Origin of the sequence: Anabaena cylindrica UHCC 0172, assembly GCF_034931625.1 — a bacterium.
GTDB classification, from domain to species: domain Bacteria; phylum Cyanobacteriota; class Cyanobacteriia; order Cyanobacteriales; family Nostocaceae; genus Anabaena; species Anabaena cylindrica_A.
The window spans coordinates 1-57,671 of sequence record NZ_JAYGGY010000099.1; the positions used below are offsets into that span (position 1 = coordinate 1).

Below are 57,671 nucleotides of genomic sequence, written 5' to 3' on the forward strand. Positions count from 1 at the left end.
GCACCATTTATATCACCTTGGGTGGCTTTTAATCTTGCCATTTCGTGGAGTGTGGTAGCCTTACTCCGCACATCGTTGATGCTTTCGTTAATTTCCAAAGATTGTTGATAAAAAGCGATCGCACCATTTATATCACCTTGGGTGGCTTTTAATCCTGCCATGTTGTGGAGTGTGGAGGCTTTTTCTTTTAAATCATCCTCTGGGCAAAGATTTAAAGCTTGTTGAAAATGGGTTAGTGCTTCTTTCACCAAACCCAAAGTTACTTCTGCACTAGCGATAGTTCCTAAAATCCGGTAATCTGCCCCTAACTGGAGAATATCTCGGCATAGTTCCTCAGCTTCCAGATAGCGGCTACTATTCACCCAACGGTTGGCAATGTCATCACCCACAATAACGGCGATTTCTTGTTCTTGCGCCAACACCGCTAATCTGATAATTTCTCTAGCTTGTTCTTCATTGCGGTTATCTGTTTCTTCCCACCAAGTTTTATAAATCTTGTGGGTGGCTGTTTGGTAAGTTGTTTGCCATTCTGCTTCAGTTAATAAGGGTTGCAGCAACTGTTCTAAAATTGTCGTCACTCGATACTCTATACTTTTTCCGGCATACACCGTTGCTGATTCCACCAAACTCAAACTCATCAGTTTCGGCAAGAAACCTAACCTTCCATTTGAATGTAGGTTTTCAATAATTTCCCCCCGCACCGGCAACCGAAACACACTCAACCTAGCCAGAAACTTTTTTTCTTCTGCTTCCAACCCACTCAACAAAGTTTCAGCCAAAATATTTTCCCGAAATTTTAGCTGCACATTTTCCAACTTAGTCAACAACTCATCCGCAACTAAACCCGGTTGTTGCAAAACTTCCACCAACCACTTTAATAAACGGGGGTTGCCATCAGCAATTTTGAGAATACGCTGTTTTCTAACTGCTTGCTGAACGTCTTCTTTCCAACTGCGATATATTTTATTAATATCACCATCACCCATGCCCGCTAAACTTTCTAAATGCAAACGATGGGGTGGCAAAGTATCTGCTTTTAAATAACGACAAGTGACAATTAACCGACTTTCCGCTTGATTTTCTGCCAAAGCTGCACACACAGCCGCTAAAACTTGGTAAGCATCTGTAGTCATCCGCAGACTACCATCTTCAATATTAGCTGTGGGGATATTTTGTTCAAAATCATCCAACACCAACAGCAAAGGTTTGTCTAATTCATCTTCAATCTTCTCGAAAAAGTTTTGTAACCGCCCTTGCAAAGAAATTCCTGGTTCGTTTAACAAAGCAGGTACACCAGCAAACCGTTGATATTTATTCGCCAGTTTACCAATTAAGCCGATTTCATCCACGGGGCCAATTAACACTACCCGTTGAAAATTATCACGCTGCAACTGAACTCTAGTACACAATCGCGCCGCGAGGGAACTTTTACCCAAACCTCCCATCCCAGCAATAAATACACCAATTTGATCACTTGTTTGCCGTAAAGCCTTTAAACCCCGTTGCAAAGCCCTTCTACGTCCAACAAATTCTCCTTGACTGGCAACTTTAACGATGTTGTTTTCATCCAAAAATTCGTTTTCTGGGTGGCTAAATTTCAGCTTTTCTCGTTTCCTGGTGTTTAGTGGTGTCACCAGTTCGGCAATTGGGCGAGTATCTCGATAAATCCGCAATAAATGCCAGTCTGAGCATTTTTGGCTAATCATCTCCTGCTGTGCGATTTTTACCGCATCTTCTACCGTTGCCCCTGTCGCTAAAGCTTGATAAAGTGCCTGGGCTGCAATAATACCTGTGCGATCAAATACCGGACGCGCCCAACCTAAAACCACTGCTGCACCTGCTTTGACTAAGGCTTGTGCCATTGAGGGAACTGTGCCTTGGTTAGCAATTTGCCCAGTGTGACAACCAGACAGAAAAACTACTGGTGGAAACCCTTTTTTAAAAGCTTTCGCCAAATCTTCAACGGTAGTAAATTCTACATCTCCTAATTCATCTTCGGTAATAAAACAGGGTGTGTAATCTTTGATTTTCTTCCCTGCTGGCAATAAACTACTAAAATCTGCTTCTGTATAAATTACGGCGTGTCCCGTTAAATGAAATACATCAAAATAACCTTCGTCGTAGGAACTGACTAAGTTACCCAACTCTGCTACAGAACCGCTTTCTTCGACTACCAAAGCCAAAGGCTGTTCTTTTGTGGCTTGGAGAATATTTGTTTCTTCTTGTTCAAATTGTAGTGTTGCCACCCCAGGATGTTCTGGTGAAGTAGCCATAAACACTAACCGCAATGGGCGATTCTGCACACCTAAAGCGTTACGGTTTTCTTGTTTAACTTTTCTAACAGGTAAAATATTCAGTAATAGTTCGCGGTCGTCTTGTAATAATTCCCACGGTAAATGAGCTAAACCCAAGGCAATTTTTTGGGTATCTGAGTTTAAGCTTTGGGCTTCGCTAGTTTTAATTAAATCTAAATATATTCTTCTGTCAGTATTTTCAACTAATGCCCGCCTTAACCATCCTTCTTTACCATCTAACCAAGAGTACAGTTTGCGTCCAATTTCCTGTAATTGGTTGATATCATCCTTTTTTTGGCTATAGTAATCTTTTTCACACTGTTGAATCAAATTACCTAATTCATGGGTATCTAAACGCCGTGTGCCATAATCACAACGCAGTTCAAAGGTTTGGTTTTGGCTGGGGGCAAAGGTGAAGTTAAAAGGCATGGAGAGGCCGCACGAATGCTTAAGTGGTGATTATAGTTGCCTTCACCATGATACATTGGGTTTTCGGATTTTTGTCTCGCGTAGAGGCGCGGAGAGAGGAGGTTTTTTGATACTCTGTTTCTATTGGAAGAATATGGATTAAATGAACCGCGAAGACGCAAAGGACGCGAAGGAAGAAGGAAGAAGGAAGGTAATACCAATTTTATGTGAGGCTGCACATAATCCTGAAATCCATTGATTTATCTGTCTTTATCCGCGTTTATCTGCGTGCATCCGCGTTCAATTAAGCTGTTGTGCGGACTCGTGTTGATTTAGTATAATCTTATACTGTAAAGGAGTAGGTTATAAAACCTGATTGTTAAATTAAATCAGCACGGGGTTTAAAGGTTTCTACTTCCCGCAATTTTTCGTAAAGCTGTCTTTCTTCATCTGTAATATTTTTGGGTGTAACTATCTGAATTTCTACTAATTGATCGCCGCGTTTACCGTTGTCACCAGGATAGCCTTTGTTCGCTAAACGAAATCTTTGACCTGATCTGACTGCGGGGGGAATGGTCATTTTTACTGGACCGTCTAGGGTTGGTGCTTCTACTTGTCCTCCTAGGACTGCTTCACTGGGAGTTACGGGAACATTACAGAAGATATTTGCACCTTCTAGTTTAAATAATGGATGGGGGTCAACGGTAATTTTTAAGTATAAATCGCCGCCACCAATGCCTTGAGTTCGCAGACGGATGGTTTGACCTGTTACCATACCTGGTGGCATAGTTACTTCAAGCGATCGCCCATCTTCTAACCGAATGCGTTCGTTACCACCTTGATAAGCTTTTTCTAAAGGTAAGGTTAATCGGGCTTCTATGTCCCTGCGGGTGGTGCGGGGTGGGGTGTTAACTGTATAGGAAACTTTGCTTCTGGGAGTCTTAAACGGGTCGCTAGGAGTGGTAGTATCTGAGGTTTTTTTATTATCTTGGCGACTGCTGACACCAATTACTGTATTAATAAAACTTTCAAAATCAGGAAACTCGCTGGGGTCTACTTCCTGATTACTGCGACTGTTGGCACGATTATCTCCCCAAGCTTTGGGTTTTTGTGTTTGTTTGGCACCAGCAAAACCTTTTTGTTTCCAGTAGCGGCTAAACTGGTCATATTGCGATCGCCTACTGGGGTCGGAAAGGATTTCATAAGCCTCACCAATAGTCTTAAATTTTTCTTCTGCTTCTTTGTTACCTGGATTAAGATCAGGGTGATATTGCCTTGCTAACCTGCGATAAACCTTTTTTATTTCTTCGCTAGAGGCTTCTTTCGTTACTCCCAAAATCTCGTAATAATCCCGAAAATTCTGCAAATTTTGCATAGTTCAGTTATTTAAATTTAGATGTCACTAGTACCGCAGGGCGGAAGTCAAAAGTCAAAAGTTAAAAGTCAAAAGGAAGACAGCATAGGATTGTCGGAGATTTAGAATGGTTTATTTACGCCGTGCTGTACTAGTTTAGTTGTGCTTCTACTTATCACTGACGGGAGCAAATATTTGAATTTAGATTTTAGACTTAATACAGTTAATCCCCAATCTAAAATCCAAAATCTAAAACTACCTTAGAGCCAATCATCGTCATCATCCCAATTATCCTGGTAGCTGGGACGGCTTCTGCGTGGGGGAGGACTATCATAGGAGGAAGAACGATTTTCTCGACCATAGTCTTTGCCATAGTCTTTGGTACTATCTCTGCCATAATCCCGGCTGTAAGAATCTCGTTCCCGATAGGTATCTCTGGAAAAATCCCGTTCTCGATAGGTATCTCTGGGATAATCCCGTTCTCGTTCTTTTTCTTTATCGCCAGTAAAGATGTCACGGATAGCGCCAAATAGGTCTTCGTCTTCATCATCAGCATAATACTCTCGCACTTCCCTATTTAGCTCATACAGAGCATCTTGCAGGTCAGCGTAGGCTTGGTCAATACCGCGATCGTCATTATCTTTTAAACTTTCACGCAATTCTCGGCAAATATTGTCAATTTTTTGGCGACGGTTACGGGCAAATTGCATCCCCATTTCTAAGGCTACTTCCCTCAATTGCCGTTCTGCTTGCAAAATCAAGGCCTCGGAACGAGTGCGTTTTTCTACCCTTTCTTTCCGTTCTCTGTCGATGTCGGCATATTTTTCGGCATCTTGAATCATCCGATTCACTTCTGACTCGCTTAAAGTAGAAGCGCCTTGAATTGTGATACTTTGCTCTCTGCCAGTAGTCCGATCTAAAGCTGTTACCTGTAAAATACCGTTGGCATCAATATCAAATGATACTTGAACTTGGGGTATACCTCTGGGGGCTGGTGGGATGCCATACAGCTTAAACCGTCCCAAAGACTTATTATCTGTTGCCATTTCTCTTTCACCTTGGACAGCGTGGATTTCTACACTGTTTTGGTTATTTTCAGAGGTGGAAAAAATGTCAGAACGTCTTACTGGTATAGTTGTGTTGCGGGGAATCAGTTTTTTCATCACGCCGCCAATGGTTTCTAATCCCAAAGACAGGGGTGTGACATCTAACAGCAACACATCTTTGAGTTCACCTGCGAGAATACCTGCTTGAATAGCAGCACCAACGGCCACAACTTCATCAGGGTTGACGTTTTCGTTGGGTTCGATGCCAATTAAGTCTCGAACTAGTTGTTTTACCATCGGTATCCTTGTGGAACCGCCCACTAGTACAACTTCTTCAATATCTCTAGATGAAAGTCCGGCATCTTTTAGCGCCCGTTTAACAGGGGTTCGCACTCTGCTGATTAAGTCGGTACACAGTCCTTCAAATTGCGATCGCGTCAGGCGAGTTTCTAAATGCTTGGGACCATCCTCTGTGGCAGTGATGAAGGGTAAGTTAATATCCGTGACACTAACGGCAGAAAGTTCTATTTTTGCTTTTTCTGCTGCTTCCATTAATCTTTGCAAAGCTTGGCGATCGCGTCTTAAGTCTACACCTTCTACTTCTAAAAATTGCTCTGCCAACCAATCAACTATTTTTCTATCAAAATCATTACCACCTAACTGGGTATCTCCACTAGTGGCTTTAACTTCAAATATGCCATCACCTACTTCCAAAATCGACACATCAAAGGTACCACCACCCAAATCAAAAACTAAGATGGTTTCAATTTCTCCCCGATCTAATCCGTAAGCCAAAGATGCCGCAGTTGGTTCATTGAGAATTCGTAGCACATCTAACCCAGCTATTCTGCCCGCGTCACGAGTAGCTTGGCGTTGGGAATCATTAAAATAAGCAGGAACAGTAATTACAGCCCCAGTCACAACTTCTCCCAAATAGCGACTAGCATCATCTGCCAATTTCTTCAGCACCATAGCAGAAATTTCTTCTGGGGCAAATTCCTTATTTAATCGTGGACAAGCAACTTTAATATTGCCCATTTCATCTTTGCGGATAGTATATGGCACACGCTTGGAATCTGGGTTAAGTTCACCATATTTCCGCCCAATAAAGCGTTTAACCGCAAAAAAGGTATTTTGGGGATTCAGAACAGTTTGCCGTCTTGCCATCTGTCCAACTACCCTTTCCCCTTCTTTGCTAAAGCCAACGACTGAGGGGGTTGTTCGCATTCCTTCCGCATTGGCAATCACCACCGGCTTGCCACCCTCCATCACGGCGACTACTGAGTTGGTTGTACCCAAGTCGATGCCGACTACCTTGCCCATGCGTTACTCTTCTCCTAAGCGTTTCTTATACATTTATTATGATTAGGCGAGACTTCCTCTTGCTTGGCGCTCAATGATGAAAACCGCCCAATGCTATAATTATCACCATTAAATCAAGAATTGGAAAAATTTTAGCTGGAGGCGCTACTTGCTTGCACTAGGATAGCATTTGCAGTGAGGCAACAGGGAATCAGAAATAAGGAACAGAAAATAGGTCAGAATTTTACTAACCACCAATCATCAATCTTTAACTTGACATTAAAACAGCGATTAGAAAATCATTTACAAGAGATAGCACGAGAACGTGATCCCTATATGGCAACTGCGGGACATTTTTTTGTTCAAGAATACATTCGCCAACAATTTGCCCAATGGGGAAGTGTGGAAATCCACACCTTTCAAGTAGGGACTAAAAGCTGCAAAAACTTGATTTTAAATTTACCCGCTTCAGCAAAAAAGCAAAAGTTAGATTTACCACCTATTTTAATCGGCGCTCATTATGATGGCGTACCTGGTACAGTAGCTGCTGATGATAACGCTACAGGTGTGGCTGTTTTATTAGAATTTGCTAGAAATTTTGCCGCTGAACCAATTAAATATCCGTTGCGGCTGGTGGCTTTTGATATGGAAGAATATGGATTACTGGGAAGTGCTGATTATGCAGCTTTGTTGCGCGAACAAGGGCAAAGTCTACGCTTGATGATGTCTTTGGAAATGTTAGGGTATCGAGATTCTACCCCTGGTTCCCAAAGCTACCCTTCTCCTTTAGGACTGATTTACCCAAATCGTGGTGATTTCATCGGGTTAATTGGTAATTGGCGGACTTTGGGCGATTTAATGAGTTTAAGTCGCAGTATTCGCCAAGTTGGTGTACCTAGTCAATGGCTACCAGCACCGAATCGCGGTTTAATGGTTCCTCAAACTCGACTTAGTGATCATGCTCCTTTTTGGGATCAAGGTTATCCAGCAATGATGGTGACAGATACTGCATTTATGCGAAATCCAAATTATCACAAACCAAGTGATATTATTGCTAGTCTGGATTTAGATTTTCTCACTGGTGTATGTGAGGGTTTAGAAATGGGTATTAGGCGGTTGTAAATTTTTTTAATATTAAATAACAATATTCGACTCTTGTAAACAGTCGGGAATCTCAATCATATAAATTGGATTAATACTCCCTTTTCAGGATAAGATTACCCATCTAAACCCTGTCTACGTTGAAACCTATAGTTTTTTCTGTGGCGAAAACTCAAGTTTTCAAGATACATGGGGTATATTTCTTCTTTATTCCTTTTTATATGCACTTAATAACCACTTTTATATTCATTATCATTTACCTTACCATAGTTAATTTAAATAACATAAATCTCATGTTCTCTGATAAATTCAAATCTATTTTACAACTCATTGCTACAAAATTCATTGATTTAAGTTGTATTATTTTCAACTTACCTACTATTAGGCAATTACAAGCACAACTTCAAGAACAGAAGTTAGAAATACAAAAAAAAGAAGAAAAAGAGAAAGCACTATATAGAGTCATCAGTAAAATTCGTGCATCTTTAGATATAGAATCAATTTTTAGAACCACTACCAAAGAAACCTGTAAATTGCTTGGAGTAGAAAGGATTGCAGTTTATCGCTTTCATGAAGACTGGGGTGGAGAATTTGTGAATGATTTTGAGTTTGTTGAACCAGGGATTGATACTATTCAAATGATAGGAGAAAATACTGTTTGGAACGATTCCTATCTTCAAGAACATCAAGGTGGCAGATATCGTAATAATGAAACTCTTTATGTCGCAGATATATACGAAGCGAATTTATCCCAATGTCATATAGAAGTTTTAGAGCAGTTTCAGATTCGAGCCTATGCTACTGCACCAATTTTTGTGCGTCAAGAATTGTGGGGAGTACTATCAGCATATCAGCATTCTCAACCCTATAATTGGCAAAAATCAGATATTCAGTTTTTAACTCAAGTTGCCTCACAATTAGGTTTTGCTGTTCAACAAGCAGAAATGTTGACAGAAATGGAACAAAAAATTATCCAATTAAACCAAGCTAATCAAAGACAACAAATTTTATTTGATTTAGTTGTCAAAATACGTGAATCGCTAGATATGGAAGTTTTATTCAAAACAACAGTGCGTGAAGTTCGTAAAGTCCTACAAGTAGATCGTGTTGGTATTTTTAAATTTCATCTAGAATCTAACTACTATTCTGGGGAATTTATGGCTGAAAATGTTTTGCCCATGTATGATTCTGCAATTGCTGTAAAAATCGAAGATCATTGTTTTAGTAATAACTATGCCTTACTTTATCAACAAGGGCGTTCTAAAGTTGTCCCAAATATCTATGAAACTGAATTACATGAATGTCATTTGCAAATACTAGAACAATTTCAAATCAAAGCTCAAATTATATTCCCTCTGACTAAAGGAGATGAACTCTGGGGACTTTTATGTGTTCATCAATGTAGTGCAGCACGCTCTTGGACAGATGTAGAAGTTCAGTTTATCAAACAGTTAGCGACTCAGTTTAGTGTAGCTTTACAACACTCAGAACTATTAGAAAGTACTAAAATTCAAGCTCAAAAATTGGCTGATATCAATCAGTCCTTAGAAAAAGCTAATTCTAGTTTAGAACAATTGAGTAATATAGATTCTTTAACCAAAATTGCTAATCGTCGTCGCTTTGATGAATATCTGGCTATAGAGTGGCAACGACACCTGCGAGAACAACAATTTATGACTTTGATTCTTATTGATATTGACTATTTTAAACGCTATAACGACTACTATGGACATCAAGGGGGAGATGAATGTTTGATCCAAGTGGCACAAGCTATTGCTCTAATTCCACAACGTTCTATAGACTTAGTTGCGCGTTATGGTGGTGAAGAGTTTGCCGCAATTCTACCCAATACTAACATAGAAGGGGGATTGATCATTGCAGAGGTGATCAAAAATGCGATCGCTTCCCTGGCTATCACTCATCCTAAGTCAGAAGTGAGTAATTATGTTACTTTAAGTTTAGGTGTAGCTAGTATGATTCCTAATTTAGAAACTACTCCAGAGAGTTTAATTGCTTATGCAGATGAGGCACTTTATACAGCAAAGAGAGAGGGGAGAAACCGAGCGATCGCTCACACTTTAGTAGACTGAATTGGAGATAATTTCAAATATAAAATCATTTAATAATGTCTAAATTTATTATGCCTGTATTTTCTTCTTTAAGTACCAGAACTGCTCTTTATGAAAAATTCAAATCAAAGATTATTCATAATCCTTTTCTAGACAGAAATTTGGTTAGTTATCAAGGTAATAAACAAACTCCATTCTCTTCTTGGTTCAAATATAGAGAAGGATTCTCGGAACGGTTAGTTACCTATATTCTACAAACATTACAGCCAAAACCAGGAATACTACTAGATCCATTTTCAGGCAGTGGAACATCACTATTTACTGCAAGTCAATTAGGATGGGAAAGCACAGGAATTGAATTGTTACCAGTCGGTATTTTTGCTACTGAAGCTAGAATAATATCTCAGAGAATAAATACAAAAGAATTAAAAACTGTAATTTCTAAATTTCCAAAAATAGACTTCAGATGCTACTACAAGGATGTTTTTGCGTTTCATCATTTAGGTATTACTCGTGGTGCATTTTCTGAAATAAATGAAAAAAAATTAGTTGGTTATCTATCTTATTGTCATGATTTGATTACAGATGAGAGTATACAAAAATTACTTATATATACTGCTTTTTGTATTCTTGAAGATATTAGTTACACTAGAAAAGATGGGCAATATTTGCGCTGGGATTTTCGTTCAGGCCGTTCAAAAAGTAAACGTGAATTTAACAAGGGAGAAATTCTATCTTTTGAAGAAGCAATTCAACGAAAGCTCAAGCAAATTGTATCAGACTTAGAGTTAAGTTCCATACAATTAGATTTATTTTGTGATAATCAATTATCACAATTGGCAGATAGCAAATTTGGCAATTTAGAGAATTTATCACCTAAAATTTATGAAGGTTCATGTTTAAAACTTCTTCCTAATTTTCAAGATAACAGTATTGATTTTGTTATTACATCACCACCATATTTGAACCGATATGATTATACTCGTACCTATGCTCTAGAACTTGCTTTTTTGGGATGTGGTGAAGATAAGGTTAAAAATCTGCGTCAACAAATGCTGTCATGCACAGTTGAAAATCGTGATAAACGTACATATCTAGAAGAATACTATACAAGTAAAGAACGTTATAATGATTTCCTAAAAATAGATGCTATTTTTAAACAACAGGCTGCATTACAAGAAGTATTAATGATTTTAGAAAAAAACAAAAATGAAGGTAATCTAAATAATAAAAATATTGCCAGAATGGTACATAATTATTTTTATGAAATGTGTTTTGTAATCCATGAACTAAGTCGTATTCTTAAATCAGGTGGCATAATTGCAATAGTTAATGATAATGTCAAATATGCGGGGGAGGAAATTCCAGTAGACCTAATTTTATCAGATATTGCCGAATCTTTTGGACTGAGAACTAGATATATTTGGACACTAGGAAGAGGTAAAGGAAATAGCAGCCAACAAATGGGAAATTATGGACGAACAGAACTCCGTAAATGTGTTTATATTTGGGAAAAATAAATATCATGACAGATGAGGCAAGTCGTATCAACTATCGTTTACGTTCAACATTTTTTTATCGCAAACTCAAAGAATACAAAACACTATTTTTTCATGCGAAAATTTCTGCACTATTACCATTCAAGGATTTATATAGTTGGGAAGATTGGAAAAATTGGGGTATTGGAGAAGATGCATTTGCTTATATCAGTAACCATCCTGAATTGCAATTAATTCAAGTATTTTGCCATCCCAGGTTAATTCGAGAACACTCTTCATTATTAGCCTACTATCGCAATATAGCGGCAATTCCTCAAAAAGCAGTTCAGTATTTAGCTAAAGTAAATTTAAAGAAAATTGAAGCTGATGAAGAAAATAAATATATTTTAACAGAGGATAAAGCTTTAGTCCTTTCCCTACTATTTAATGAACATATATCGCTCATTATTGACAGTTCTATACAGAGTCTGACACAAGAAGAATTGTATGGCATATTACTAGCCTCGACGGGAGCGCAAATTGACGGTTCTTGGCGTAATGCTATTGGGGAAGAAGCTGAAAAAGTTGTACAGCGACTTCTCATCAAAGAGGCAAAGGAGCGTAATTTGCTTGCTGCTTTTATTCTACGTAATAAGGGTGTGGAAGCATACAATCCTGATCAACTTGACGAACAATTAGGAAATATAGAGGCTTATCGGGGTGTAATGTTGGCTAACCATACTTCTATACTTTTCTCCAGTGAGCCAGATATTTCACTTCTGAATAATCAAGGAACAACTGTTGGTGTTATTGAGGTTAAAGGAGGAACAGATCCTGCTGGCGCACTAGAACGATATGGTGCAGCTAAAAAATCGTTTGAAGAAGCATTGCGTATAAATCCAGAAGTCAAAACTATTCTTATTGCCAGTTGTATTACACCTGAAGTAAATAATCGTATTCAGAATGATCCCATAATTTCTGTTTATTTCAACTTGACAGAAATATTGAGTGAAAAATTACAAATATATGATCAATTTTTTCAAGAAGTATTTTCATCTCTACAGAAATGACTGGTGTCAACATAATATTTCAATTATATATCTTTTCTGTATGAATACACGCTAGGAGTCAAACTAATTAAATCATCAATGTTACGTTTCATCGTAGTACAAATATTATCTAAAGGTAAATCATTGGCATCATAACCGAAGGGATTTTCTATTTCTAAACCAATCGCTTCAATACCCAGTAATGTAAAGCTAACTAAAGCAGAAATAACCCCTGTCCACCAACCAAGATTTTCTACTATTTGAAATGGTAATAACAGGCAATATAATAATAATAATTGTTTAAGATGAATGGCATAGGCTAGGGGAATAGGTGTTTTTAAGATGCGTTCACAGGAGCCTAAATTATTAACCAAGATATTTAACAATTGTTGCAAAGATTCTAACTGGTAGCTATTTAAGCAATTGCGGTTGTATTGTTGTTGTAAGTAATCACTAATCCAGAAAGCTATTTCTAGAGGAGGATTATTCATTAGTTTGAGTTTGATATACCGAGAATTTGGCATTAATTCTTCTAATTCACTATTGATAGATTCGCTTCGTAAATGCAATTTTGTCGCTACTGCAAAAGCTACTAATAAATTTAAAGTATCAATTTTATGGTCTTGATCTTCTGCCGAAATTTCATCAACAGATACCCAAATTTGCCGTGCTAAATTTCGGACTGTATTGACTATAGAACCCCAGATTTTTCTGCCTTCCCAAAACCTTTCATAAGCTGTATTTGTACGAAAAACTAATAATAAACCCAAAACAATGCTAGGAATTACACTCCCTAAAATAGGTTGAGAAACTGGTATTTTAAAATAGTAAAGTACTGAAACTAAAAAGCCAAACATTCCACACCCAATAACTCGTAGATAAATGGCTGTAATTACGGAACCTTTAATCTGTAAAGCAATTTTAAACCATTGCAACCTTTCATTTGCCATGTAATTTTTCTCAATAAACTTAGATGTTTGGTGAATCTACAATTAAAAATAAATCCGTATAAATAATAATTTTATTCAGTTTTTATATTTAAGCAACGCTAACATACATCATCTGTACCCTGCCTAGACAGGGGCATGATGCTGCAAGTATAAGCGATATAGATAACTTAACTATTAAAAGAATATAATTTTAGGCATACGTACTTAGTCCAAATCAAGTAATTATGAGTTTAAGTAATTGTTAACATAATCAGGAACATATATTCTTAATGTCTAAAAAGCAAGCTTTCATAAGCTTGACTGTTTACGTGAATTTGCTTGAAAATCAATTTTCAGAATACCTGATTACCATATTATTTGCAAATAATTCTTTGATTAGCATTGCATAAGTTAACCATGCGTCTATATTATCAGATAAAATGAACTATTTGTCCGTTGGCACACTTGGCTGTTATATATGTCCAAAACTTACACCGTAGAAATTAACCACCAAGGCAAAATTCATGCTTTGCAAGTTCCTGAAAATGAAACTATCCTCTCAGTTGCTCAAAATTCTGGTTTAGATTTGCCAACTTCTTGTGGTGCTGGTGTTTGCACGACTTGCGCGGGTCAAATTACTGAGGGTAAGGTAGACCAAGCTGATGGTATGGGGGTGAGTCTAGAATTGCAAAAACAAGGCTATGTGTTGCTTTGTGTGGCTAAACCTCTTTCTGATTTAAAAATTGACACGGAAAAAGAAGACATAGTTTATCAAAAGCAATTTGGTAAAGACTAATAAACTGGGTAATGGGTAATATAATTTTACAAATTACCCATTACTCATTACAAATTACCAAAAAATAGCTGTATTCTAGAAATTACCAATACATCGGTTTGACTGTCATGACTACTCATTTTATTAGTGCTGAAATTGACCTCCAAGAAACTCCTACAGAATTGCAAAAAGCTATTGAAGCTGAATTAAAAAAACAAGGTGAACCCTTACGTTGGGCTATTACTTCTGTAGACGAGGAAGAGCAAAAGGCTACTGTGGAAGCTGTTGTAACTACGGCTAGTAATAAGTAATAAATAAAATTAGATGATTGTGGCGATTTATAATCGCCTGATCTAATAATTATGCAACGTCCATATACAGCGATTCTAATTATTCCAACTGGCATTGGGGCAGCTATTGGCGGTTATGCTGGTGATGCATTGCCTGTAGCTAAAGTTATATCACAGGTGTGCGATCGCTTGATAACCCATCCCAATGTCATGAATGGCGCAAGTTTATACTGGAATATTCCCAATGCTTTCTATGTTGAAGGTTATGGATTAGATAAATTTGCGGCTGGGGAATGGGGTTTGCGTCCTGTTCACCGTAACCGAGTAGGTTTACTTTTAGACCAAGGCATTGAACCTGAATTAATGCTGAGACACCTGCAAGCAGCAGATGCAGCTAGAGCTACCCTGGGGTTAACTATTACGAATCATGTAATTACAGATGCTCCATTGAACGTAGAATTACGTACTTCCACTTCCGGTGCAAGCTGGGGAACAATTGGCAACCCAGACAGCTTACTGCGAGCGGCGGAGATATTGATAAAAAAAGAACGAGTAGATGCGATCGCAGTTGTTGCTCGTTTTCCCGATAATATAGATGAAGAAGCAGCCCAAAACTACAGGCATGGTCATGGTGTAGACCCTCTAGCAGGAGCAGAAGCAGTAATTAGCCATTTATTAGTCCGCACCTTTCAAATTCCTTGCGCCCATGCTCCCGCCCTTGCACCAGCCTCTCCAGACCCCAATTTATCCCCCCGTTCCGCTGCTGAAGAATTAGGTTATACCTTTCTACCTTGCGTCCTTGTCGGCTTAAGTAGCGCTCCCCAATTTATCGTCAAAAGAGAAATTATTAATTCTTTACCAGCAGATATTTGGTCAGATCAAGTTGATGCTGTTATAGTACCTGCGAATGCTTGTGGTGGCAGCGCTCTACTGAGTTTAAGTCAGACACAATGCCAAATAATTACCATTGCAGAAAATAAAACCTTGATCCAAGTTCCTAACTCAGTCTTGGGAATCAAATCTATCAAGGTAAACTCATATTTAGAGGCAGTAGGTGTATTAGTCGCTCACAAAGCTGGTATCAATCCATCTGCTATTAGTCATTAGAAACTCATTACCAATTACCCATTACCAAAATACCTGTGGTTGAACAAAAAAACCAAGAGCCAGAAATTCCCTACCTCACACGCACCCAAGTACTTGTGGCTATGGGCGCGACTGCCATTATTTTGTGGATAGTCGCCAAGCTGTGGTTGCGCTTTGGTAACATTCCCCTATTTAAGTTGTATTGGCATCCAAGAGATTTATTTTTAGGCGTGGGGTTGAGTGTAATTATAACTGTTTTAAGTAGTTTAGCTTATCGCTTTTCTCTTCCCTATCGTAAAAGTGCAGATTACTATCTGAAACTCGTACTCAAGCCTTTAGCTTTACCAGATTTGATCTGGCTAGGGTTATTACCAGGTTTAAGTGAAGAATTATTATTTCGCGGTGTCATGCTACCAGCTTTAGGTGCTAATCATGTAGCCGTCATCGTCTCCAGTCTTTGTTTTGGAGTTTTACATCTGAGTGGTTCTGAACAATGGCCTTATGTGATTTGGGCAACTATCATCGGCATAATTTTGGGATATAGCGCCCTGTTGAGCGGTAATTTGTTAGTACCAATTGTGGCGCATATACTGACAAATTTGCTATCTAGCTATATGTGGAAAATGCGTAATTTATAGGTGATGCTCAGTAAGGTCTACTGAGAAACCCAAAAACCTATATATATCAATAGTTTGAAGGTTGAAAATGTAAATAAGGTGTAAGGAATAAGCGCTGACACCATCAAAAACCCATCACTTGACCAGATTCAAGACTATTCTTACCTCCTCTAATTCTTCCTCCTTCCTCCTTCCTCTAATTCTTCCTTCTTCCTTCTTCCTTCTTCCTTCTTCCTTCTTTCTCCTGACTCCTGACTCCTGACTCCTGAACTCCTGAACTCCTGACTCCTGACTCCTGAACTCCTGAACTCCTGAACTCCTGAACTCCTGAACTCCTGAACTCCTTCTTTCTCCTGACTCCTGACTCCTAACTCCTAGCCCTAAGTACTAACACAAAAGTTAAACCCAGAACCTGAAAACAAGTTCTGGATTTAACTAATAAACTGCTCACACTTCCCGATCTAGCTTGTAAAACGCTTATAAACTTGGGTTTTCCTTAGAAATCATCAAGATACTGGCTCAAGCGACTAATCACAGGGTCAATCTCTTGGGGAGTGGTATCGGGGGTAGAAGCAGAATTGTTAACTACTTCTACCGTCGGTACTGATGAAGTTAGAGGTTGAGTAGATGCTCCTTGACTAAGCATAATAGCCAGTTGTGCAACTTGTTGAGTAAGTTGTAATATCTGGCTTTCCATCGCCTCTAAACGATTGGACTCCTTAGCAAAAAAACGTTCCTCAAGGCCAGCTAATTGACGTTGCAACTCACCGATTTGTTGTTCCATCGGCAATGCTGCTGTATTCGGAGCAGGTCGTACAGATTCCGGTACACATAAAGCTTGCCATAGAGCTTCCTTACAGAGGTCGCTGAAAGTCTTTTCGGGCTGTGCCTCCAAGTAACTTTCCACCTGTGCTAACAAGCTCTCATCAGCAATTTCTGGATTGAATGTTACGGATTTAACTACCTTTTTGGACCATTGGAACATCAGTTTTATTACCTAGCAGCGCGAACAGCAGATAACTGCGCTTCCCCATAAATAAACTGCCCTAAAGCATTAGCTTGGCGGGAGGGTGCAGCTAAATGAGCGCTAATTTTGGCTTCTTTGAGTAGACGTTGTACATCTTCCCAGAAGAACTCACCACCACCACCTGTGATAATTACATCAGTTACACGCTCTGGTAACCAGGCTAACACGCGAGAGCAAATTTCCCGTGAAAACTGCTCTGTGAGGTTAGGGAGAAAATCGTCTAAATTGGTGGGTTTGCTGGCACCTTTGGGACGGTAAAAGCGATCGCCCTTCGGTTTGTTAACAGCAGAAATTAGCGCTAGAGATTGACTATCAGCCCCGTCTATTTCCTTAGCCACCATTTCATAAAACTTGCTCATTCCGAAGTCTTCACTCTTAGAAGCACCTCTAGCAAAGCGGAAGTTATCCACCATCAGCAAGTCAATAGTTTGATGTCCAATATCAACTATTCCCACCGATACCTTTGTCAAATCAGGAATCGCAGCTCCTTTATTTGGTTGGCCTTCAGACCACAGCAGGCTACCATAACCTTCTGGCATCACCCAAACTTTAGTCACGTTTAACTGTACTGTTTCCCCACGGAAATTCATTACATGAGGGCCACTAATCAAACTCGTTAATTGGGCTTTTTCCTTTTCAAATTGCTCTAAGGAAAGGAAAGGTAAACCAACAATCACAGAAATATCGTCTTTTAGCTTAAAGTAACCGGCAGCTGCCAGAACCTTAGCCATTGCATCCTCTACCTTGGATTGTCCAACTCCTAAATTGGCTCCAAAGTCTGCTGCTATCTGACCAACAGCATATCCATTACCTTGATATTCCAGCCATAAATCCATCAAAGGATCTGTTGCTTTAGACTCAAATACCCCACCTCGTATTTGTTCTATTGACATCTGCTTGACATTGGCAGGGATAAAGGCCACATTTTCTGGTTCGCGGCTCACACAAGTTTTGGTAGAGGTTCTACCTAAATCAACACTGAGAATGTTTTTCCCCGAAATACTGATTGGCTTATTAGTATTATTTATAGGGGTTGCCGCTACTCTATTCATTGGTATAGCAGCGGCATTCATCGGGTTAGCTACTGGAGGTTGGTCTGTCATGAAAGCTCCTATGTGGTGACTTAACTGTAAAAAGTTATCATGCCCATCTTACAAAAAGGCGAAGTCGGAAAAAATTCCTACTTGGGTCAAGTGTAGCTAGAAATACGTCACAATCATTGTACGTGATACCTGTTGTGGGCTTTACTAGGTCACGCTACGCGAACGTCAATGCGAATTTAGCATTATTTTGGCATTATAGTGTAAGAGAAATTTGCACATTTTTAACTTCTACTTTCACCCCAATACTTACACAGGTTTATCTTCTAGTACTTTTGCTCTTGCTCTTGCGCTTGAATATCCAAAGGAAGAATACCAGCACCAGACCGCCTAAAACAATTTTAGATACAGGCGAGAGGTACTTGTCCACAAGTTCATATTGACCACCTAACAAGTATCCTGAATATGTGAGCAAGCCTACCCAGGCAGCACTACCCAGAGATGTGTAAAATAAAAAGAAAGGCAAGGGCATATTGCTCATGCCTGCGGGAACGGAAATTAAGGTACGGATTCCCGGCACAAGACGACCAATTAATACTGCTTTATTACCTTGTTTATTGAACCAGCTTTTAGCCTTATCAATATCTTCACTAGATATAGCCAGCCATTTACCGTACTTGTTAGCTAAAGTTTTTAAGCGTCGTTCTCCCAAAAACTTACCTGGATAGTACCAGATCAGTGCGCCAAGTACAGAACCCAAAAGCCCTGATAAAAATACGCCTAATATATTTAGTTTTGCCCCTCCTGGTTGATAGGGACTAGCGGTAAATCCTGCCAATGGCATAATCAATTCAGAAGGTATGGGGGGAAAAAGGTTCTCTAGGAACATCAGGAAAGCAATTCCCAAATATCCCAGGGAGTTGATCGTGTTAGTGATCCATTCGAGCATAGAGAATGGGTAATCAGTAATAGTTAATAGTTAATAGGTGATAGGTAATGGGGCAGTTATTCCCTTGCTTCCTATCACCTGCTCTTCTATTTTCTAAGCAGTTGGGGTTAATGATTGTACTCTTGATTCAGATTGCCAGTCCAATGGGTTCCAAACCCTTTCTTCTAAAGCCATCTGCTCAATTAAACTGGCTAATCTTAAAGCTTTGAGAGCTTGTTCACCACCAACTGAAGGCTGATTACCGCCATGCACACAGTTAACAAAATGTTCTAACTCTGCGCTTAGAGGTTGCACGTTACTGGTATAGACTTTTTCTATTAAACCATCTTGCTTGTAAAGTACTTGCCGATGGTCGGTTAGAGGATTGATATTAGTTTGGCGATGAATCAAAATTTCATTCTTGAGGAAATCAGCTTCGGTGAATGAGTTTTTGCAATGGGCGACAATACGACGAATTTTGCGGTGAGTCACTTTACTAGCTGTCAGAGTAGCAACAACACCATTGGCAAAACCTAAGGTGGCAGTCACATAATCTAAATAACCAGAATCTAAAGAGCGAGTACCATTAGCTGTCAATTTCACCACGGGAGAACCAGCTAATTCTAAAAGCAGGTCAATGTCATGAATCATTAAATCCAGTACTACTGACACATCACTTGCTCTAGCTGAATAAGGACTCATCCGGTGAGCTTCTAATGCTAGTACTTCCTCAGTTTTCAAAACTTGACTGAGTTCTCTAAATGCTGGATTGAAACGCTCAATGTGACCTACTTGCAAAATACATTGAGACTCAGCAGCAGCGTTGACGAGAGATTCTGCTTCAGAAATACTTGCAGCGATTGGTTTCTCAATCAAAACATGAATTCCAGCTAACAGACAGTTGATGCCAACAGCATAATGTAAGCGAGTGGGTACAGCAATACAAACTGCATCTATATGAGGTAGTAAATCGCAGTAATCTTCAAAAAAACGGACTTTGTATTTGCTGGCTGTTTCTAAGCCTCGCTCAACATTGATATCGGAAACGCCTATCAGTTCAACATCTTTCATTGAACTCAGTACGCGGGTGTGATGTTGTCCCATGTTACCCACTCCAATCACGCCTATGCGGATTGCTCGTGGCTGGTTGCGCTGTGAATATAGATTTGGTTCTGCCACTGACATGCTATTTTGCACTATTATTTTCTCCTCAACCACCAAATTTAAAGACGCTACGGTCGTTGGCCTTTATACTTAAGCGCCAGGTGCGATCCGTCTAAAACCATCCAGATGGTAACATAGTGGTTCTATTTATGAAGAATTTCAAAGTTTATGATCAGTTCCCACTATTTGGCTACCTTTTGGATAGATAGTTATTAATTGCGCCATTCTTTTAAGATAGACACAAAAAACTATGTGTTATTTTGTTGACTTTACAAGCTCCGTCGGACTTACGTAAAAATTCACAGGTGACGGTTAGGCAATCAATTACTGGAATAAGTACTTATTTTTCCGTAGAAAATTAATCACGCGTATTGCTAGTAAAATTACAACCAATTAAATAACTAACGCTGCAAGTATAATCTTCAGCAAGGTTGTTGCGTCAGAATAAGGGAAATTAATTTTTTTTCATATTTATTTTTTTAGGTTTGTTGCATTTTGTTGATTGTCTCACCTTTTGGAAGAAATTGGTGTTAGTGATTTTCTGAGTTCGTTGATTGGTGTCCTCTGGTTAGGATGTAATTTAGCAGACAATGGGTAAACTTAAATTGTGAACTGAGATGAAAGCTGTAATTTTGTTGTCTGGGGGATTAGATTCTTCTACAGTTCTCTACAAAGCAAGGGCTGATGGTTGTGAATGTTATGCTATTTCCTTTGATTACCAGCAAAGACACCAACGAGAGCTAGAGTCAGCCTTACTGATCGCTGAAGCGGTTGGGGTTGTAAAACATCAGGTGGTGAATTTTGATTTAAGGCAATGGGGTGGTTCAGCTTTAACGGATAATACGATCGCTCTCCCTGAGGAACGTTCCTTAGATGAAATGTCTCAAAATATTCCTGTAACCTATGTTCCTGCCCGTAATACCATCTTTTTAAGCTTTGCTTTGGCCTATGCTGAAGCGATCGCCGCGCAACGAGTATATATTGGCGTGAATGCTTTAGATTACTCTGGATATCCTGATTGCCGTCCTGATTATATTCAAGCTATGCAAGAAGTCTTCCGCTTGGGAACCAAACAAGGACTCGAAGGACAACAAATTAATATTGTTGCACCATTAATTAATTTGAAAAAAACCGAAATTATCCAACTAGGCAACCAGTTAGGAGTCCCTTGGGAGCTAACTTGGTCTTGCTATGCTGGTGGTGAAGTTGCTTGTGGTGTTTGTGACTCCTGCCGTTTGCGTTTAGCAGCCTTCGCGGAATTGGGATTAAAAGATTTAGTTCCTTATGCTAAGTACTGAGTATTGAGTAAGAATTTTCTCTCCCTGCTCCCTGCTCCTTGCTCCCTGCTCCCTGCTCCCTGCTCCCTGCCCCCTGCCCCCTGCTCCCTATCCTTCTAAAAGTCGGATTTGAATTTGGTTGAGGCGTGGCCCCATAACTGACATGACGGTGAATTCAAGATTTTCATACAAAAAAGTTTCGCCTTTCTCTGGGATTTTTTGCAATTGATAGAGCAGAAAGCCGCCCAAGGTCTGATATTCTCGCGTTAAGGGTAAATTGAGATGTAAGACTTCGTTCAGTTCTTCTAGGTTGATCTGGGCTTGGACTAAAAATGTCTGCGGGTCTAACATTTGAACTAACAGGTAATCGTTACTTTCCGGTTCACCTGCATTCCCAATAATTTCCGCAATGACATCTTGAATTGTCACCAGTCCTACCGTACCGCCAAATTCATTGACAACAATTACCATCGCTGGTTTTTCTTGCTGCATCATGGGCAGTAGTTCGCTCAACAGTGTTTGTTCTGGGACAAAGCGGGGCGATCGCATCCAAGGTAGAATTTGTGTATCTAAAGCCAGCTTTCCAGTAGCTAATGGCTCTGCTAAATCTTGAAAATAAACAATACCGCGAATGTCATCTAGAGATTCGCCAATAATAGGAAAGCGGCAATGACCACTAGATGTCATTTCCTGAAGTAGCGTGTGAAAAGTTGCGTCTTCTGGTAAGGCTATAACGTTGGTACGAGGAATCATCACATCTTCAGCAGTGATTTCCCCAAACTCAAAAACGTTATTTAGCAGTTCTCGCTCTGAAAGCTCCAAACCAGTAGACTCACGTTCTGTTGATATAATTAATTGCAATTCTTCAGGTGTAACTGGTGGTCTCCAGCTTTGTCCTGTATATTGAATCCCAAATAATCGCAACAGGTAGCGGGTTGATTGGTTCAGAATCCAAATCACAGGGCTGAAAAAACGTACTATCGCTTTGACTGAAGGCCCCAAAAATCTAGCCAGCTGTTCTGAATACAGCATAGCCACGGATTTTGGAAATAATTCCCCGAAAACAATTTGCAAATAGGCAATTAAAAAGAAGGTAATGGGAACTGAGAAAGAATGAGCGAGAAAGTTACTCACACTGATGGGTAAAGGCCAGGATTTTAACCATACCTCTATCAGTACAACAATCGTGCTTTCTCCAATCCAACCTAGCGCCAAACTAGAGAGGGTAATACCTAACTGAGCCGTAGATAAAAGCCTGTCAATACTACGTTGTAGCATTTCGACAGCGATCGCTGGAATATCCCCAGCCTGAACTAATTGGTGAATACGTGTTCGCCGTACAGTCACCATCGAAAACTCCGCCATGACAAAAAAGGCATTAATTGCTATCAGCAATAGCACTGACAACAACCTCAACCCTACATCTGTCCAAATTAACTGAGGAAAACCACTCACCGTTAAAGCTCGTGTAAAACTTACGCCGATACCAAAACGCTAACAATAGCATTTCTATTTTTCCACAGGAATATCTGAAACTTGTAATTTTAGTTTTTGAGCAGGATAATCTGTCAGTGCCAGTGAAATTTTGTTCACATCATCCAGTAAAGCTGTGGGAATGCTAATTGTACCTGTAAATGTTGGACCCTTAGTAGGCAACTCTGCGGGAAGCCCTTCTGTAATAGCGCTTAGTGTTCTGCCTTTATCATCAGTCACATCTAAAAAACTATACAGAAACCTGACAGAATCAGCACCCTGGTTCTGCATTTTTACTTTTAGTAATAAATCACCCCCAGAATAGCGAGCCGATTGTACAGACAGCGTGACACCTTCACTTTCAGCAACAACTGGAAATCCTGGTTGCAGTTTGTCTTCGGTTACTTCTTGGGGCGTTTCCTGAACTTCAGGCTTCTTGATTTTTGTCTCATCTTCATCTTCATCTAGCTTTTTTGCTTTGCTCGCACTCGTATTCCCTTGAATCCGCGATTGAACACCTTTGAGAATCTCATCCTCTTTTAAGAGGCTTATTCCCACCTGTTGACCATTATTATTATTATTGGTCTTACTGCTGGCAAATTTAGTTGCAGGACGACCATCTGGTGTCGTCACACCCTTAAGAGCAGAACTTCCCATAGTAAACCCCAAAAATGCACTCACAGAACCTGCGCCCAACATTAGGGTTAACAAAATTAACGTCAAAACTACAGTGGAATTTATTTTCATCGCTGACAAGCTATTTCAGAAGAAGTATAATTTATTTGCAAGTGTTAAAGCGTAGAAGCTCAATCTTTGAAAGTAACTTCATCATTATTCTCGTAAAAAGTTTAAAATCGCCATTTTTTATAACTTTGTGATTAGGGTAATTTTTTATGTTCATACCCTAGAACCTGAGAAAAGTTTAAAAATTTTGCAAAGTTTGTAAAATCATGCTATACTTATAGGCGTGCATTTGTCTAAAAGTCAAATATAATTTGCTCAAGCTCAAATAATAACAAAGAGTTAGCATTAAAGCTGTAAGTAGACAAAACTGAAATCTAACACAACGAGCGCCCTTGGCCGATTGGGGAGGCAACGAACTCATAATTCGTCCTCAGGCTGGTTCGATTCCAGCAGGGCGCATTAAAAACTCAGAAATTATCATAAATTCATTATCAGGGGTTTAGCATTGCTAAAACCTCTGTTTGAATATTTATTTGCAATATCCAAAATTGGCGATTTATTTAGGACTTGTTGAAAAAGTCTTTTCGTTAAGGCTAGGAGTCAGAAGGAAGAATTAACTGCATAATCTCACTGATAACCGCTAAAAAAATATTAAATGGACTAAAATACAGTCATGAAACCAACATCCACAACAGGTGCAACATTCATCACCACCGGAAGTTTAACTGGTGCGTGTCTATCATCTACCGTTGGCGGAATTGGGATAGCAGGTAGCTTTGGTGCTGTCGGAATAGGTGCAACTTCTGTTACCGCTGCGGGTGCAGTTGCAGGTGCTGCTGTATATGGAGCATTTAAAGGCATCACAGAGGGAGATACAGTAGTTTTTGGCGCAATGGGAATAGGTGCTGTTGGTGGTGTTGGTTTTTCTAGCGTCGTTGGTGGGATAGGATTCGTTGCACCAAAAATTGGTTTAGCTTTCGGTATTGGTAGTATGCCAATGGCAGGAATAGGCGCTGTAGTTGGACTAGCTGCTTATGGTGTCGCAAAATTGTTAGATGATTCTGAATTTAAAGAAACTCCCATGCAAGTTTTTGAACGCATGGAAGAAAAAGTTTTACAAATGGATTATTACACCGCTGCATTAATAGAGTTATCTGGTGATGATATTAGTCAGAAATTTGCAGCTTTAGAAATTGAAGATGATTTAAACAAACTCAAGTATACACTAAATAATAATTCTCCCCAAGTAGAAACAAATACAGTATCTCTTACCAACAAATTACCTTTAACTTGGCAATGTGTAAAAACCCTGACGGGACATTCTGGGGCTATAAATGCAGTAGCTATTCATCCCGATGGTAAAACTTTGATTAGTGGTAGCGATGACAGACAAGTTAATCTGTGGAATTTGAAAACTGGAAAATTTTTATATACATTTTCTGGACAAGCTGAAGCAGTTTTATCTGTGGCTATCAGTCCAGATGGCAAGCAGATAATTAGCGGTAGTGTAGATCGAAAAATTAGCAGTTGGCAATTGGAAACAAAAAAATATAACCGTACTCTCTCTTATTTAAACTCTCCCTATAGTCACAACAGTTTTGTTAATGCAGTGGTTTACAGTCCAGATGACAGAATGATTATTAGTGGCAGTACAGATAAAACTATTAGAATTTGGGGACGCTCCACAGGAAACATAAAGCGCACTTTAAATGGACACACAGATGCAGTTTTAGCAATTGCTATTAGTTCCGATAGTACAACCTTAGTTAGTGGTGGTGCAGATAAAACTATCAGAATCTGGGATTTACAAACTGGTCAACAACGTTTTATTCTTACTCAACATTTAGCCGCAGTAAATACACTGGCTATCACTCCAAATAATCAAATTTTTGTTAGCGGAAGTACAGACACTACTATTAAACTTTGGAATTTACAAACAGGTGAATTAATCCGCACCTTAACTGGACACATAAAGGACGTTCTATCAATTGTTATCCATCCAAATGGTAATACTCTCGCTAGTAGCAGCAAAGATGGAATTATCCAACTTTGGAATCTACACACAGGTGAACTATTAGAAACTTTTTCTGGTTTTAGTCCTTTAGCTTTTAGTTCAGATGGTGACATTCTGATTAGTGGTGGTAAAAGCGGGACAATCAAAATCTGGGAACAAGTCCAAAGCACCGAAAATTTATCTATAATTGGAGAATGGTGGGAAATATTAGGTGTAAATAGAAATACCCATCCTCACGATGTCAAACTTGCCTACCGTCAATTAGCAAGATTGTATCATCCTGATATTAATAATTCAGAAAGTGCTAAAGCAGCAATGCAAGCTGTAAATCTGGCTTATCATAATTTTCAGACACTTATGAATCTTGTAAAATAAACCTAATTTTAATACATACATTTGTGTAATTAGTTACAGAATTTTTTCTAAAATAGACGTTTTATAAAACATCCTTCAAGGGTGTTGATGTAGCGAGAATTAGTGAGATTACAAAAATTAGTTTATTTTGGCTTTTATAGCCTTTAGTTAAGCTGTTAGAGCGCTAAAAAAAAATTTAAGCATCCATATTGCATATTGAGAAAAAACGTTATAAATTGTTAACTTATAGGGGAATAATTTAATTTGCAGGTTTAAACAGTCAATCCTAGTCAAGTAAATATACTGCAAGGGGTTTAAACTTCACATAAACCTTAAACAGCAATAGGGATATGTTTTTTTTAGTAAAGCGAAGTCCTGAAACTTAAAATGGGACAAGGCAAGTCTAAAAACCTATCTTCCTGTAATTGTTTGAAGGTCAATTTTTATGGATTGGTATGAATAAACCGATTAGTAAAATTCAATGCAAGATTTTTAATAAAAAGCAAATTAACAACGATTGATTTGCTAATATTCAGCAGTTGTAAATATTCTCATTGGAGTATTAATTTCTAGAATTTATATTTGCTCTTCAAAAAATCAGTCGTGTAATGATGAAAATAGCAAATATAAATAATAAATAAAGGTGCATCTACTACAAAATTACTATCTAAATGGAGTTATTCTGGCGATGCAAGTAAATGAATTAAACACAACTGACAATATAGAAAATGAGGCATGGCAAGCCCTAGAGAATTCAATTCTATATTATCAAGGTCGTCCGATTGGGACTTTAGCTGCCTATGATCCGTCTGTTGAAGCGTTAAATTATGACCAGTGCTTTGTCAGAGATTTTGTGTCTTCTGCCTTAATTTTTTTGATTAAAGGTAGAACAAACATTGTAAAGAATTTCCTAGAAGAAACATTAAAGTTACAGCCTAAAGAAAGAGCATTAGACGCATATAAACCTGGACGAGGTTTGATACCAGCGAGCTTCAAAGTTATTTCTATCAATGGAGAAGAACATCTAGAAGCTGATTTTGGAGAACACGCGATCGCTAGAGTCACACCTGTAGATTCTTGCTTGTGGTGGCTAATTTTACTCCGTGCTTACGTAGTCGCTACAAATGACTATGCTCTGGCTTATCAACCTGAATTCCAAACAGGTATCAAGTTAATCATGGAAATCTGTTTGGCTAATCGTTTTGATATGTATCCAACGCTGTTAGTTCCAGATGGAGCTTGCATGATTGACCGGCGCATGGGTATCTATGGTCATCCGCTAGAAATTCAAGTGCTATTTTTTGCGGCATTGCGTGTAGCTCGTGAGCTACTAATTTGCAAAGGTAATCAAGATGTCGTCGCTGCAATTGATAACCGCTTACCTTTGCTATGTGGTCATATTCGTCAGCATTATTGGATAGATATTAATCGTCTCAATGCAATTTATCGCTTCAAAAGTGAAGAATATGGCAAAGCAGCAGTGAATCTATTTAACATCTATGTAGATTCGCTACCTTATTACGAACTAGATAAATGGCTACCTAAAAAAGGTGGTTATTTTTCCGGTAATGTTGGCCCATCCCAGTTAGATACTCGCTTCTTTACACTGGGAAATTTGATGGCGATTATTTGTGATCTTTCAACTGAAGAACAATCTCAATCAATTATGGCTCTGATTGAAAAAAGATGGGATGATTTAGTGGGAGATATGCCCATGAAAATCTGTTTCCCGGCTTTAGAACATGAAGAGTATAGAGTTGTGACAGGATGTGATCCTAAAAATATACCTTGGTCTTATCATAATGCCGGAAGTTGGCCTGTTTTAATGTGGATGTTAGCCGCAGCATCAATGAAAACCAATAAAACTGGTTTAGCAAGAAAAGCAATGGAAATTGCCAAAGCGCGTTTGAGTGAAGATGAATGGCCAGAATATTACGATGGTAAGAAAGGGCGATTAATTGGTAAACAAGCCCGCAAATATCAAACCTGGACAATTGCTGGATATTTATTGGCTAAAGAACTAATGGATAATCCTCAGTTTTTACCATTAGTTAGTTTTGATAAACTACCTCCAGAATCAATTTCTAGAGCCTGTGAATTTGAAGTTGGCAATATCGAACCTATGTAATGAGATAACTGTCCAAGATGAACAACATTTTTTCAGCCCCTGTGTAATTATATGGGGGTTTTTTATCTTTTATAAATTGCTTTCAGCTAATAGTTAAAGAAGGTATCATATAAGAAAATAAGAGAAATAAAAAACTCAAATTCTCTTGTGATGATGGAATATTGCCATGTATCCGTGTATGTCCAAGATTAAGTGGCTATATATCCATTATTAAACCCAAAAAGAATTGCAACACAAGCGATACATTTACTAGTTTCCAGACCAGAGTATTAATTACTGCACAATTCCCATCATAATGGAGTATTTACGGCAATGACAAAAGAGGAAATGTCAAAGGTTAATGATGTAGAAAAACAGGCATGGGAATTACTAGAAAATTCTATTATTTACTATCAAGGTCGTCCCATAGGAACTGTAGCTGTTTGTGATAAGTCACAAGCAGCATTTAATTTTGAACATTGCTATGTTAGGGATTTTGTATCTTCAGCTTTAGTTTTTCTGATTAAAGGTAAGTATGATATTGTGCGTAATTTTTTAGAAGTAACTTTAAATTTACAACCTCAAAAAAATGACCTTAATGCTTATACACCTAGTCAGGGTTTTATTCCAGCTAGTTTTAAAGTTGTATCAATAAATGGAGAAGAATCTTTAGAAGCAGATTTTGGGGAAAAATCTATAGCTAGAGTTACACCTGTTGATTCTTGTCTATGGTGGATTATTATCCTACACGCTTATGTCAAAGCTACAAAAGATATAAATTTTGCTTTGCAACCGCAATGTCAACAAGGCATAATGTTGATTATGGAACTTTGTTTAGCGACTCGGTTCGATATGAACCCAACGCTATTAGTTCCTGATGGATCTTGTATGATTTATCGCCGTTTAGGTATTTTCGGCTATCCTTTAGAAATTCAATCTCTCTTTTATGCCGCTTTACTTGCAGCGCGTAAACTGTTAATTTGTGCTGGTGATGAAGAGATTGTTACAGGTATTGATAACCGTTTACCTTTATTAAGAGATCATATTCGTCATCATTATTGGATAGACATGAAACGCCTGAATGTTATCTATCGTTTTAAAGGTGAAGAGTATGGGCAAACAGCAGTCAATCAATTCAATATTTATGCGGATTCAATTCCCTATGCTGATTTATGTGTATGGTTGCCAAATCATGGTGGTTATTTAGCAGGGAATATTGGACCTTCTCAGTTAGATACTCGATTTTTTGCTTTGGGAAATATGATGGCTATCATTTGTTCTTTAACTACTGAACGTCAATCTCAAGCCATTATGAATTTGATTGAAGAACGGTGGGATGATTTAGTGGGAGAAATGCCCATGAAAATCTGTTTTCCGGCTTTAGAAAATGAGGAATATAAAATTTTTACAGGCTGCGATCCTAAAAATATGCCTTGGTCATATCATAATGGTGGTAGTTGGCCAGTTTTGTTATGGTGTTTAATTGCAGCTGCTCAAAAAACAGGTAGAACTGATATTAGTAACCGTGTTTTAGAAATAGCTGCATCACGTTTAAGTGACGATGAATGGCCTGAATATTATGATGGTACAAGTGGTTTATTAATTGGTAAAGAAGCACGGAGATATCAAACTTGGACAATTAGTGGCTTTTTATTAGCAAATGAATTAATGCGAAATCCTGTATATTTAGAGTTACTTAGTTTTGAGGAGTTTGATACTGGAACTACTTCTCAGGTTTGTGATTTATAGTGAAGGTTTTTTGATTTGGGGATTTTGCTGAATCAGGCGTTATGCAACTTTCCTATTAGTAAGGTGCGTCAGATGTCTAGAATCTGTTGATAATAAATAATTTACAGCAGGAGTTAGGAGTCAGGAGGAAGAAGAAGGAGTCAGGAGTTAGGAGTAAAACTGGCTTGGTGTCTAGGGTTCAATTTTGATTCTGTACCTCATTAATTTGTCTTTAGAGAAACTTTCGACAAAACTACCTGTCACCTTTTTCCCGCTTTGTTTTTCTGCGGCTTTCTTCAAACCGCCAGTATTCGCATAATATTCTTGAGTATTCAGTTAAACCATATTCTACCAAATCTATTTCTTGAATAATGCGATCGCTCGTTTTTAATATAGAGAAGCGGCATTTTCTGAACCACCTGCATTCCAGTAACCCTCGAAAACCAAGTATCAAAAGGGTTTTATTCCTGAACCGATAGGTCTGCGTAGCGTCTCCTGACTTCTGACTCCTGCTGTATGTGATATCATAAATCTGTGTTTTTTGACTACAAAAAATCCCAAACAAGTAGCTTTTCTTAATTAAATCTTTTGACAGTAAGTTGAGGATACATCCATGAAATTTGGCATTGATATGGGGCATAATTGCCCTCCAGACACTGGAGCTAGAGGCATTAAAGTTGAAGATAATTTAACTATCGAAGTTGGTACTAAAGTTATAGCTAAGTTAAAAAGTCTAGGTCATGAAGCAATATCCTGTAAGCCAGATAGTGCTAGTACAGTAAGTCAATCTCTTGGCAGACGTTGTGATACAGCTAATAGGAACAAAGTCGATATTTTTGTTTCTATTCATTTTAATGCCTTTAATGGACAAGCTAATGGCACAGAAATATTTGCCATGAGTGATGCTGGCAGAAAAATTGCCAAACCAGTATTAGATGAAATCATCAAATTAGGATTTTTTAATCGCGGTGTCAAGAATGGTTCTCATTTGTATGTGATTAGAAATACAAATATGCCGGGAATCCTAGTTGAATGTTGCTTTATTGATTCAGCAAAAGATATGCAACTATATGATGGCGAAGCAATGGCTAGTGCGATCGTCAAAGGCTTAACTGGTAAAGTTACATCTGCTCCTGTGAATGCTATCCCAGATGCGTCAGAGAACAAAGATACTAGTATTCTAAGGTTACAAAAAACCTTAAATCAACTCAAAATCACCGATAAAAATGGTAAAACTTTAGATGAAGACGGCATCACCGGACCAGCAACAACCTCTGCTGTTGAAAAGTTTCAGAAACTTGTAGGAATTCTCCCAACAGGAATGGCCGCAAGTAACACCACTTGGACTGCATTGAACGAGATATTAGCCAAGCGAGTTGTCCAAGGAACCCATGCTAGTGGTGTGGTAATCAGATACTTACAATTTCGTGTAGGTGCTACCCCTGATGGGATCTACGGCCCACAAACAGAAGGGGCAATTAAAAAATTTCAACAGCAGAATGGTTTAACCGCTGATGGAATTGTCGGGGCAATGACTTGGCAAAAATTGATTGGTTAGTATCAACTTTTCCCCTAAGAATAGGGTGCATTAGGCTTCTTTAACACACCAATAATTAAGTGCCAAAAATTGGTGTGTTTAAACCCCTAACTTCTTAAATAAATCAGGGATTTCAATGTTTACAGATTTTCACTTAATATCGCTCTTGATGAAGATTATGCAATGCCTGTTTCCGGTGTAGCCATCGCATAGCTTATTATAATTGTGACTATTTATTTCTCCACAATAGCTAATTTTGAAGGATACAAAGGCTCAGATCCATTTAACTGCCAAATTCTAAACACCAATACAGCAGCTACAGTTAGCCATACACAAGAAAAAGATAAAATCATTCCCGCTACAGGCTTAGTTTGCCAATAAATTGCCGTCACCACGACAGCAGACAACCAAGGTCCTAAAATAACGACAGGAACAGCTGCACCTAGTCTCCGTTCTACAGTAAAAATTGTATTCCAAGTATCCCCTAAAGCCAGATGTACCACAAACAGAATTAAAGGCAACACTAAAAATTGGTGATTCATCTGTTGCCAAACTAAAACAGAAGAAATTACCCGCAAAACGGCAATTATCATCCAAACTATAGGAAATACTAAAGGTGCAGGAGACCATCTTGGCCTGATTACCTGGTCATAAGTCTGGCGAGAACGGGTATTATCTAAAAGAGAAAAAATTCGGGAACGGATACTTAATAGAGCAAAAAATAATCCTGTCAATAAAGTGCTAAACCAACTAGGAAAAGAAGAATTATTATCAATCAAAATTACTAATTTTTCCATTCCCAGCAACACGAGAATCATGACTCCTATTTGTAGGATAGTTCCTAATTTATAAACTAAAACTGCTCTGATATCTATTTCTGGTTTAGTAGCTATTGATGTCTGGATAGACTGTTCTTGATTAAGAGTTTTTACACCCATCACTATGTTGACAAACTGTTCAAGTATTCCACTACTATTGGATTGATTCATAATTACGAAATTGCTGGTAATTTGTAAGTAGTAATAATAATTTATTATATGATAGTGTTATGGTAAAAAGAATAATTCTGCACATCGTGAATAAAAATAATTTTTTTGAAGAAAGTAAGTATTATTTTTAATAATAGATGAATATCAAAATCGGTTTTTAGGTATAATTTACAGACAAAATTTGCCAAAAAGATTATTTGTAATCTCGTTAATCTTTTTGTTGTTTTAACCAAACTTCTAAATCTGCTAAAGTTGAATAATCAAATATAGCGGTTCTCGGCTGAGTGAGATACAAGAACCTCTTCCCCGCAAGCGATGAAGGAGGTTATGATGTATTTCATAACACCGGGAAGTGCTGTAAGAATCATTGAGGAGTTAGAGGATGTTTGAAAAGTCATGCTGTAGCTTGCTTCCCGCAGGGTACGTAGCGCAGCGTAGTGAAGCATCTCCGAGTAATCGCTCAAACCCTAGATTCTAGAGCCTACGGCACGCTACGCGAACGTTCCACTTTGTTCCACTCAGAATGACAAATTATACCTTTTCCAACTGTTCAAACATCTTCTTATAGTTGAAAGATAAACTTTCCATCAAAGGATTCAGCGAATTTCTTTGTCAACTCGCTAACTATACTAAAAACTGGTTAAAAGTGTCATTCTGTAGCTTGCTTCCCTTATAGGAATCTTCCTTACTTTCCTACCTGAGCAGTTACAATGAATTTTTATAATAAAATGATTGAACGCTATAATAATCAACAACATACCATCTTTCATGGCAATTCTATCAGCATTTTATCAAATCATTCTTATTCAGAATTGGTATATTTAATTTTTATTTGAATTTGTTATGAATACAGGCTTTACAGAGTTTATTTCTCTACCCCCAGCGGCAGTCAATTTGTTGGGTTTGCCTTTTGTATATTATATGTACAAAAATTAACAGCTAATGGTAGTGTACTTTTACCAGTACATCAAGCTTCCATTATTTGGAATGGTGAAAAAAGATAAATTGATATACTGGCAAAAGGGAAGCTGCCATTATTGGCAACGGTATTACTTGATAGCAAAGAAGCATCTGTTGAACTTAAAGAAGTGGATTGATAGTCATTGAAGAGATATAATTGAATATCAACTTCTCCAAAAGAAATGATACCTAGAACCCGTGCAAACTGAACTAAATAATAGTAACCTGGCAGAAAACCACTATTAAGTATTAGCTAGGTAATCACCTAATTTCTCTAAAATTTCCACCAAATCTTCTAATGTGAGAATTTCTTCAGGTTCTTGACTGGAATAATTAGCATCAACGAGAACTCGCATTGATTCTTGGGTAAAGTTGGGATGAAGGAGTTGCATTTCTTTGTTGTTCGTTGGTTGATATACTTACAGTAAATCTAGATTGTGGAAAACTTGTGGAGATGTTGAAATTTGTGGATCTTCAGTATATTGGCCTGTCTTCATTATGCAAAAAACCTTATTTCATCTCGCTTTCCCTGTCACTGATATTAACCAAACTAAAGCCTATTATGTTGACGCATTGGGCTGTATAAGCGGAAGAGAAAACCCCCACGCCCTTATTCTCAATCTCTACGGTCATCAGCTTGTAGCCCATATCACCAAAGAATCTTTAACACCCCAAAGGGGTATTTATCCCCGACATTTTGGGTTAATTTTCACTGATAAACAAGATTGGCAACAATTACTAGATAGGGCGCAAATCAAACAACTCACTTTTAAAGAAGAAGCCAAAAACCGCTTTTTTGGTACTCCCCTAGAGCATAATACTTTCTTTCTAGAAGATCCTTTTTATAACTTAATGGAATTTAAGTATTATCGCTATCCAGAGGCGATTTTTGGGAGTTCTGAGCATATGCTGATTGGTGAAACTTAAACTAAATTAATTAGCTACCCTAATATACAATTAATTGGTTCTACTAAGGTTTCTGCTACTATTGCTAGAGTTCGATGATCTGTTAACATCCAAGGGTGGAATGCAACTGGTAAGATAACTTCTTTCCCTAATGAAATTTGTGAACTTTTAGCAGGTACAATCATCAAATCATAAGGTGTCCATATAGATGTAAAATTTAACTTTTTTAACATCTCGATATCAGAGTTCAAATTCTGAAGAAAAGAACTTTTAGGACGCATTTGTACACAACCATGAAGCCAAGAGCCGTAAGCCATCATAGTTCCTTGATGGGGAGATGATATGGTGATAAAACGCTGTATTCTATCTATTCCTCCCAAGCGTTGGATGTAATAGCGACTGACAATTCCACCCATGCTAAAGCCTAGTAAATCTAATGGTTGTTCTGGTGCAAAAGTAGCGGCTACATAATTAGCTACCTGCTGTGCTAACTTATCCAGAACCTCAGATCCATTATTAGGCAACAAATCTAGGGTGTAAACCGACCAACCTCGTTGTCTGAGGTAAAACGCCATTTTCTTAAAAACTGCGCCTGTGTCATTAATACCATGTACTAATAAAACAGGATTGCGCTGTTGCTGTTCAGTGTTCATTGGATTTTCTGGCATCAAGTCTGTAGAAAATATAACTGAGTAGCATATCCACTTGCAAACGAGCTATGACAGTTTTTGTAGGTAATTAGTGATTGTAAATTTTTATTAAGTAAAGTCTCAGAATCTTGCTCCTCGTTACATTAAAATTTAATAATTAGTTCGCAGTATTTACAGGTTGCTAGTAGTTGTAATGAAGTGATAACAGTTGTCCTATAGTGTGACTACAATTTGATAAGTAGAAATGTCTAGGGATTATTACTAGAAGTAATTAGGGCAACAAAATGTAACATTCTACTGCAATAGTTAATAATTACGTTGATATTGCAAGATATTTAAACACAGGAGAAATTGTCATGTTTGGATTTATCAAAAATTTAATTGCGGGAATTGTGGGTTTTATCACTGGACTGTTTGCGAAGAAAGACAATGGTTACTACTTACAACTAAAGGAAGAAGCAACTGAAGCCAAACCAGTAGCAACTAAAGCTAAAGCAGAACCCGCTAAAGCAGCAGCCAAAGCTAAACCAGTAGCAACTAAAGTTAAAGCAGAACCTGCTAAAGCAGCAGTCAAAGCAGAACCTGCTAAAGCACCAGTACCAACTGAGACTACCTTTGCACCCAAGTATTTGGTTCCTTCCTCTTCTAATGGTCGTCGCCGTCCTGGAGCAAATATGAATACCTATCTAGATATGGCGCGTCAGGTGAAAACTCCTGGATAAATTTGGCGATAGGGCATTAATAATTCAATTTGGGATTTTGGATTGACGATCTTAGATTTATGACCTGCTTGAAAATAGCTTGCTCAAATCCTTTATAGATTAGGTATTTTGAGTGATTTAATCCAAAATCTAAAATCTAAAGTTTTGTTTTGATGTCCATGCCCTGTGAATTTGTTGATGCCTTTTTAAGAAATACAATTCCACTGTATAAGTGAAATGCTGAATCCCAATTGCTTTTTTCTCGTCGAAATAAATGAATGTGAGAGGGAATTTGATTCAGCATTTCTGATTGATCTAATACTGTTTCTCCAAAAGATTTGAACTCTGACCAAACTTTGACTTGTGGTAGTTGATGTTCAACCCAGTTGATCAAACTATTCCAGTTGATTCTAATTGTGTTTTGATTGGCTTGGGGCGTAATTTCTAAACCTTTCTGAAATTCATAACCTTTGTCATAAATTCGCAAAATGCTATTTCTGTTAGGTAAATGTAAGTCACAGAATTGGGCATAGTCTTGAGTTTGGGTTTTGCGTTCTAGTTGGCGACGGGCGTTAACATCTACAACTTGTTCAAAAATTGGTAACAGCCCGACAATTCTATCTGTGATTTCTGACCAGTCAAAACTGAAAGAACCAAGTTGATTTTCTGCATTGCGACAAATAACTGTGGGTTTTGGTTGCAGTTCTGAAAAATATTGAACTTGAAATACTTGAATTTGCTGAATTTGTGGAATTGTTAACCAGAAGCAGGGAATTCCTGCCTGTTGTATCTGTGTGCCATAAAATTGAATTTCACCTATTTTTCCGTTGCGGTATATTCTCCAACTGCGACTTGGTAGTATTAACCTAGCTGTGTAGGCATCTATCTGCATAATCTGAGCTAGTTTTGGTGCAGCTATGGTTTTGAGTTCGTTACTAATGGGTTCTAATATTAATATTCCTTGTTCGGTGTTAGTTGGTTCTGCTGTGGCTTGGGAAATAGCTCTTTGTTTTTCTTCTTGCTTGATTTCTTCGAGGCGCTGCAAACCTTGACGTGCTTGTGCCAATATTTTGTTATGGCTTGTCAGGCGCAGTAGTTGGCGATAAGTTTTTTCTGCTTGCTGACGCTTTCCGGAAACTTCATGCAAGCGACCTAGATAAAGTTGTACCCAAGGATTTTCGGGTGATTCTTTGAGTAGGGGTTTGAGTAATGTGGCTGCGGTTTGATAGTCTTTGCGTTCAAAGGCAGCGGTGACTTCTTCCAGCATGACTTTTAATGAATCTGAATGGATGTCTCACGCTAAGACGCAAAGAAAAGTATTACGGTTTTGCGTTAGATATATCCTTTATACTTCACAAGCTGCCGCAATTAATGATACAGCAACAATTGGTGCAGTTACTGCTCGCAAGATGCGACGACCAAGGGAAATAGGCTGGAATTTGGCTTCTTGTGCGATCGCAATTTCTTGATCTGTCCAACCTCCTTCTGGGCCTGTAGCGATCGCAATTTCCCCAGATAAATTATTGATCACTTTTGCTAAATATGGATAATTACCACGTGCTTCACAAATAAAACGCTGATGAGTATTGCATTCATTGATAGCCGTGCTAAAAGCTATAGGTTCTAAAATGGTTGGGACAAAAGAACGCTCTGATTGTTCAGCGGCTTCAGCGGCAATGCGTCCCCAGCGTTCAAGTTTTTGAGGACTAGGATTGAGTAAAGTGCGATCGCTCAAAATCGGTACAATACAAGCTACACCCAACTCTGTACAACACCGGACAATATCATCAAAGCCATTTCCCTTTGGTAACGCCACCATCAAAGTTATAGATATAGGTAACTCTGTTTCTACTTGTAATGCTTCTAAAACCTGCCCTTGTTCCCCTGCTACCTGCGCTAACCACCATTTACCCATGCCATCCATTGCAATAAATTTATCCCCCTCCCGCAACCGCAAAACCCTCAATAAATAATGTTGTTGTTGGGGTGTAAATGAAATTTGCCCTTGTTGAAGTTGGGAAGACTGAATAGTAATGCGTTGTAATTGAGACATACAGTTTTATAATTTTATCAGAATCAGAATTTACAAAATTTAATGATATACAGGATGATGATTTTTGTTTTAAGGACAGAATAGCGATCACCATTCCAAAACAGAAATTTTATACGCTTGTGATCATAATATGGCATTATTTATAAGATATAAACTTGAGAAAATACATATTAGTCCCAGGAAGTTAAGTATGAAAACAAATAATCTTTTGTGTAGAAACTTTCTGATAATTGCCTCATTATTTATGGTGTTAATTGCTATATTTTCTCCACAAGCCTTAGCTGAGAAAATAATGCCACACTGGAGTTATAGTGGCATAGATAATCCAACCACATGGGGTAAACTTAGTTCTGATTTTGAACTTTGTGAACTAGGAAAATATCAATCTCCCATCAATATCAATAATGGCGTAGAAGTGACTCCTGTAAATATGGAATTCAATTATAAATCTACACCTTTATCAGTCATTAATAACGGTCACACTGTCCAAGTAAATTACAATCCAGGTAGTACTATTAAAATCAACGGTAAAGAATATGAACTCCTCCAGTTTCATTTTCACACCCCAAGTGAACATACTATTGATGATCAAGCATCAGCTATGGAAATGCACTTAGTACACCGTAATATAAAGGGACAATTAGCAGTTGTGGGAGTGATGATCAAAAAAGGAGCAGTTAATCCCTTAATTGATCTAATTTGGATGAATATTCCTGCTGTGGGACAAAAAAATATTGTCAAAACTTCCCCTATCAATGTGGGTAATTTATTACCTAATAGTAAGGAGTATTTCAGCTATACTGGCTCACTAACTACCCCACCATGCAGTGAAAATGTTAATTGGAATGTGCTGATAAAACCAATTCAAGTCTCAGAAAAACAGATTGAGAAATTCCAAAGTTTATATCAAGCAAATGCTCGTCCAGTGAACCCTATTAATGGACGAATGATTGAATTTCACGGACAATAGGTAGATTTTTTGTAAGAATTCAGGAGGCAGGAGGAAGAAGGAAGAATATTTGTAACTTCTATTCCCTGTTTCCCTTGCTGGAGTGTAAGCCATAAATCCGTATCTCTGTTAAGCTTTTGTTTGAGAGAACTCCACAAAAAAGATGTACTGCTTGCAGCAGCGCCTCGCTATCCCAGTTCACCAAATCAAAGCGATTTTTCTGCCCCCTGCCCCCTGCCCCCTGCCGTCACAGCGACGGGATATTTTTTTAGTTGGAAGTCTCTGAGGGTTTTTACGGATGCTTAGGGATGAGCTAAAAATTAGACTCCAAGCTGGTAACACACTACACCCCCAAAGGGTTGGCTGTTTCCGCTATGGTGAGATCCCTTCATCACAAAACATCTAAAATATAAAAAACATATTTGAGCAAAGTGAATCGAAGCCGTGAGTCAAAACGGGACAAATTTACAAAGCGGCAAAACTACATATTACTCCCTCCTAGGGCTGCATCCTTCCGCGTCGGTGATTAATATCCGTCGCGCCTATAGGGAATTGAGTAAACAGTATCATCCAGATACCACAGAATTGCCTGCTACAGTTGCTACTGCCAAATTTCAACAAATTAACGAGGCTTACGCCACCCTTAGTCATCCAGAACGGCGTTTAAGTTATGATTTGCAGATTGGCTATTCTCGATTTGGGGTAATTCAAGCACCAACGGATTTAAACCATTCTGTACATAAACCTTATGATTTCTCAAAATCAATGTATCTGGATGCAAGCGATCGCCCCTTATCTTCTGGAGAAATATTTGTATTATTTGTTTTAGGATTAACTATTGTGGGTTGTTTATTACTAGCGATCGCTATTGGTGTCATTCGTGGTGAAGCCAGTTTACTTTCCCCAACTCTCAACCCCAATACACAACAGCAAATCACCTACATCTATCCACTAAATACCCCTGCATCTTCATCCAAAATCTAAAATTGTTATGCCCATTCCCCCCTCTAACACACCTCTATATAGCCATCCTTTACCACAAATTGAACAATGGCTAAAAGACCAAGGTTGTCAACAAGATGAAAATGAACTACACTGCTGGCGATTACAAAGACCTAATTGGGAAGCAGAACTCTGGCTAGATATTGAACAAATTACAGTGCGATACATCCAAGCCGGAGAAAACAACAAAGATATCCAGCGTTCCTTTAAATATTCTCTGAGTCGGGAAGATATCGAACAAGCCGTTTTTTACGGCCCCTAAATTTCGTCGTCAGGATTCAGGATTCAGGAGTCAGGATTCAGGATTAGAAGAAGAGAAGAATAGAAGAATAGTCTTGAATTTGGTCAAGTGATAGGTTTTTAGTAGTTTCAACGCTTATTCCTGGTACCTGATTCACCTTTTTAACCTGCAAACTCTTGATATATCTAAGTTTTATATGTATATGCCTAACAGCACACTCCGCGAACAGTAAGCCCTATTTATATATTTTCTGGATTGTTTCATCCTGTTAATCCTGGAGATCCTGATTCTGATATTTTCATCTAAATTTTCCCAAACCGTCGTTCTCTTTGCTGATAGACAGATAAAGCCCGGTGAAACTCCTTTCTGTCAAAATCTGGCCAGAGAGTATCAGTGATATAAATTTCTCCATAGGCCATTTGCCAAAGGAGAAAATTAGAAAGTCGCATTTCTCCACTGGTGCGAATTAATAAATCTGGATCTGCTATTCCTGCCGTGTAGAGATGAGCTTCAAATACTTGTTCCGAAATTTCTTCAGGCTTGAGTAAACCTTCTTTAACCTTTTGCGCGATCGCACGACAAGCCTGTAAAATCTCCTGTCTACCCCCATAATTTGTGGCTACCGTAAACCGGATACTACGATTATCCTTAGTTTCTGCCATTGAGCGAGAAATTTCTTCTTGGAGTGCTGTTGGTAAAGCTTGCAAATTGCCCACAAACTGAATCTGCACATTCTCTTCTAGCATTTCCCGCAGTTCTTGCCGCAAAACACGCTGAAACAGAGTCATCAAAAATGCCACCTCTTCCTGTGGTCTTTTCCAATTCTCCGTCGAAAAAGCGTAAGCCGTCAGCGCCTTAATTCCCCAATCCTTACAACAGCGTAGCAAATCCTTGATAGCATCAACACCAGCTTTATGCCCCATAATTCGGGGTAGACCTTGACGTTTGGCCCATCGACCATTGCCATCCATAATCACCGCAACGTGCTGGGGAAGTAGTTCTTTTTTTAAATCTAAGGGTAAATATTGCAGTTCAGTATGTTGTGTTGTCATTTTTCGGTCTTATTTTTTTGGCGAGAAGCAGTCGTGTCCTTGGGGGGAAGCAAGCTACGCGTAGCGCGTCCTTGGTATAGCCTTTCGTAGAGAAGAAATGGTAATCCGACTAAACGAGAAGCCAGCGCTAATATCTGACCACCAATTTGACTAACTAAACTTAAAAGACCAGGTGCTACAGCTTCCCGATCCACAATTGGCGAAAATCGAGCCTCTAGAGACTCTTTGAGCTTTTTAATCGTCAGTGGTCTATATAGGGTTCCCCGTTCCGCTAAGGAAATAGAACCCGTTTCTTCTGATACAACGACACAAATGCAATTTTCGACCCGCTCAGTAATTCCCATTGCTGCCCGATGGCGTGTACCCAGCTGACGAGAGGCTGTGCGTCCCGAAAGTGGTAGAATTATACCCGATGACACAATCCGTGAGCCACGGATCAAAGTTGCTCCATCATGTAACAAAGTTTTTGGCTGAAAAATTGTTTGTATCAGTTCCTTAGAAACCTCTGCATTTAACTTTACTCCAGGTACAGAAAAATCTCGTTCATCAATTGGCCCTGAAGTTTCCAAAATCAACAAAGCACCAATCCGATTTTTTGACAGTTCTTTGACAGCATCGACAATTTCATCAATTACGCTATCAGATTTAGGGACTGCCAAGCGGTTGGGTTGAAATAGCTGGCGGAACTCACCCCGTCCCAATTGTTCTAAAAACCGACGAAACTCTGACTGGAGTGCTACTGCCATTGCTACAGCACAACCAATTACTAGCTTTTCTAGAACAAAATTGAGTAGAGGTAGTCCCAAAGTGCCGCTGAATGCTGAGGCGAGCATCAAAACAATAAATCCGCGCACCATCCACAGCGTCCGGCGTTCACTAATAATCACCAGGATCATGTATGTTAGCGCCAGCACCAACACAATATCCAGAGTCCCAAATAGCAAGGACTGTGACCATCCCAGGTTTATCAGCCATTGCTTCCACCAATCTCTCATGACATCTGGATTCTAATAGTCATTAGTCACTAGTCATTAGCCATTAGTCATTGGTTTTTAGCTAATGACCAATGACCAAGGATTAATGACTATTTCAGTCTTTCTGGTAGGCAATCTTGTCGAATTATGTCTTGATAAGTTTCGCGCTGCAAAATTAAATTTGCTTCGCCATTCGCTACTAAAACAGCTGCCGGTCGGGGCAGACGGTTGTAGTTAGATGCCATACTGTAATTGTATGCACCAGTTCCCATAACTACGAGAATATCGCCTGGTTCAGTTTTTGGCAGTTGAGCATTTTTAATCAGAATATCTCCTGATTCGCAATGTTTACCAGCCACTGTAACTGTTTCTGTGGAAGCAGCAGACATTTTATTGGCAACTACTGCTCGATAAACTGATTGATATGTGATAGGGCGGGGATTGTCAGACATTCCGCCATCAATCGTTACATAAGTACGAATATCGGGAATGACTTTAGCTGAACCAATAGTGTAGGCGGTAACGCAAGCTGTCGCAATCAGCGATCGCCCTGGTTCACATAATAATTTAGGTAAGGGCAGATTTTCCGCCGCACAAGCTTGTTGCACTACTTCACAAATTGCCTTTGACCATTCTTCAATGCTGGGGGGATCATCTGACTCTGTGTACCTAATCCCTAAACCACCACCAACATTTAACTCTGTTAATTCCAAATCATACTTGGCCGCATCCCGCAACCACTGTACCATCACCACACCCAAATCTCGATGGGGCTGACGTTCAAAAATTTGAGAACCAATATGAGCGTGTAATCCTACACAGTTTAAACTTGGTTGTTTGCTAACAAAGGCAAATACCTGATCTAAATCATTGGGATCAAAACCAAATTTACTATCTAAATGTCCAGTGCGAATATATTCGTGGGTATGGCATTCGATCCCCGGTGTCAACCGTAACATGATTCGAGTACTGAGTGTAGAGTTAGAAGTTATGAGTCTTTCTTCTGCTATCTTCACTAAAGTATGTAATTCGTGCCAGTTATCGGCAACAATGGTGCAACCAGACTCAATGGCTAAAACTAGCTCATCACGAGATTTATTATTGCCGTGCAGGTAGATTTTATCTGGACTAACACCTGCTTTTAAGGCAGTGTAAAGTTCACCACCGGAAACGACATCTATTCCTAAACCTTCTGAAGCTGCGATCGCACAAACTGCTAGACAATTCCAGGCTTTAGAAGCGTATAATACTTGAGATTCACCTTTGTAGTACTGTTTAAAAGTATCCCGGTATTGTTGGCAAGCTGTCCGCAGAGTTGTTTCATCTAAAACATATAAAGGTGAACCAAACTGCTCAACCAGCGTTGTGACATCACACCCACCGATTTCCAGGGAGTCATGATCATTAACTCTGGCACTCAGGGGTAAAAGTTCTTGGTTAGGTGAAGGCGTTGTGTGGCTAAGATTTTGAGGTAAATATTGATTGCCAGTAGGTTGAACCACGACGGGTTGAGTCGATACCATAAATAATAAAAGTTGTCCTTGTGAAAATTACAGGCGTAAGTTAGTCTCTTGATTTCCAGTTTACAGCTTTGCTGGTAATGGGTAATGGGTAATTGGTCATTGGTCATTGGTCATTGGTCATTGGTCATTGGTCATTGGTCATTAAGAAAACTCTTCCCCTGCCCTGCCCCCTCCTCCTGCTTTCCCTAATTCCCTATCTCCAGTTCCTTTAAACGTGATTTTATTAGATTTAAAAATTCAATCCTTGACTTCTGAGCATTTAAGTGTATTGCTCGAACTGGATCATGCTTGTTTTGATGGTTTGTGGACTTTAGAAGGCTACCGGAGAGAGTTGGAAAGTCCTAATAGTCATTTTTTGGGTTTATTTTCCCCATTTTCTCATTCTGAACTGTTGGGAATGGGTTGTTTTTGGTCAATTTTAGAGGAAGCACATATTACCATTTTGGCGGTTCATCCTCAATATCACCGCCAAGGATTGGGACAGGCTTTATTGTATTCTTTACTCAAAACAGCAAGCGATCGCGGTTTGGAACGAGCTACCCTCGAAGTTAGAGCTTCCAATGAGGGTGCGATCGCTTTATATCAAAAATTTGGCTTCAAAACTGCTGGCAGAAGACCGCGCTATTACAAAGATAATGATGAAGATGCGCTGATTCTTTGGCTTTCTGACCTACAACAGCCAAAATTTCTCAAAACCTTAGACGATTGGCATATCATAGTTAGCGATCGCCTCAGTCAATCCGATTGATGATGCATCACCAATCACTTGACCAGATTCAAGACTATTATTACCTCCTTATAATTCTGACTCCTGAATCCTGATCTTTTTAGCACCTAATCCTCCTAATGATAGAAAATGCAATTTTTATGCAGCTACATTCAATCAGAATTTTAAACAAAATTTAGTCTTTTGATAATCTTTTCTTATTTATAAGCTAATTTATTGACAAAATAATTGTATATATGATACTAATATTTGTTTGGGATTAGAACAATAAAATTCCCAGATCAGCCGTTTATTGTTTGGTATTAGTGCCAAAAACGCTGGAAAATTCAAGCTCCTCAGTACACGCGCTACACAAAAAGTAATAAAAAGTTAAAAATTAACTCATCACCATGTCTGATGACGATTGGATGTCTAAAATTTGTATACAAACATCCAAACTTTTAGCCTGTGCTAAAATCAGCATACCGGCACGACCGCAGGTGATGGGAAAAATGCCATGTTTGAACGCTTCACAGAAAAAGCCATTAAGGTAATCATGCTGGCCCAAGAAGAGGCCCGCCGTTTAGGTCACAACTTTGTGGGAACCGAACAAATCCTCCTGGGTTTGATTGGGGAAGGCACAGGAGTGGCCGCCAAGGTGCTGAAATCGATGGGAGTTAATCTCAAAGATGCCCGAATTGAAGTTGAAAAAATTATAGGTCGGGGATCTGGTTTTGTGGCCGTGGAAATTCCGTTTACGCCACGAGCAAAACGAGTTCTAGAACTATCCTTGGAAGAAGCACGCCAACTGGGGCATAACTACATAGGCACCGAGCATCTGCTGTTGGGCCTCATCCGCGAAGGGGAAGGTGTAGCAGCCAGGGTGCTAGAAAACCTCGGTGTGGATTTATCTAAGGTGAGAACGCAGGTAATCCGAATGCTGGGAGAAACTGCCGAAGTTTCACCAGGAGGGGGTCCATCTGGTCGCACAAAAACCCCGACTTTGGATGAATTTGGCTCCAACCTGACCCAAATGGCCACGGACAATAAACTTGATCCTGTGGTAGGGCGTGCAAAAGAAATTGAGCGCGTGATTCAAATTTTGGGTCGCCGAACTAAAAATAATCCAGTGCTAATTGGTGAACCAGGGGTTGGTAAGACAGCGATCGCAGAAGGTTTAGCCAGCCGCATTGCTAACAAAGATGTCCCCGACATTCTGGAAGATAAGCGTGTTGTCACTCTCGATATAGGTTTACTCGTAGCAGGAACCAAGTACCGGGGTGAATTTGAAGAACGCCTAAAAAAAATCATGGATGAAATCCGCTCGGCGGGTAATGTCATCCTGGTAATTGACGAGGTTCACACCTTAATTGGTGCGGGTGCAGCTGAAGGGGCGATTGATGCGGCGAATATCCTCAAACCAGCTTTGGCTAGAGGTGAATTGCAGTGTATCGGCGCAACAACTTTAGATGAATACCGCAAGCACATTGAACGGGATGCGGCGTTGGAAAGACGCTTCCAGCCTGTGATGGTCGGTGAGCCGTCAGTTGCTGAAACCATTGAAATCTTATTTGGACTGCGGGAACGCTACGAGCAACACCACAAGCTGAAGATATCCGATGAGGCATTGGAAGCAGCAGCGAAGTTATCTGATCGTTATATCAGCGATCGCTTTCTGCCAGATAAAGCCATTGACTTGGTTGATGAAGCTGGTTCTCGTGTGCGTTTAATTAACTCCCAACTGCCACCAGCAGCGAAGGAGTTAGATAAGGAACTGCGGCAAATCTTAAAAGAAAAAGATGATGCAGTGCGTTCTCAGGACTTTGACAGAGCCGGAGAATTGCGCGATCGCGAAATGGAGATTAAAGCCGAAATCCGTGCGATCGCTCAAAGCAAAACCAACGCTACCGGTGGAGATGGTCTAGAACCTGTTGTCACCGAAGAAGACATCGCCCACATCGTCGCTTCCTGGACAGGAGTACCGGTGAACAAACTCACCGAGTCTGAGTCCGAGAAGTTGCTGCACATGGAAGACACCTTACACCAGCGCCTCATCGGTCAAGATGACGCTGTGAAGGCTGTTTCCCGCGCTATTCGTCGCGCTCGTGTCGGATTGAAAAATCCAAATCGACCGATCGCTAGTTTTGTCTTCTCCGGGCCAACTGGGGTGGGTAAAACTGAATTAGCGAAATCCTTGGCTTCCTACTTCTTCGGTTCAGAAGAAGCAATGATTCGCTTGGATATGTCCGAATACATGGAGCGTCATACCGTCAGCAAACTGATTGGTTCACCTCCTGGTTATGTCGGCTACAACGAAGGTGGTCAGCTAACAGAAGCTGTACGCCGTCGTCCTTACACCGTGGTGCTGTTTGACGAAATCGAAAAAGCACACCCCGATGTGTTCAATATGTTATTGCAAATTTTGGAAGATGGTCGTTTAACCGACGCAAAAGGTCGCACGGTGGACTTCAAGAACACCTTGCTGATTTTGACTTCCAACATTGGTTCTAAGGTAATTGAAAAAGGTGGTAGCGGTATCGGCTTTGAGTTCTCTCAAGATGCGACTGAGACACAATACAACAGAATTCGCTCTTTGGTGAATGAAGAACTGAAACAATACTTCCGTCCTGAGTTCCTGAACCGGTTAGATGAAATTATCGTCTTCCGTCAGTTGAACAAGGCAGAAGTTACCCAAATCGCCGAAATCATGCTCAAAGAAGTATTTGGTCGGTTGACAGAAAAAGGCATTGTCTTAGAAGTCACAGACCGCTTCAAGGATCGCTTGATAACTGAAGGTTACAGTCCTAGCTACGGTGCAAGGCCATTACGTCGGGCAATTATGCGCTTATTGGAAGATAGTTTGGCAGAAGAAATTCTGTCTGGACGCATCAAAGATGGTGATACTGCTCTTGTTGACGTTGATGAAAATGGCGTTGTTCAAGTTAGTTCTCAAAAAACACGGGAGTTATTACCCCAAGGTGTTGAGTTGTAATTAGGATGATTTAATTGTTAATTAAGCGGTGGAGAATTTCGGTTCTCTGCCGTTTTTTTGGCTTTAGAAAATATAAAAGAGAACTAAATTTAGTAAAAAATAGAATACAAGATTGGTTATCAATACTTGTCGGTTAAGCTCAAAAAATGAAATTACGTAGGTTGGGTTGAGGAACGAAACCCAACATTTACAGGCATTTGTTGGGTTTCACTATTGTTCAACCCAACCTACAAAAATTCTTAACCGAGCAGTATTGGATTGGTTATTATACTGTCATGACGAACGTTTAGTTAGTTCTCTCATTTTCAGGTCAAGTGCTATAATATATATGTACTATACTGCTTCTCTAGGATAATTATGTCTATCCAATTTCGGTTTCATCCAGAAAAAGCTGTAGAAGCAGCAGCTATACTTATAAAACTGCATGGTAAACCTATCAAATATTTAGGTTTGCTGAAAATGCTCTACATAGCTGATCGTATTGCATTAGAAAGAATAGAACAACCCATAACAGGTGATCATTATGTATCAATGAAATATGGTCCTGTCCTTAGTGGTGTTTATGATTTAATTAAACGTAAACCTGTTGATGATGCTCTACCTCTGTGGTCTGAGTACGTTTCTCCTGGTGATAAGAACTTTGTTTACTTAGTCAAAGATCCAGGAAATGATGAACTATGCGAAGAAGAAGAGGAGATTCTTCAAGAGGTATATCAAAGCTTTGGACATCTTGATCCATTTCATGTTGCTGAATGGACTCATGATTTACCAGAGTGGAAAGATCCTCATGGTTCTGCTATTCCCATTTTAGTAGAAGATATTCTGAAAAATGTTGGTAAAAGTGAGGAAGAAATTGAAGAAATTAGACAAATAGCACTAAGGGAAGCATATTTAGATGAGGTGCTAAGTGTCTAGTATTTCTATAAACATAGGAGATGTATTTTTAATTGATACACCTCCTAATGGCCAACATTTTTAGTAACCGTTCAGGAGGGGGTGTAAAGAAGAAGAAAAATTACCCCCAAAATCAAGCAATAAAATTAAGCAGCTTTTAAAAAATTAGAATCATCAGCATCAGCAGTAACTTGTGGAAGCAAAGAAGGTGCAGTTTTCCTATCACGAGCAGCAACAACAGCCTGAGTCATAAACTCCAAAACATTGCGCTTTTGGGACTTGAGAGTTGTCACCACAGTCAGCATACGAGCCACAAAAATACTACCAGCCTGAGTTTGAGAACCAAAGCTAGTCCTTCTCCAAATAACAGCAGGCCGAATAGCCCTTTCCGCAGCATTATTAGTCGGCTCAACCCCGGTGGTGGAGACGAACAACCACATCGCCGACTCAACTTTGAGTAATTGACGACAAGTACGGACAGTTTTTGCTAAAGGTGTTTTTTCCCGACTGGTAATTTCATAACCGTCAGCTTCTTGTAAAGTTGCTCTGATAGATGAGCGAATCTCCTCAACCAACTCCACAAAATCTGCACGAGATAAAGTCCCATCTCGGACTCGATGCCAAAGTTCAAACAACTTCTCTTGTTGTTTCACCAGTGCAGTTCCCAATTCTGCGGAAACTCCAGTCCGTATTGAGATTCCAAATACTTCTTGCATGGCACTTTGTACCATTCTTTGACTGTGGCGATATACTCCACTTAGCAATGCCACTAGTGCTACTACTCTTACTCCGTAGCCGCTTGGGTTCACATCTTCTGGTAATACTGCACGAGTTTTAGTACCACATCCATTACAGGTCAACTGATGTAGACGATGTTCTATGACTATGGGATTGATGGGTGGAATTTCTACTCTCTGGTGACGATAGGGGTTTGTATCAACTCCAGTCAGGGCTGCTCCACAATTGGTACATTCTTCTGGATGATGTTCTTTTACTTCCTTGCATTCTTCTATGGGGTATAAGTCCCGACTATTTCCTTTATGACCTGGTTGACCCCCTCGTTTTTTACCACTTTTTGTCTTTTGTGGCTTTTTTCCAAATCCCAGTGGGTCACTTGAGGGTGGTGATGATGAGTTAACGGAAGTCCGATTAACTTTTTCTAATAATTGTTCTTGTACACTCAGGACTTCTGCTAGTTTCTTTTCCTGTTGTTCTATTTGCTGCGCCATTTCCTCCACCAGTTTTTTGACGCTGGTTGGAGTCTTTCCCCAATCTTCCTGGGATATCTGCTCTAAGTGATTGACGCGCTTTTGTTCCATGTTATTTAATTTATCAGATTTTGGGCAGAATTTTTTCCTATCTCTTTTCTACCCCCTGAACGGTTACTTCTCCTCAGCAGCGAAGAAGTCGCAAAACGTGCCAAAGAATTATCTGACAATAGCATTCATCAACAAGTAGATACCGAAGAAAATATTGGTAAAATGATAATTATTGATATAGAAACAGGGGAATATGCTATTGATAAAACAGGCATAAAATCAGCGCATTATTTACGGAATAAAAACAGATTTGCTCGACTCTTTGGTATTCGTATTGGTTATAAAGTTGCTGCCTCCTTTAATGGAGAAATGGAGCGTGATTATCGGTGATAACTGGTATTGTCAAAAACGGGCGTGCAACTGTCAATGTCATATTTCATTTGCCAAACAAGCCAGATTTTAGTATTGAATTTGTAATTGATATAGGGTTTACTGGCGATCTTAAGTTTACCATCAGCAGCAGTCTCTTTAATAAAGAGACCTTTTTTATATGAACTACCAGCAAATCTAGCTGATAATAGTTGGGTAGATATCCCAATACATGAAGCTGTGATTATCTGGAATGGAGAAGAAAGATTAGTGGCTCTTTTAGGAAGATGAAATATTACACTTGTTCTAAAAGCTTCTAACCTAATCTATATCTACTTTTCTTGTTTCTAACCTAAAAAATACAATTAAGCAATGCCTACGATGACCGAAGGTATCGCATAAAAATAAAACAAAAAATCTCTTTTCATGATGTAACACAATCCTACAAAAAGATATGATCTTGATATTGAAATCTGAGTGAACCCCTTTTCGGAATTCGTAAGGATACAGAATATTTGATATGGCAGGGAACAGCAGAGAAAAATATTCTTCCTCCTGACTCCTGACCTCGCATAAACTCTAGGCGTTATGCCAAAATTAAAACTGTCTTCTCAAAAGAACCGTACCCTAATCAAAAAGCATATCTATGACAAAAACAGCCCTAATTACAGGCATTACAGGTCAAGACGGTTATTATCTCAGTCATTTGCTACTCAACCAAAATTACCGAGTTGTAGGTTTGGTATCTCCGTACCGACAAGCTAACTTGTCAAAACTGGGAGACTTGGCAGAAAAGGTAGAAATTTACACCGTTGATTCCAAAGATAGTGCGGCATTATTAACCGCTGTCGAACAATTACAGCCTCACGAAATTTATAATTTAGCTGCACCTAGCTTTGTTCCTGATTCTTGGCATGATCCTCTAGGAACTCTGGATCTAATTACAGGTACGGCTACTAGATTATTAGATGCGGTTAGACAAGTTGGTCTATCTACACGTTTTTATCAAGCCAGTAGTTCAGAAATGTTTGGGGATGTTGATGTGACTCCTCAAGATGAAGAAACTACTTTTCGTCCTAAAAATCCCTATGCAGCAGCCAAATTACACGCTCACTGGACGATGGTACATCACCGACAGCGTTATGGCCTATTTGCTTGTAGTGGTATTTTGTATAACCATGAATCTCCTTTGCGTCCTCCTCAGTTTGTGACACGCAAGGTTTCTTTAGCGGTAGCATCAATTAAATTGGGTTTAGCCAAAACTTTAGAAATGGGTAACTTGGATGCCAAACGTGATTGGGGTTTTGCTGGAGATCATGTTGAAGCAATGTGGCGAATGCTACAGGTAGATGAGCCAGAAGAATATGTGATTGGTACAGGTAAACTCCACAGTGTTAGAGAATTAATCGCTACAGCTTTTGATTGTGTGGGACTAGACTGGCAAAAATACGTAGTTACTAATACAAATTTGTTACGAGCAGATGAACATTTTCAACTTGTTGCTAACCCCAATAAAGCTAAAAAAAATCTTGGCTGGGAACCTAAAGTTAGTTTTGAGCAACTTTTAGAGAAAATGGTAAACACTGATTTGGATAAATTGCAAAGTGGTAGAGTGTCACCAGAAATATCCCAAAATGCTAATTAATCAAGTGAAAGATAATCTCCAGCCTGATGAAAAATTGAGTAATAAAGCCAATCATGTATTCGTATTCTTAGAAATTTTTGCCCTTGAAGGTGGTATTCAATCCTATGTTAAAGATATTTTTCGCGCCTATTTAGGATTAGATCAAACCTGTAAAGCAGAAGTTTTTTTATTACGTGATAGTGATGATTGTGTAAATCCTTTTGCAGCAGAAAATTTAAAATTTCATTATTTTAAAAGTGATTTGCCCCAAATAGGAAGAGCCAAATTTACCATAGCGTTACTTCGTTATCTTTTGCAAAAAAGACCGCAACACGTTTTTTGTGGTCACATTAAATTGGCGGTACTGATAAAAACTTTATGTCAACCTTTGGGGATTCCTTATACTGTACTAACCTATGGAAAAGAAGTCTGGGAACCGCTCAAAAATCAAGAACGAAGTGCTTTAGCTGCCTCTGCGGCAATTTGGACAATTAGTCGCTACAGTCGAGATTATGCTTGTGCTGCTAATAACATCAATCCTGATCAGGTAAAGATGTTACCTTGTGCTATTGATGGGGATAAATTTACTCCTGGTATCAAAGCACCAGCATTAGTTGAGAAGTACGGTTTAAATAATGCCAAGGTGTTGATGACAGTGGCACGGTTGTGGTCTGGGGATATTTACAAGGGTGTAGATGTGACAATTAGAGCCTTACCACAAATTATGCAGGTGTTTCCAGAGGTAAAATATTTGGTAATTGGTCGTGGTGATGACCAACCGCGATTAGCTGAGTTAGCAAAAGAGTTAGGTGTGAGCGATCGCGTGATTTTTGCCGGTTTTGTCGCTACAGAAGCATTAATGTTACACTATCGTCTAGCAGATGCCTATGTTATGCCCTCTCAAGAAGGCTTTGGGATAGTTTATCTAGAAGCAATGGCTTGTGGTATACCAGTTTTATCTGGTGATGATGATGGCTCGGCTGACCCCTTACAAGATGGTAAACTAGGATGGCGAGTACCACACCGTAACCCCGATGCTGTAGCCGCAGCTTGTATAGAAATTCTTCAAGGTCAGGATCAACGTTGTGATGGTGAATGGTTAAGAGAACAAGCGATCGCTATTTTTGGTATAGAAGCCTTTCAACAACGTCTACAACAAATGCTTCTCTCCCCATCTCAACTAAACCCATGACCCCCATAATTAATGACTAAGATAAAGTGATAGTAAAACAAATTTGAGAAATGCGCCCTAATAACTTGCAATTGAATCTTGAAAAACTCCGCCCTTGGCTTACTTTGTTAGCTATAACCTGGTTATTAGCATCATTGGGCTTAGGCTGGCTAGTTAATTCCCTGCTAATTATTTTTGGGCTGTTGTTAGTCACACCAGTTATTGCCTTCTTAGGATTTCGCTGGTGGCTACAACGCAATTTGGTTCCTGGACAGTGTCCCGTCTGCGAATTTGAATTAACAGGTTTAAATAACAGCAAATTGCAGTGTCCAAATTGCGGAGAACAGCTTTTAATTCAAAATAGTCAATTTAGCCGCTTCGCACCAGAAGGCACAATTGATGTTACAGCCATTGAAGTCCCAGCCAAATCCCTGGAAGATTAAAATAATTCATAACGGTGTGAGTAGTGAGTGCTGAGTAGTGAGTGCTGAGTGCTGAGTAGTAAGTAGCATTCTGCCCTCTGACTCCTGAACTCCTGAACTCCTGAACTCCTGCCTCCTGCCTCCTGCCTCCTAGTTCCGTTTTTGTGAAATCGAGAGAGCATAAGGGTGCTGTTCTGGGGATAAATCACCGATATAGAGCAAATATTGCCCAGCCTGCCAGAAACCTGCAAGTTCTGGTCTATTATTTTCGGAGTAACTATCTGCCAATACACAAAATTTACCACCGGGACCATCAATGAATAGCGTGGTCTTTCCCTTACTCTCAACGGTTAATCGCAAATAAGGCAGTGATTCTTGAACTTGAATAACTTGACTTGGTTTAGTGGTAATATTTCCGCAGTTACTTTTAACTGTTCCCCCTGACATACCATTGACAACCATCGGGTCTGTCTGGGGTTTGTTATTAACTTGAATTACTGGAATTACTGGAGTTTGGGCAAAATTCACTTGGTTAAATACCAAACACATTGCCAAGGTTGTAGGGATAAGAGTCAATAGTCTTAAAGTTTTCATTTTAGTTAATGCTCCTGACTGTTGATAGAGCAATATCTTTATATATATTCTGAACTATTTGACGCAGATAAACTGTTTTTGTTCCCAAATGTAATGTATAAATTTTTATTCTGAAATTTCACTACTTTGTGACTAAATATTAAAATATCCTGAAATGAAAGAGGTAAGGCAGAAAAATTTTACTGATACTCAAGCACTAATCATCTTCATCCCCCTGAATAATGGCTAGTCAACAGCAACCTCTAGTAACTCACTGGTAATAGATTATTTTTCCCTACCTATAAAGGTGTTGCACACATAGATATTAGTTAAAATCACTAAGACAACCGCCAAATAAAGGATTTAGTTGGTTGTAAAACCAGAGTATCCTAGCTGAGGTAAAAAAATCATGAATCCTCAATCCGAAGAAGAGTTGCAACGTCGCCTCCAAAAACTAGAGGCTGAGATGAATTCATTTTCACCAACCCAGTCTCAACCAGAGGGACAAAAACAGACACCGACCTCTGGGTTTGCCAAATTGAACTCATATCTAGAGCGATCGCGCTCTTGGTTCCAAAGTTTATCACGGATGAAAAAGCTGGCCGTTGGGGGAGTGGTGATGGTGTTGGGATTATTGATGTTACAAACAGTGTTTAAACTCGTAACATCTGTAATCAGTCTGGCACTGTTAGCGGGATTAGTGTATCTTGGGTACAAATTTTTTGTGTCTAATAGCTTTCAAAGTAAGCAATAGCCTATTTTAACCGCGCCGAGATTGGCGTAAACATAAATTCAAAGGGAATTATATAATGGCGACCCCAACTGTCGGGACAAATATTCATCAATCTAGCCAGTCCAAAAAACCAGAAAAAGCTCATTCCCTGCCCCTAGGAACAAGGCGCTTGGCCGCTTGGGCAGTGGAAATCACATTAGTAGTTGCCAGTGGCTTAGTTCCCTTTGGACTAGGCGTTTATGCCAATTCTCGCAGTGATCTTGACCGAGTACCTCTAAACCCAGTATTGGTACTCACAGAAAGAGCGATCGCACGACCTCTAGCCCTACCCGTTAGTTATGGTATTCGTAATGTTGCCAGTCCGACTAATTTCCTGTGGACAGTTGCCCTATTAGCACCACTCACTCTCTCATGGTGGCAATTGTATTTACTAGGGAAAACCGGCAGCACCATTCCCAAACGTTGGTTTGGTGTAAAGGTAGTTAATGACGAAGGTACAGCCCCTGGTTTAGGTGCAGTTACCATCCGTGAAGGTCTAGGACGGTGGACTGCGCCAGTTTCTATCGCCTACCTGTTGTGGCGCTATAGCTTTGCTTTCCCCAACTTAGGATTATTTACCTTTTTAGCTGTATTGATGGTGCTAGGAGAAGGAATGGGTTGGCCTTCACAAAAGCGTCGTCGTGCCTTTCATGATCAATTGGCAGGTACATACACAGTAGATGCTACAGATAGCAAAAAGCGGGTCAAACCACCTGTAGATAATGCCAGCGAACAACCCCAGCCAGAAAATCAGCATAATCTTAATACATCCACTGACCAACCTGCTGCCAAAGATGCAATCCGACGCAACCCCAACTTGATCTTATTTTTAGTAGGGATCACAAGCATGATTGCAGTGTTGTCAACTTTAGTCGGCACACAAATTTACATCCAAAACCAAGAAAGCCTGCGGAAAACCCAGCAAATCAATAGCCAAAAGTTTCTTGAACTTGTCAAACAACTTAGTCCTAATTCTGGTGTTACCAACGAAGAACGCCAAAGGGCAATTCTCGTCTTGGGCGGTATCAACGATACACAGTCAATTAAATTTCTGGTAGATCTACTAGTTGAAGAAACTGACCCCAAAACCATAGATACTATTCAACAAGCCTTGGCAAATATTGGACCAAGTGCCATGCCAGAATTAAAACGCATGAATCAGTTTCTTGCAGGTGAAATGGAATCAGTCGCCACATTCCGAGAAATTCGCCAACAGCAATTAAACCTTAACCAACAAGCAATAAACAAAATTCTCACTGTTTATAACGGCAAAATTAATGGCATGGATTTGAGCAGCACCCAATTAGGCTCAAAAAACTCTGAAAAAAATTCTTTATTCAACTTGGAATTAGACAATACTGATTTATCTGGAGTTGTTTTTAAATCTGCCAACCTGAACAAAGCTAGTTTGAAAGGTACTCGTTTCCGCAGTGTAGGCGAAGATGGACGCTGGGATACTTATGATGATGTCACCGCTGATTTGAGCTACACTCATTTCCAGCAAGCTGATCTCAGTAATGCTAATCTCAGTCGTGTATTGATGAACCGCAGCGACTTCAGCCGCGCCACCCTCAACAAAGCTAACTTATCAAACTCCCGTTTAGTGAGTGCTAACTTGAGCAGCGCCCAGTTAATAGGGAGCGATTTGCGACAAGCAATCTTAGAAAATGCTAGTTTGACAGGGGCTGATATTAGTGATGCCAAATTAATGGAAGCCAACTTGTATGCCGCTCATTTAGGTCGAGTTTCTGCGATCGGTACACAGTTATCTTATGCCGATTTAACCAACACTGATTGGCAAGGAGCAGACTTATCTGAAGCCTATTTAGATAGTGCTAATCTTACCAATGCTAACTTGAGCGCTGCTCGTCTCTCCGGTGCTGTTTTGCGCTCTACCAATATGAAAAATGCCAACCTCAGAAATGCTGATTTAAGTCGCGCAGATTTACGAGGGGCAAATTTGAACGAAGCCGATTTTCAAGGAACTATTCTTTTCCCTGCTAAACAAGATCCCACAGATCAATTTGTACAAACATCTGATCTTGGTTCACAAGCCGCTGTAGTCCAAGGAGTTGATTTTACCGAAGCCAAAAATTTAGATGCCAAACAACTAGCTTTCATTTGTACTAAAGGTGGCATTCATCCCCGCTGTCCATAGTCAAAAATTATGTCTGAACAGGGAGCAGAGAATGCAGAGAAAGTAATTTTTCCAGTCACTGTTCCCTTTTCGCTATTAGCTATTGAGGGTAATATAGATAACATGGTTATTTATATGGTGTGAGGAGTGAGGATAATGAAACATTTTAAATATTTAGTTTCAATTTTAGCAACTAGTACGGTTTTGAGTCTATCTATCAATACCCAATCAGTAAAGGCTCAAGTAGCTTATGGTAGCTATGTTGGTATTGGCCCAACAATTGGACTGAGTGATGGTACTCAACTCGGTGGGGTGTTGGCTTTCCGCTACAAGTTACTAGAAACACCTGTATCTTTCCGCGCTCAAGCTTTAATTGGTCAAGGTACAGCAATAGTACCCACGGTTTCCTATGATATCCCTTTGAATTGGCAAACAGATGCTTATTTAGGGGCTGGAATGGTATTGACAAGTGGGAATGAAGCTTCTCCTGTGGGGAATAAAATTAGTTTTGCTTTGCAACCGGGAATTGATTATGTAGTTCCTAATAGCAATACAGTGATTTTTGGGAACGCAATTATTGCTTTTGATGCTTACCGTAATGGTGGAGGGACTGCTTTATCTTTGCAAGGTGGTGTTGGTTTGAGATTTTAAATAATAAAAAAGTAGGTTGGGTTAAGCGACAGCGCAACCCAACAAATGCATTAATAATGTTGGGTTTCCTTACGTCAAACCAACCTACTTTAAAAGTGATTAAATAAACATGATATTATGAGCGACACATCAGGGATTCTCATCAAAAAGCCAGTTTCACTATTAAATAGAAAGATTAACTTTAACTTCGGGAGTTTCTTTACAGCATTAACCAAAGCTGGTGCAAATGCGGCTGTTGCTAATTTTGGTAATATACCAGAAAATTTGGTGGAAGTTGCCGTATCTGTTGGGTTAGGTAAAGAAACGGGAGAAGTTGCTTGGGTGTTGATTTTTCGGGCTTTAATTCAAGCAATGTGGACTTTGGCAGAAGAGAGAAAAGATTTATTACAAGATGCTGATGATAAAGATATTCAAATAATAGTTAAACATCGTTTAGAGCAGTGTTTAGAAAAGTTAGAATCACAAGAAATAACAATTGATATTAACTTTTTTGACAATCCTGAAAATTTGGTGATAATTGAAGAAATTAAAATACCTTTTAGTCAGTGGTTAGAAAGCTTTGGTGTAAATTCAGCAGAAGCAAAAGTTATTAGTAATCAAATTCCCAGTCAGTTTGTCTATGCGCTACACAAAGAATGGTTAAAAAATAGTGATAAATATCAATCTTTAATAAATAACCTCAATAGTCCTTTTGTTAAAGCCACTGAACGACAACAAGCATGGAAAATTTATAGCGCGTGGCTAGAAAACCAAGTTAATGAAAGGATGTTTGATGAAGCCTTTGGTTTAAAACAGGTTTATGTACCGTTGCGGGCTTATTTTAAACGCAAAATTCAGGGTAAAAAACCTGATAATTTTAGCAGAGAAGAAGATAAATTTGATCGGGTTGTTGTTGATTTAGAAACAGAAGTAGAAAATTGGTTAAATAAAGCGGATTCTAAAGATGCGATTAGAGTGATTAGTGGTGGTC

At 39.2% G+C, this 57,671-nt stretch carries 48 protein-coding genes, 1 tRNA gene and 2 pseudogenes (1 of these 51 running past the window's edge); 30 read left to right on the forward strand and 21 right to left on the reverse strand.

The annotated features are described in order from the left end of the window. The 3 genes from VB713_RS22120 to dnaK all read right to left on the reverse strand — a co-directional run. On the reverse strand, positions 1 to 2,723 hold a 2,723-nt coding region (locus VB713_RS22120), incomplete at its 3' end, for a CHAT domain-containing protein (protein WP_323313662.1). A gap of 358 nt (positions 2,724 to 3,081) precedes the next feature. Beyond that, positions 3,082 to 4,077 carry a J domain-containing protein gene (locus tag VB713_RS22125; RefSeq protein ID WP_323313663.1) on the reverse strand — a complete coding sequence of 332 codons (996 nt, stop codon included), beginning with the start codon at positions 4,075 to 4,077 and terminating at the stop codon, positions 3,082 to 3,084. Between the two features lie 239 nt (positions 4,078 to 4,316). Continuing rightward, entirely contained in the window at positions 4,317 to 6,425 is a 2,109-nt protein-coding gene (gene dnaK, locus VB713_RS22130) for a molecular chaperone DnaK (RefSeq protein ID WP_323313664.1), read from the reverse strand. 252 nt (positions 6,426 to 6,677) lie between these two features. Here dnaK and VB713_RS22135 point away from each other — a divergent pair, with 252 nt between their 5' ends. The 4 genes from VB713_RS22135 (at position 6,678) to VB713_RS22150 (ending at position 12,122) form a co-directional block, all read left to right on the forward strand. Then, positions 6,678 to 7,526 carry a M28 family peptidase gene (locus tag VB713_RS22135; protein ID WP_323313665.1) on the forward strand — a complete coding sequence of 283 codons (849 nt, stop codon included), beginning with the start codon at positions 6,678 to 6,680 and terminating at the stop codon, positions 7,524 to 7,526. A 272-nt stretch (positions 7,527 to 7,798) separates the two neighbouring features. Then, positions 7,799 to 9,595: a sensor domain-containing diguanylate cyclase gene (locus VB713_RS22140; protein WP_323313666.1), complete on the forward strand. Its 1,797-nt coding sequence runs from the start codon at positions 7,799 to 7,801 to the stop codon at positions 9,593 to 9,595. Between the two features lie 35 nt (positions 9,596 to 9,630). Then, positions 9,631 to 11,094, forward strand: coding sequence for a site-specific DNA-methyltransferase (locus VB713_RS22145; protein ID WP_323313667.1), 1,464 nt, complete (start codon positions 9,631 to 9,633; stop codon positions 11,092 to 11,094). 5 nt (positions 11,095 to 11,099) lie between these two features. Further along, complete coding sequence (locus tag VB713_RS22150; RefSeq protein ID WP_323313668.1) at positions 11,100 to 12,122, forward strand: XcyI family restriction endonuclease; 1,023 nt, start codon at positions 11,100 to 11,102, stop codon at positions 12,120 to 12,122. A gap of 23 nt (positions 12,123 to 12,145) precedes the next feature. On the opposite strand, the gene VB713_RS22155 is transcribed toward VB713_RS22150, so the two are convergent. Then, positions 12,146 to 13,051: a bestrophin family protein gene (locus VB713_RS22155; RefSeq protein WP_323313669.1), complete on the reverse strand. Its 906-nt coding sequence runs from the start codon at positions 13,049 to 13,051 to the stop codon at positions 12,146 to 12,148. Positions 13,052 to 13,508: 457 nt separating this feature from the next. On the opposite strand from VB713_RS22155, the gene VB713_RS22160 reads away from it, so the two are divergent. The 4 genes from VB713_RS22160 (at position 13,509) to VB713_RS22175 (ending at position 15,819) form a co-directional block, all read left to right on the forward strand. After that, positions 13,509 to 13,826: a 2Fe-2S iron-sulfur cluster-binding protein gene (locus VB713_RS22160; RefSeq protein ID WP_323313670.1), complete on the forward strand. Its 318-nt coding sequence runs from the start codon at positions 13,509 to 13,511 to the stop codon at positions 13,824 to 13,826. A 107-nt stretch (positions 13,827 to 13,933) separates the two neighbouring features. After that, a complete protein-coding gene (locus VB713_RS22165; RefSeq protein ID WP_323313671.1) occupies positions 13,934 to 14,116 on the forward strand; it encodes a hypothetical protein in 183 nt (60 codons plus the stop codon). Positions 14,117 to 14,167: 51 nt separating this feature from the next. After that, positions 14,168 to 15,202 (forward strand): DUF3326 domain-containing protein, encoded by a 1,035-nt coding sequence (locus VB713_RS22170; protein WP_323313672.1) that lies wholly within the window; start codon positions 14,168 to 14,170, stop codon positions 15,200 to 15,202. 35 nt (positions 15,203 to 15,237) lie between these two features. Then, positions 15,238 to 15,819: a CPBP family intramembrane glutamic endopeptidase gene (locus VB713_RS22175; protein ID WP_323313673.1), complete on the forward strand. Its 582-nt coding sequence runs from the start codon at positions 15,238 to 15,240 to the stop codon at positions 15,817 to 15,819. Positions 15,820 to 16,294: 475 nt separating this feature from the next. Here the strand turns inward: VB713_RS22175 and VB713_RS22180 are convergent, their stop codons facing one another. The 4 genes from VB713_RS22180 to VB713_RS22195 form a co-directional block, all read right to left on the reverse strand. Then, entirely contained in the window at positions 16,295 to 16,783 is a 489-nt protein-coding gene (locus tag VB713_RS22180) for a plasmid segregation centromere-binding protein ParR (RefSeq protein WP_323313674.1), read from the reverse strand. Between the two features lie 8 nt (positions 16,784 to 16,791). Beyond that, positions 16,792 to 17,928 carry a ParM/StbA family protein gene (locus VB713_RS22185; RefSeq protein WP_323313675.1) on the reverse strand — a complete coding sequence of 379 codons (1,137 nt, stop codon included), beginning with the start codon at positions 17,926 to 17,928 and terminating at the stop codon, positions 16,792 to 16,794. 256 nt (positions 17,929 to 18,184) lie between these two features. Beyond that, positions 18,185 to 18,814 (reverse strand): DedA family protein, encoded by a 630-nt coding sequence (locus VB713_RS22190; protein ID WP_323313676.1) that lies wholly within the window; start codon positions 18,812 to 18,814, stop codon positions 18,185 to 18,187. A gap of 93 nt (positions 18,815 to 18,907) precedes the next feature. Further along, entirely contained in the window at positions 18,908 to 19,990 is a 1,083-nt protein-coding gene (locus tag VB713_RS22195) for a Gfo/Idh/MocA family oxidoreductase (RefSeq protein WP_323313677.1), read from the reverse strand. Positions 19,991 to 20,574: 584 nt separating this feature from the next. Here VB713_RS22195 and queC point away from each other — a divergent pair. After that, positions 20,575 to 21,255, forward strand: coding sequence for a 7-cyano-7-deazaguanine synthase QueC (gene queC, locus VB713_RS22200; protein WP_323313678.1), 681 nt, complete (start codon positions 20,575 to 20,577; stop codon positions 21,253 to 21,255). Positions 21,256 to 21,342: 87 nt separating this feature from the next. Here the strand turns inward: queC and VB713_RS22205 are convergent, their stop codons facing one another. Together VB713_RS22205 and VB713_RS22210 are read right to left on the reverse strand one after the other, a co-directional pair. Beyond that, positions 21,343 to 22,689: a hemolysin family protein gene (locus VB713_RS22205; RefSeq protein WP_323313679.1), complete on the reverse strand. Its 1,347-nt coding sequence runs from the start codon at positions 22,687 to 22,689 to the stop codon at positions 21,343 to 21,345. A 54-nt stretch (positions 22,690 to 22,743) separates the two neighbouring features. Next, positions 22,744 to 23,454 (reverse strand): hypothetical protein, encoded by a 711-nt coding sequence (locus VB713_RS22210; protein ID WP_323313680.1) that lies wholly within the window; start codon positions 23,452 to 23,454, stop codon positions 22,744 to 22,746. A 323-nt stretch (positions 23,455 to 23,777) separates the two neighbouring features. On the opposite strand from VB713_RS22210, the gene VB713_RS22215 reads away from it, so the two are divergent. From VB713_RS22215 to VB713_RS22230, 4 genes are all read left to right on the forward strand, one after another. Beyond that, a tRNA-Ile gene (locus VB713_RS22215) sits at positions 23,778 to 23,850 on the forward strand. A gap of 214 nt (positions 23,851 to 24,064) precedes the next feature. Continuing rightward, entirely contained in the window at positions 24,065 to 25,780 is a 1,716-nt protein-coding gene (locus VB713_RS22220) for a DnaJ domain-containing protein (RefSeq protein ID WP_323313681.1), read from the forward strand. Positions 25,781 to 26,447: 667 nt separating this feature from the next. Next, positions 26,448 to 27,887 carry a glycoside hydrolase 100 family protein gene (locus tag VB713_RS22225; RefSeq protein WP_323313682.1) on the forward strand — a complete coding sequence of 480 codons (1,440 nt, stop codon included), beginning with the start codon at positions 26,448 to 26,450 and terminating at the stop codon, positions 27,885 to 27,887. 312 nt (positions 27,888 to 28,199) lie between these two features. Then, complete coding sequence (locus VB713_RS22230; protein WP_323313683.1) at positions 28,200 to 29,615, forward strand: glycoside hydrolase 100 family protein; 1,416 nt, start codon at positions 28,200 to 28,202, stop codon at positions 29,613 to 29,615. Positions 29,616 to 29,810: 195 nt separating this feature from the next. On the opposite strand, the pseudogene VB713_RS28315 reads toward VB713_RS22230, so the two are convergent. Beyond that, positions 29,811 to 29,991 (reverse strand): annotated as a pseudogene (locus tag VB713_RS28315) (cobaltochelatase subunit CobN); the annotation flags it as partial. A 216-nt stretch (positions 29,992 to 30,207) separates the two neighbouring features. Here VB713_RS28315 and VB713_RS22235 point away from each other — a divergent pair. Beyond that, positions 30,208 to 31,152 carry an N-acetylmuramoyl-L-alanine amidase gene (locus tag VB713_RS22235; protein WP_323313684.1) on the forward strand — a complete coding sequence of 315 codons (945 nt, stop codon included), beginning with the start codon at positions 30,208 to 30,210 and terminating at the stop codon, positions 31,150 to 31,152. Between the two features lie 212 nt (positions 31,153 to 31,364). On the opposite strand, the gene VB713_RS22240 is transcribed toward VB713_RS22235, so the two are convergent. Both VB713_RS22240 and VB713_RS22245 read right to left on the reverse strand, forming a co-directional pair. Beyond that, entirely contained in the window at positions 31,365 to 32,120 is a 756-nt protein-coding gene (locus VB713_RS22240; protein WP_323313685.1) for a TspO/MBR family protein, read from the reverse strand. A gap of 1,202 nt (positions 32,121 to 33,322) precedes the next feature. After that, positions 33,323 to 33,472 (reverse strand): hypothetical protein, encoded by a 150-nt coding sequence (locus tag VB713_RS22245; protein ID WP_323313686.1) that lies wholly within the window; start codon positions 33,470 to 33,472, stop codon positions 33,323 to 33,325. Positions 33,473 to 33,578: 106 nt separating this feature from the next. On the opposite strand from VB713_RS22245, the gene VB713_RS22250 reads away from it, so the two are divergent. Further along, entirely contained in the window at positions 33,579 to 34,007 is a 429-nt protein-coding gene (locus VB713_RS22250) for a VOC family protein (protein ID WP_323313687.1), read from the forward strand. Positions 34,008 to 34,021: 14 nt separating this feature from the next. On the opposite strand, the gene VB713_RS22255 is transcribed toward VB713_RS22250, so the two are convergent. Further along, a complete protein-coding gene (locus VB713_RS22255) occupies positions 34,022 to 34,639 on the reverse strand; it encodes a triacylglycerol lipase (RefSeq protein ID WP_323313688.1) in 618 nt (205 codons plus the stop codon). A gap of 353 nt (positions 34,640 to 34,992) precedes the next feature. Between VB713_RS22255 and VB713_RS22260 the strand changes: the two genes are divergently transcribed. Beyond that, the gene (locus tag VB713_RS22260; RefSeq protein ID WP_323313689.1) at positions 34,993 to 35,358 is read left to right on the forward strand and encodes a hypothetical protein; all 366 of its coding nucleotides are present in this window, start codon (positions 34,993 to 34,995) and stop codon (positions 35,356 to 35,358) included. A gap of 136 nt (positions 35,359 to 35,494) precedes the next feature. Here the strand turns inward: VB713_RS22260 and VB713_RS22265 are convergent, their stop codons facing one another. Further along, positions 35,495 to 36,604 carry a tetratricopeptide repeat protein gene (locus VB713_RS22265; protein ID WP_323313690.1) on the reverse strand — a complete coding sequence of 370 codons (1,110 nt, stop codon included), beginning with the start codon at positions 36,602 to 36,604 and terminating at the stop codon, positions 35,495 to 35,497. 78 nt (positions 36,605 to 36,682) lie between these two features. After that, a complete protein-coding gene (locus VB713_RS22270) occupies positions 36,683 to 37,390 on the reverse strand; it encodes a 16S rRNA (uracil(1498)-N(3))-methyltransferase (protein WP_323313691.1) in 708 nt (235 codons plus the stop codon). 190 nt (positions 37,391 to 37,580) lie between these two features. Between VB713_RS22270 and VB713_RS22275 the strand changes: the two genes are divergently transcribed. The 3 genes from VB713_RS22275 (at position 37,581) to VB713_RS22285 (ending at position 39,603) form a co-directional block, all read left to right on the forward strand. Continuing rightward, complete coding sequence (locus VB713_RS22275; RefSeq protein WP_323313692.1) at positions 37,581 to 38,360, forward strand: carbonic anhydrase family protein; 780 nt, start codon at positions 37,581 to 37,583, stop codon at positions 38,358 to 38,360. A gap of 423 nt (positions 38,361 to 38,783) precedes the next feature. Further along, a complete protein-coding gene (locus VB713_RS22280; protein ID WP_323313693.1) occupies positions 38,784 to 39,323 on the forward strand; it encodes a J domain-containing protein in 540 nt (179 codons plus the stop codon). Positions 39,324 to 39,330: 7 nt separating this feature from the next. Beyond that, on the forward strand, positions 39,331 to 39,603 hold the full coding sequence (locus VB713_RS22285; protein WP_323313694.1) for a DUF3143 domain-containing protein: 273 nt from the start codon (positions 39,331 to 39,333) through the stop codon (positions 39,601 to 39,603). A 281-nt stretch (positions 39,604 to 39,884) separates the two neighbouring features. On the opposite strand, the gene VB713_RS22290 is transcribed toward VB713_RS22285, so the two are convergent. The 3 genes from VB713_RS22290 to lysA all read right to left on the reverse strand — a co-directional run bounded on the left by VB713_RS22290 (position 39,885) and on the right by lysA (position 43,131). Continuing rightward, positions 39,885 to 40,634: an isoprenyl transferase gene (locus tag VB713_RS22290; RefSeq protein WP_323313695.1), complete on the reverse strand. Its 750-nt coding sequence runs from the start codon at positions 40,632 to 40,634 to the stop codon at positions 39,885 to 39,887. Beyond that, positions 40,631 to 41,629 (reverse strand): diadenylate cyclase CdaA, encoded by a 999-nt coding sequence (gene cdaA, locus VB713_RS22295; RefSeq protein WP_323313696.1) that lies wholly within the window; start codon positions 41,627 to 41,629, stop codon positions 40,631 to 40,633. Before cdaA ends, VB713_RS22290 begins: the two co-directional genes overlap by 4 nt. Before the next feature lie 89 nt (positions 41,630 to 41,718). Continuing rightward, on the reverse strand, positions 41,719 to 43,131 hold the full coding sequence (gene lysA / locus VB713_RS22300) for a diaminopimelate decarboxylase (protein ID WP_323313697.1): 1,413 nt from the start codon (positions 43,129 to 43,131) through the stop codon (positions 41,719 to 41,721). A 214-nt stretch (positions 43,132 to 43,345) separates the two neighbouring features. On the opposite strand from lysA, the gene rimI reads away from it, so the two are divergent. The 3 genes from rimI to VB713_RS22315 all read left to right on the forward strand — a co-directional run bounded on the left by rimI (position 43,346) and on the right by VB713_RS22315 (position 47,744). Beyond that, positions 43,346 to 43,879 (forward strand): ribosomal protein S18-alanine N-acetyltransferase, encoded by a 534-nt coding sequence (gene rimI / locus VB713_RS22305; protein WP_323313698.1) that lies wholly within the window; start codon positions 43,346 to 43,348, stop codon positions 43,877 to 43,879. A 475-nt stretch (positions 43,880 to 44,354) separates the two neighbouring features. After that, on the forward strand, positions 44,355 to 46,829 hold the full coding sequence (locus tag VB713_RS22310) for an ATP-dependent Clp protease ATP-binding subunit (protein ID WP_323313699.1): 2,475 nt from the start codon (positions 44,355 to 44,357) through the stop codon (positions 46,827 to 46,829). A gap of 357 nt (positions 46,830 to 47,186) precedes the next feature. Next, on the forward strand, positions 47,187 to 47,744 hold the full coding sequence (locus VB713_RS22315; protein WP_323313700.1) for a Panacea domain-containing protein: 558 nt from the start codon (positions 47,187 to 47,189) through the stop codon (positions 47,742 to 47,744). A 125-nt stretch (positions 47,745 to 47,869) separates the two neighbouring features. On the opposite strand, the gene VB713_RS22320 is transcribed toward VB713_RS22315, so the two are convergent. Continuing rightward, on the reverse strand, positions 47,870 to 49,042 hold the full coding sequence (locus tag VB713_RS22320) for an IS66 family transposase zinc-finger binding domain-containing protein (protein WP_323313701.1): 1,173 nt from the start codon (positions 49,040 to 49,042) through the stop codon (positions 47,870 to 47,872). 39 nt (positions 49,043 to 49,081) lie between these two features. On the opposite strand from VB713_RS22320, the gene VB713_RS22325 reads away from it, so the two are divergent. The 4 genes from VB713_RS22325 to VB713_RS22340 all read left to right on the forward strand — a co-directional run bounded on the left by VB713_RS22325 (position 49,082) and on the right by VB713_RS22340 (position 52,589). Beyond that, positions 49,082 to 49,372 (forward strand): hypothetical protein, encoded by a 291-nt coding sequence (locus tag VB713_RS22325; RefSeq protein ID WP_323313709.1) that lies wholly within the window; start codon positions 49,082 to 49,084, stop codon positions 49,370 to 49,372. Positions 49,373 to 49,997: 625 nt separating this feature from the next. Continuing rightward, positions 49,998 to 50,996 (forward strand): GDP-mannose 4,6-dehydratase, encoded by a 999-nt coding sequence (locus VB713_RS22330; protein WP_323313702.1) that lies wholly within the window; start codon positions 49,998 to 50,000, stop codon positions 50,994 to 50,996. Beyond that, complete coding sequence (locus tag VB713_RS22335; RefSeq protein WP_323313703.1) at positions 50,986 to 52,167, forward strand: glycosyltransferase; 1,182 nt, start codon at positions 50,986 to 50,988, stop codon at positions 52,165 to 52,167. The genes VB713_RS22330 and VB713_RS22335 overlap by 11 nt, the downstream gene beginning before the upstream one ends. A 50-nt stretch (positions 52,168 to 52,217) precedes the next feature. After that, positions 52,218 to 52,589 (forward strand): hypothetical protein, encoded by a 372-nt coding sequence (locus VB713_RS22340; protein WP_323313704.1) that lies wholly within the window; start codon positions 52,218 to 52,220, stop codon positions 52,587 to 52,589. A 129-nt stretch (positions 52,590 to 52,718) separates the two neighbouring features. Here VB713_RS22340 and VB713_RS22345 read toward each other — a convergent pair whose 3' ends face one another. Continuing rightward, on the reverse strand, positions 52,719 to 53,162 hold the full coding sequence (locus VB713_RS22345; protein ID WP_323313705.1) for a hypothetical protein: 444 nt from the start codon (positions 53,160 to 53,162) through the stop codon (positions 52,719 to 52,721). A gap of 388 nt (positions 53,163 to 53,550) precedes the next feature. On the opposite strand from VB713_RS22345, the gene VB713_RS22350 reads away from it, so the two are divergent. The 4 genes and pseudogenes from VB713_RS22350 to VB713_RS22365 all read left to right on the forward strand — a co-directional run. Continuing rightward, positions 53,551 to 53,895: a hypothetical protein gene (locus VB713_RS22350; RefSeq protein WP_323313706.1), complete on the forward strand. Its 345-nt coding sequence runs from the start codon at positions 53,551 to 53,553 to the stop codon at positions 53,893 to 53,895. 55 nt (positions 53,896 to 53,950) lie between these two features. After that, entirely contained in the window at positions 53,951 to 56,071 is a 2,121-nt protein-coding gene (locus VB713_RS22355) for a pentapeptide repeat-containing protein (protein WP_323313707.1), read from the forward strand. A gap of 135 nt (positions 56,072 to 56,206) precedes the next feature. Continuing rightward, entirely contained in the window at positions 56,207 to 56,701 is a 495-nt protein-coding gene (locus VB713_RS22360) for a hypothetical protein (RefSeq protein ID WP_323313708.1), read from the forward strand. Between the two features lie 117 nt (positions 56,702 to 56,818). After that, positions 56,819 to 57,671 (forward strand): annotated as a pseudogene (locus VB713_RS22365) (hypothetical protein); its annotated part runs 233 nt beyond the window's last position; the annotation flags it as partial.

Bases quoted from the DNA above. Each gene is read 5' to 3' on its own strand.
- VB713_RS22125 (WP_323313663.1), bottom strand. From the start codon at position 4,077: ATGCAAAATTTGCAGAATTTTCGGGATTATTACGAGATTTTGGGAGTA.
- dnaK (WP_323313664.1), bottom strand. From the start codon at position 6,425: ATGGGCAAGGTAGTCGGCATCGACTTGGGTACAACCAACTCAGTAGTC.
- VB713_RS22140 (WP_323313666.1), top strand. From the start codon at position 7,799: ATGTTCTCTGATAAATTCAAATCTATTTTACAACTCATTGCTACAAAA.
- VB713_RS22145 (WP_323313667.1), top strand. From the start codon at position 9,631: ATGTCTAAATTTATTATGCCTGTATTTTCTTCTTTAAGTACCAGAACT.
- VB713_RS22150 (WP_323313668.1), top strand. From the start codon at position 11,100: ATGACAGATGAGGCAAGTCGTATCAACTATCGTTTACGTTCAACATTT.
- VB713_RS22155 (WP_323313669.1), bottom strand. From the start codon at position 13,051: ATGGCAAATGAAAGGTTGCAATGGTTTAAAATTGCTTTACAGATTAAA.
- VB713_RS22160 (WP_323313670.1), top strand. From the start codon at position 13,509: ATGTCCAAAACTTACACCGTAGAAATTAACCACCAAGGCAAAATTCAT.
- VB713_RS22165 (WP_323313671.1), top strand. From the start codon at position 13,934: ATGACTACTCATTTTATTAGTGCTGAAATTGACCTCCAAGAAACTCCT.
- VB713_RS22170 (WP_323313672.1), top strand. From the start codon at position 14,168: ATGCAACGTCCATATACAGCGATTCTAATTATTCCAACTGGCATTGGG.
- VB713_RS22180 (WP_323313674.1), bottom strand. From the start codon at position 16,783: ATGTTCCAATGGTCCAAAAAGGTAGTTAAATCCGTAACATTCAATCCA.
- VB713_RS22185 (WP_323313675.1), bottom strand. From the start codon at position 17,928: ATGACAGACCAACCTCCAGTAGCTAACCCGATGAATGCCGCTGCTATA.
- VB713_RS22190 (WP_323313676.1), bottom strand. From the start codon at position 18,814: ATGCTCGAATGGATCACTAACACGATCAACTCCCTGGGATATTTGGGA.
- queC (WP_323313678.1), top strand. From the start codon at position 20,575: ATGAAAGCTGTAATTTTGTTGTCTGGGGGATTAGATTCTTCTACAGTT.
- VB713_RS22210 (WP_323313680.1), bottom strand. From the start codon at position 23,454: ATGAAAATAAATTCCACTGTAGTTTTGACGTTAATTTTGTTAACCCTA.
- VB713_RS22220 (WP_323313681.1), top strand. From the start codon at position 24,065: ATGAAACCAACATCCACAACAGGTGCAACATTCATCACCACCGGAAGT.
- VB713_RS22225 (WP_323313682.1), top strand. From the start codon at position 26,448: ATGCAAGTAAATGAATTAAACACAACTGACAATATAGAAAATGAGGCA.
- VB713_RS22230 (WP_323313683.1), top strand. From the start codon at position 28,200: ATGACAAAAGAGGAAATGTCAAAGGTTAATGATGTAGAAAAACAGGCA.
- VB713_RS22235 (WP_323313684.1), top strand. From the start codon at position 30,208: ATGAAATTTGGCATTGATATGGGGCATAATTGCCCTCCAGACACTGGA.
- VB713_RS22240 (WP_323313685.1), bottom strand. From the start codon at position 32,120: ATGAATCAATCCAATAGTAGTGGAATACTTGAACAGTTTGTCAACATA.
- VB713_RS22245 (WP_323313686.1), bottom strand. From the start codon at position 33,472: ATGCAACTCCTTCATCCCAACTTTACCCAAGAATCAATGCGAGTTCTC.
- VB713_RS22250 (WP_323313687.1), top strand. From the start codon at position 33,579: ATGCAAAAAACCTTATTTCATCTCGCTTTCCCTGTCACTGATATTAAC.
- VB713_RS22255 (WP_323313688.1), bottom strand. From the start codon at position 34,639: ATGAACACTGAACAGCAACAGCGCAATCCTGTTTTATTAGTACATGGT.
- VB713_RS22260 (WP_323313689.1), top strand. From the start codon at position 34,993: ATGTTTGGATTTATCAAAAATTTAATTGCGGGAATTGTGGGTTTTATC.
- VB713_RS22265 (WP_323313690.1), bottom strand. From the start codon at position 36,604: ATGCTGGAAGAAGTCACCGCTGCCTTTGAACGCAAAGACTATCAAACC.
- VB713_RS22270 (WP_323313691.1), bottom strand. From the start codon at position 37,390: ATGTCTCAATTACAACGCATTACTATTCAGTCTTCCCAACTTCAACAA.
- VB713_RS22275 (WP_323313692.1), top strand. From the start codon at position 37,581: ATGAAAACAAATAATCTTTTGTGTAGAAACTTTCTGATAATTGCCTCA.
- VB713_RS22285 (WP_323313694.1), top strand. From the start codon at position 39,331: ATGCCCATTCCCCCCTCTAACACACCTCTATATAGCCATCCTTTACCA.
- VB713_RS22290 (WP_323313695.1), bottom strand. From the start codon at position 40,634: ATGACAACACAACATACTGAACTGCAATATTTACCCTTAGATTTAAAA.
- cdaA (WP_323313696.1), bottom strand. From the start codon at position 41,629: ATGAGAGATTGGTGGAAGCAATGGCTGATAAACCTGGGATGGTCACAG.
- lysA (WP_323313697.1), bottom strand. From the start codon at position 43,131: ATGGTATCGACTCAACCCGTCGTGGTTCAACCTACTGGCAATCAATAT.
- VB713_RS22310 (WP_323313699.1), top strand. From the start codon at position 44,355: ATGTTTGAACGCTTCACAGAAAAAGCCATTAAGGTAATCATGCTGGCC.
- VB713_RS22315 (WP_323313700.1), top strand. From the start codon at position 47,187: ATGTCTATCCAATTTCGGTTTCATCCAGAAAAAGCTGTAGAAGCAGCA.
- VB713_RS22320 (WP_323313701.1), bottom strand. From the start codon at position 49,042: ATGGAACAAAAGCGCGTCAATCACTTAGAGCAGATATCCCAGGAAGAT.
- VB713_RS22330 (WP_323313702.1), top strand. From the start codon at position 49,998: ATGACAAAAACAGCCCTAATTACAGGCATTACAGGTCAAGACGGTTAT.
- VB713_RS22335 (WP_323313703.1), top strand. From the start codon at position 50,986: ATGCTAATTAATCAAGTGAAAGATAATCTCCAGCCTGATGAAAAATTG.
- VB713_RS22340 (WP_323313704.1), top strand. From the start codon at position 52,218: ATGCGCCCTAATAACTTGCAATTGAATCTTGAAAAACTCCGCCCTTGG.
- VB713_RS22345 (WP_323313705.1), bottom strand. From the start codon at position 53,162: ATGAAAACTTTAAGACTATTGACTCTTATCCCTACAACCTTGGCAATG.
- VB713_RS22350 (WP_323313706.1), top strand. From the start codon at position 53,551: ATGAATCCTCAATCCGAAGAAGAGTTGCAACGTCGCCTCCAAAAACTA.
- VB713_RS22355 (WP_323313707.1), top strand. From the start codon at position 53,951: ATGGCGACCCCAACTGTCGGGACAAATATTCATCAATCTAGCCAGTCC.
- VB713_RS22360 (WP_323313708.1), top strand. From the start codon at position 56,207: ATGAAACATTTTAAATATTTAGTTTCAATTTTAGCAACTAGTACGGTT.